The 57,671-nt window shown below is 36.9% G+C and carries 53 protein-coding genes, 1 tRNA gene and 1 riboswitch (2 of these 55 only partly in view); of the genes, 38 read left to right on the top strand and 16 right to left on the bottom strand.

Going from position 1 to position 57,671, the window contains the following annotated elements; genetic code table 11:
* From HCO57_RS02155 to HCO57_RS02235, 17 genes are all read left to right on the top strand, one after another.
* Nucleotides 1-135, top strand: the 3' portion of a protein-coding gene (locus HCO57_RS02155; RefSeq protein ID WP_167987642.1) for an acyltransferase family protein. Its footprint begins 864 nt before the window's first position; 135 of the gene's 999 nt are visible here — the last part of the coding sequence; its start codon lies beyond the left edge, outside the window; the stop codon is at nucleotides 133-135.
* A 48-nt stretch (nucleotides 136-183) separates the two neighbouring features.
* Nucleotides 184-1,713, top strand: a complete 1,530-nt coding sequence (locus tag HCO57_RS02160; RefSeq protein ID WP_209065956.1) for an MATE family efflux transporter — start codon at nucleotides 184-186, stop codon at nucleotides 1,711-1,713.
* 6 nt (nucleotides 1,714-1,719) lie between these two features.
* A complete protein-coding gene (locus HCO57_RS02165) occupies nucleotides 1,720-2,829 on the top strand; it encodes a polysaccharide pyruvyl transferase family protein (protein ID WP_167987643.1) in 1,110 nt (369 codons plus the stop codon).
* Nucleotides 2,830-2,838: 9 nt separating this feature from the next.
* Nucleotides 2,839-3,792, top strand: coding sequence for a glycosyltransferase family 2 protein (locus HCO57_RS02170; protein WP_167987644.1), 954 nt, complete (start codon nucleotides 2,839-2,841; stop codon nucleotides 3,790-3,792).
* 72 nt (nucleotides 3,793-3,864) lie between these two features.
* Entirely contained in the window at nucleotides 3,865-4,782 is a 918-nt protein-coding gene (locus tag HCO57_RS02175) for a hypothetical protein (RefSeq protein ID WP_209065958.1), read from the top strand.
* A gap of 4 nt (nucleotides 4,783-4,786) precedes the next feature.
* Entirely contained in the window at nucleotides 4,787-5,737 is a 951-nt protein-coding gene (locus HCO57_RS02180; RefSeq protein WP_167987646.1) for a hypothetical protein, read from the top strand.
* A 3-nt stretch (nucleotides 5,738-5,740) separates the two neighbouring features.
* Nucleotides 5,741-6,424 carry an acyltransferase gene (locus tag HCO57_RS02185; protein ID WP_167987647.1) on the top strand — a complete coding sequence of 228 codons (684 nt, stop codon included), beginning with the start codon at nucleotides 5,741-5,743 and terminating at the stop codon, nucleotides 6,422-6,424.
* A 23-nt stretch (nucleotides 6,425-6,447) separates the two neighbouring features.
* On the top strand, nucleotides 6,448-7,581 hold the full coding sequence (locus HCO57_RS02190) for a glycosyltransferase family 4 protein (protein ID WP_167987648.1): 1,134 nt from the start codon (nucleotides 6,448-6,450) through the stop codon (nucleotides 7,579-7,581).
* Between the two features lie 17 nt (nucleotides 7,582-7,598).
* Nucleotides 7,599-8,879 carry a hypothetical protein gene (locus tag HCO57_RS02195; RefSeq protein WP_167987649.1) on the top strand — a complete coding sequence of 427 codons (1,281 nt, stop codon included), beginning with the start codon at nucleotides 7,599-7,601 and terminating at the stop codon, nucleotides 8,877-8,879.
* Nucleotides 8,876-9,700, top strand: coding sequence for a glycosyltransferase family 2 protein (locus HCO57_RS02200; RefSeq protein WP_167987650.1), 825 nt, complete (start codon nucleotides 8,876-8,878; stop codon nucleotides 9,698-9,700). Before HCO57_RS02195 ends, HCO57_RS02200 begins: the two co-directional genes overlap by 4 nt.
* Nucleotides 9,685-10,563, top strand: a complete 879-nt coding sequence (locus tag HCO57_RS02205) for a hypothetical protein (RefSeq protein WP_167987651.1) — start codon at nucleotides 9,685-9,687, stop codon at nucleotides 10,561-10,563. Before HCO57_RS02200 ends, HCO57_RS02205 begins: the two co-directional genes overlap by 16 nt.
* 16 nt (nucleotides 10,564-10,579) lie before the next feature.
* Nucleotides 10,580-11,809 (top strand): glycosyltransferase family 4 protein, encoded by a 1,230-nt coding sequence (locus HCO57_RS02210; protein WP_167987652.1) that lies wholly within the window; start codon nucleotides 10,580-10,582, stop codon nucleotides 11,807-11,809.
* Between the two features lie 45 nt (nucleotides 11,810-11,854).
* The gene (locus HCO57_RS02215; RefSeq protein ID WP_167987653.1) at nucleotides 11,855-13,336 is read left to right on the top strand and encodes a hypothetical protein; all 1,482 of its coding nucleotides are present in this window, start codon (nucleotides 11,855-11,857) and stop codon (nucleotides 13,334-13,336) included.
* Nucleotide 13,337: 1 nt separating this feature from the next.
* Nucleotides 13,338-14,234 carry a glycosyltransferase gene (locus HCO57_RS02220; RefSeq protein ID WP_167987654.1) on the top strand — a complete coding sequence of 299 codons (897 nt, stop codon included), beginning with the start codon at nucleotides 13,338-13,340 and terminating at the stop codon, nucleotides 14,232-14,234.
* Between the two features lies 1 nt (nucleotide 14,235).
* Nucleotides 14,236-14,844: an acyltransferase gene (locus HCO57_RS02225; protein WP_167987655.1), complete on the top strand. Its 609-nt coding sequence runs from the start codon at nucleotides 14,236-14,238 to the stop codon at nucleotides 14,842-14,844.
* The gene (locus HCO57_RS02230) at nucleotides 14,831-15,565 is read left to right on the top strand and encodes a WecB/TagA/CpsF family glycosyltransferase (protein ID WP_167987656.1); all 735 of its coding nucleotides are present in this window, start codon (nucleotides 14,831-14,833) and stop codon (nucleotides 15,563-15,565) included. The genes HCO57_RS02225 and HCO57_RS02230 overlap by 14 nt, the downstream gene beginning before the upstream one ends.
* An 88-nt stretch (nucleotides 15,566-15,653) precedes the next feature.
* Nucleotides 15,654-18,008 (top strand): GumC family protein, encoded by a 2,355-nt coding sequence (locus HCO57_RS02235; RefSeq protein WP_167987657.1) that lies wholly within the window; start codon nucleotides 15,654-15,656, stop codon nucleotides 18,006-18,008.
* A gap of 73 nt (nucleotides 18,009-18,081) precedes the next feature.
* Here HCO57_RS02235 and HCO57_RS02240 read toward each other — a convergent pair whose 3' ends face one another.
* The 3 genes from HCO57_RS02240 to mnmE all read right to left on the bottom strand — a co-directional run bounded on the left by HCO57_RS02240 (nucleotide 18,082) and on the right by mnmE (nucleotide 23,269).
* On the bottom strand, nucleotides 18,082-19,593 hold the full coding sequence (locus HCO57_RS02240; protein ID WP_167987658.1) for a hypothetical protein: 1,512 nt from the start codon (nucleotides 19,591-19,593) through the stop codon (nucleotides 18,082-18,084).
* A gap of 1,875 nt (nucleotides 19,594-21,468) precedes the next feature.
* Complete coding sequence (locus HCO57_RS02245) at nucleotides 21,469-21,813, bottom strand: hypothetical protein (RefSeq protein ID WP_167987659.1); 345 nt, start codon at nucleotides 21,811-21,813, stop codon at nucleotides 21,469-21,471.
* A gap of 85 nt (nucleotides 21,814-21,898) precedes the next feature.
* Nucleotides 21,899-23,269, bottom strand: coding sequence for a tRNA uridine-5-carboxymethylaminomethyl(34) synthesis GTPase MnmE (mnmE, locus tag HCO57_RS02250; RefSeq protein ID WP_167987660.1), 1,371 nt, complete (start codon nucleotides 23,267-23,269; stop codon nucleotides 21,899-21,901).
* An 86-nt stretch (nucleotides 23,270-23,355) separates the two neighbouring features.
* Between mnmE and HCO57_RS02255 the strand changes: the two genes are divergently transcribed.
* The 6 genes from HCO57_RS02255 to HCO57_RS02280 all read left to right on the top strand — a co-directional run bounded on the left by HCO57_RS02255 (nucleotide 23,356) and on the right by HCO57_RS02280 (nucleotide 28,007).
* The gene (locus HCO57_RS02255; protein WP_167987661.1) at nucleotides 23,356-23,718 is read left to right on the top strand and encodes a DUF4870 domain-containing protein; all 363 of its coding nucleotides are present in this window, start codon (nucleotides 23,356-23,358) and stop codon (nucleotides 23,716-23,718) included.
* Between the two features lie 12 nt (nucleotides 23,719-23,730).
* Nucleotides 23,731-24,636: a hypothetical protein gene (locus HCO57_RS02260; protein WP_167987662.1), complete on the top strand. Its 906-nt coding sequence runs from the start codon at nucleotides 23,731-23,733 to the stop codon at nucleotides 24,634-24,636.
* A 60-nt stretch (nucleotides 24,637-24,696) separates the two neighbouring features.
* The gene (locus HCO57_RS02265; protein ID WP_167987663.1) at nucleotides 24,697-25,068 is read left to right on the top strand and encodes a hypothetical protein; all 372 of its coding nucleotides are present in this window, start codon (nucleotides 24,697-24,699) and stop codon (nucleotides 25,066-25,068) included.
* Between the two features lie 76 nt (nucleotides 25,069-25,144).
* Nucleotides 25,145-25,930, top strand: coding sequence for an MbnP family protein (locus tag HCO57_RS02270; protein ID WP_167987664.1), 786 nt, complete (start codon nucleotides 25,145-25,147; stop codon nucleotides 25,928-25,930).
* Nucleotides 25,931-25,990: 60 nt separating this feature from the next.
* On the top strand, nucleotides 25,991-27,040 hold the full coding sequence (locus tag HCO57_RS02275) for a cytochrome-c peroxidase (RefSeq protein WP_167987665.1): 1,050 nt from the start codon (nucleotides 25,991-25,993) through the stop codon (nucleotides 27,038-27,040).
* Nucleotides 27,027-28,007 (top strand): hypothetical protein, encoded by a 981-nt coding sequence (locus HCO57_RS02280; RefSeq protein ID WP_245167524.1) that lies wholly within the window; start codon nucleotides 27,027-27,029, stop codon nucleotides 28,005-28,007. Before HCO57_RS02275 ends, HCO57_RS02280 begins: the two co-directional genes overlap by 14 nt.
* Before the next feature lie 65 nt (nucleotides 28,008-28,072).
* On the opposite strand, the gene dnaN is transcribed toward HCO57_RS02280, so the two are convergent.
* The 5 genes from dnaN to HCO57_RS02305 form a co-directional block, all read right to left on the bottom strand.
* Nucleotides 28,073-29,191, bottom strand: coding sequence for a DNA polymerase III subunit beta (gene dnaN / locus HCO57_RS02285; protein WP_136950111.1), 1,119 nt, complete (start codon nucleotides 29,189-29,191; stop codon nucleotides 28,073-28,075).
* A gap of 119 nt (nucleotides 29,192-29,310) precedes the next feature.
* Nucleotides 29,311-30,978, bottom strand: a complete 1,668-nt coding sequence (gldG, locus tag HCO57_RS02290) for a gliding motility-associated ABC transporter substrate-binding protein GldG (RefSeq protein ID WP_167987667.1) — start codon at nucleotides 30,976-30,978, stop codon at nucleotides 29,311-29,313.
* A 1-nt stretch (nucleotide 30,979) separates the two neighbouring features.
* Nucleotides 30,980-31,711 carry a gliding motility-associated ABC transporter permease subunit GldF gene (gene gldF / locus HCO57_RS02295; protein ID WP_167987668.1) on the bottom strand — a complete coding sequence of 244 codons (732 nt, stop codon included), beginning with the start codon at nucleotides 31,709-31,711 and terminating at the stop codon, nucleotides 30,980-30,982.
* Between the two features lie 4 nt (nucleotides 31,712-31,715).
* Entirely contained in the window at nucleotides 31,716-32,012 is a 297-nt protein-coding gene (locus HCO57_RS02300) for a putative quinol monooxygenase (RefSeq protein ID WP_167987669.1), read from the bottom strand.
* Entirely contained in the window at nucleotides 32,012-32,842 is an 831-nt protein-coding gene (locus tag HCO57_RS02305; RefSeq protein WP_167987670.1) for an S-adenosyl-l-methionine hydroxide adenosyltransferase family protein, read from the bottom strand. The genes HCO57_RS02300 and HCO57_RS02305 overlap by 1 nt, the downstream gene beginning before the upstream one ends.
* Before the next feature lie 120 nt (nucleotides 32,843-32,962).
* Here HCO57_RS02305 and HCO57_RS02310 point away from each other — a divergent pair, with 120 nt between their 5' ends.
* The 13 genes from HCO57_RS02310 (at nucleotide 32,963) to moeB (ending at nucleotide 46,277) form a co-directional block, all read left to right on the top strand.
* Nucleotides 32,963-33,922: a PhoH family protein gene (locus tag HCO57_RS02310; protein ID WP_167987671.1), complete on the top strand. Its 960-nt coding sequence runs from the start codon at nucleotides 32,963-32,965 to the stop codon at nucleotides 33,920-33,922.
* A gap of 3 nt (nucleotides 33,923-33,925) precedes the next feature.
* Nucleotides 33,926-34,879 (top strand): phosphoribosylaminoimidazolesuccinocarboxamide synthase, encoded by a 954-nt coding sequence (locus HCO57_RS02315; RefSeq protein WP_167987672.1) that lies wholly within the window; start codon nucleotides 33,926-33,928, stop codon nucleotides 34,877-34,879.
* Between the two features lie 187 nt (nucleotides 34,880-35,066).
* Nucleotides 35,067-35,321, top strand: coding sequence for a DUF4212 domain-containing protein (locus HCO57_RS02320; RefSeq protein WP_167987673.1), 255 nt, complete (start codon nucleotides 35,067-35,069; stop codon nucleotides 35,319-35,321).
* Entirely contained in the window at nucleotides 35,321-37,096 is a 1,776-nt protein-coding gene (locus HCO57_RS02325; protein WP_167987674.1) for a sodium:solute symporter family protein, read from the top strand. The genes HCO57_RS02320 and HCO57_RS02325 overlap by 1 nt, the downstream gene beginning before the upstream one ends.
* Nucleotides 37,097-37,123: 27 nt before the next feature.
* Nucleotides 37,124-39,031 carry an acetate--CoA ligase gene (gene acs, locus HCO57_RS02330; protein ID WP_167987675.1) on the top strand — a complete coding sequence of 636 codons (1,908 nt, stop codon included), beginning with the start codon at nucleotides 37,124-37,126 and terminating at the stop codon, nucleotides 39,029-39,031.
* 26 nt (nucleotides 39,032-39,057) lie between these two features.
* Nucleotides 39,058-39,149: riboswitch (TPP riboswitch) on the top strand.
* 57 nt (nucleotides 39,150-39,206) lie between these two features.
* Nucleotides 39,207-39,407, top strand: a complete 201-nt coding sequence (gene thiS, locus HCO57_RS02335) for a sulfur carrier protein ThiS (protein ID WP_167987676.1) — start codon at nucleotides 39,207-39,209, stop codon at nucleotides 39,405-39,407.
* 19 nt (nucleotides 39,408-39,426) lie between these two features.
* Nucleotides 39,427-41,283 (top strand): phosphomethylpyrimidine synthase ThiC, encoded by a 1,857-nt coding sequence (thiC, locus tag HCO57_RS02340; RefSeq protein ID WP_167987677.1) that lies wholly within the window; start codon nucleotides 39,427-39,429, stop codon nucleotides 41,281-41,283.
* 6 nt (nucleotides 41,284-41,289) lie between these two features.
* Nucleotides 41,290-41,907, top strand: a complete 618-nt coding sequence (locus tag HCO57_RS02345; protein WP_167987678.1) for a thiamine phosphate synthase — start codon at nucleotides 41,290-41,292, stop codon at nucleotides 41,905-41,907.
* Nucleotides 41,897-42,694 carry a hydroxymethylpyrimidine/phosphomethylpyrimidine kinase gene (locus tag HCO57_RS02350; RefSeq protein ID WP_167987679.1) on the top strand — a complete coding sequence of 266 codons (798 nt, stop codon included), beginning with the start codon at nucleotides 41,897-41,899 and terminating at the stop codon, nucleotides 42,692-42,694. Before HCO57_RS02345 ends, HCO57_RS02350 begins: the two co-directional genes overlap by 11 nt.
* A complete protein-coding gene (gene thiE, locus HCO57_RS02355) occupies nucleotides 42,663-43,319 on the top strand; it encodes a thiamine phosphate synthase (RefSeq protein ID WP_167987680.1) in 657 nt (218 codons plus the stop codon). Before HCO57_RS02350 ends, thiE begins: the two co-directional genes overlap by 32 nt.
* Nucleotides 43,309-44,097 carry a thiazole synthase gene (locus HCO57_RS02360; RefSeq protein ID WP_167987681.1) on the top strand — a complete coding sequence of 263 codons (789 nt, stop codon included), beginning with the start codon at nucleotides 43,309-43,311 and terminating at the stop codon, nucleotides 44,095-44,097. The genes thiE and HCO57_RS02360 overlap by 11 nt, the downstream gene beginning before the upstream one ends.
* On the top strand, nucleotides 44,097-45,212 hold the full coding sequence (gene thiH / locus HCO57_RS02365) for a 2-iminoacetate synthase ThiH (protein ID WP_167987682.1): 1,116 nt from the start codon (nucleotides 44,097-44,099) through the stop codon (nucleotides 45,210-45,212). The genes HCO57_RS02360 and thiH overlap by 1 nt, the downstream gene beginning before the upstream one ends.
* Nucleotides 45,213-46,277 (top strand): molybdopterin-synthase adenylyltransferase MoeB, encoded by a 1,065-nt coding sequence (gene moeB, locus HCO57_RS02370; protein ID WP_167987683.1) that lies wholly within the window; start codon nucleotides 45,213-45,215, stop codon nucleotides 46,275-46,277. It begins immediately after the preceding gene.
* A 2-nt stretch (nucleotides 46,278-46,279) separates the two neighbouring features.
* On the opposite strand, the gene HCO57_RS02375 is transcribed toward moeB, so the two are convergent.
* From HCO57_RS02375 to HCO57_RS02410, 8 genes are all read right to left on the bottom strand, one after another.
* On the bottom strand, nucleotides 46,280-48,319 hold the full coding sequence (locus HCO57_RS02375; RefSeq protein WP_167987684.1) for a c-type cytochrome domain-containing protein: 2,040 nt from the start codon (nucleotides 48,317-48,319) through the stop codon (nucleotides 46,280-46,282).
* A gap of 4 nt (nucleotides 48,320-48,323) precedes the next feature.
* The gene (locus HCO57_RS02380) at nucleotides 48,324-49,136 is read right to left on the bottom strand and encodes a hypothetical protein (protein WP_167987685.1); all 813 of its coding nucleotides are present in this window, start codon (nucleotides 49,134-49,136) and stop codon (nucleotides 48,324-48,326) included.
* Nucleotides 49,136-50,167 (bottom strand): 6-bladed beta-propeller, encoded by a 1,032-nt coding sequence (locus HCO57_RS02385; protein ID WP_167987686.1) that lies wholly within the window; start codon nucleotides 50,165-50,167, stop codon nucleotides 49,136-49,138. Before HCO57_RS02385 ends, HCO57_RS02380 begins: the two co-directional genes overlap by 1 nt.
* On the bottom strand, nucleotides 50,167-51,660 hold the full coding sequence (locus HCO57_RS02390) for a DUF1501 domain-containing protein (protein WP_080318827.1): 1,494 nt from the start codon (nucleotides 51,658-51,660) through the stop codon (nucleotides 50,167-50,169). Before HCO57_RS02390 ends, HCO57_RS02385 begins: the two co-directional genes overlap by 1 nt.
* A complete protein-coding gene (locus tag HCO57_RS02395) occupies nucleotides 51,657-53,990 on the bottom strand; it encodes a PSD1 and planctomycete cytochrome C domain-containing protein (RefSeq protein WP_245167525.1) in 2,334 nt (777 codons plus the stop codon). Before HCO57_RS02395 ends, HCO57_RS02390 begins: the two co-directional genes overlap by 4 nt.
* Before the next feature lie 189 nt (nucleotides 53,991-54,179).
* On the bottom strand, nucleotides 54,180-54,830 hold the full coding sequence (locus HCO57_RS02400; RefSeq protein ID WP_167987687.1) for a PolC-type DNA polymerase III: 651 nt from the start codon (nucleotides 54,828-54,830) through the stop codon (nucleotides 54,180-54,182).
* A gap of 6 nt (nucleotides 54,831-54,836) precedes the next feature.
* Complete coding sequence (locus HCO57_RS02405) at nucleotides 54,837-56,756, bottom strand: DUF294 nucleotidyltransferase-like domain-containing protein (RefSeq protein ID WP_167987688.1); 1,920 nt, start codon at nucleotides 56,754-56,756, stop codon at nucleotides 54,837-54,839.
* Between the two features lie 78 nt (nucleotides 56,757-56,834).
* Nucleotides 56,835-56,908 (bottom strand) — tRNA-Met (locus HCO57_RS02410).
* Nucleotides 56,909-57,043: 135 nt separating this feature from the next.
* On the opposite strand from HCO57_RS02410, the gene HCO57_RS02415 reads away from it, so the two are divergent.
* Nucleotides 57,044-57,427, top strand: coding sequence for an START-like domain-containing protein (locus HCO57_RS02415; RefSeq protein ID WP_136950090.1), 384 nt, complete (start codon nucleotides 57,044-57,046; stop codon nucleotides 57,425-57,427).
* 51 nt (nucleotides 57,428-57,478) lie between these two features.
* Nucleotides 57,479-57,671 carry the start of an aminotransferase class IV gene (locus HCO57_RS02420; RefSeq protein WP_167987689.1) on the top strand. Its footprint extends 656 nt past the window's final position, so 193 of the gene's 849 nt are visible here — the first part of the coding sequence; its start codon is at nucleotides 57,479-57,481; its stop codon lies off the right edge, out of view.

Raw genomic sequence — 57,671 nt, forward strand, 5'->3', positions numbered from 1 at the left:
TCATTTAATACCTTTTATATGTTTTTAATTTCGGGAGGTATCACCATTATTGCTACCCTTTTTTGTGTAGCAATTTTTAAGTTACTTTCTCAAAGTAAAATATTAGGGTTATTACTATATGGTAATAAATTATGATGAGCTTTTTATTGAATACTATAAATTTTAGGCAATTATTTTAAATCTATGAGCCAAGCAAATCTGGTCATAAAAAACACCTTCTATTTATACGTCAAAATGGGATTGGCGATGGTAATTGGGTTATACTCTACAAGATTAATTTTAGCTGCTCTGGGAGCCGTTGATTATGGTATATTTAATTTAGTAGGCGGCGTTATCGGAATGTTAACATTTTTAAACGCTTCCATGACAGTTTCTTCACAAAGATATTTTTCGGTAACTCTAGGGGCAAACGATATTAAAAAATCTAAACAGCTATACCAATTAAGTACGTATTTACATTTAATAATAGGAATAATCATTGTTATTGCTCTGGAGATATTTGGGCTATACATTTTTGATGGTTTCTTAAATATTCCTGCGGATAGAATAAATACCGCTAAGTTGGTTTATCAGTTTATGATAATCAGTACATTCTTTACTATTAATGCTGTCCCATTTGATGCAGTCATCAATGCCCATGAGAATATGTTGTTTGATTCTGTTCTAGGAATTATTGAAACACTTTTGAAGTTAGCAATTGCATTTTTGATTACCTTTTATGGTGAAGATAAATTGCTTTTATATGTAATTCTATATACCTCCTTAACGGTTTTAGTACGAATTGTAAAATCATTTTATTGTGTTAGAAATTATGAGGAATGTAAAATTGATTTTAGATCCAAAGTCGACAAGCCACTTTTGAGAGAGATGCTAAGTTTTGCAAGTTTTAATTTGGTTGGTTCTCTTGCAGGAATTGGTAGAAACCAAGGATTATCCCTCATTTTAAATATATTTTTTGGCACTGTTATTAACGCTGCGTATGGAATCGCAAATCAGGTTGCAGGGCAATTATCCTCTTTTTCTTCCATGATGTTGAAAGCTGTAAATCCACAATTAATGAAAAGTGAGGGAGCTAATGATAGAAATAGAATGTTGAAAATTGCTATGATTAGCAGTAAACTAAGTTTTTTTTTACTGGGCATTTTTGCTATCCCCTTTATTTTTGAAATGAATTCAATTCTTAATTTATGGTTAAAGAATGTTCCAGAGAATAGTGTTATTTTTTGCCAATTAGTACTAATTGCGAACTTAACTAATTTATTAACCATCGGCATGGCATCAGCTCTGCAAGCGACTGGAAAAATTAAACAATATCAAACCGTAGTTGGTTTAGTGTTATTATTGAATCTTCCCCTTGCTTACGTATTGCTTTACTATGGCCTTCCTGCTTATTTTGCAATTGCCAGTTATATTATCATTGAATTTATAGCTTGTTTATTAAGACTTGGATTTATTAAAAAAATTGCCGGCTTATCTATAAAAGAATATTTAAATAGAGTTATATTTTGTTTAGTTGGTCCGGTATTTTTAGGGATTTTGGCATCCTATATCATTACCAATTCAGTAGAAATCAATTATAGGTTTCTTTTAACCGTTCCATTATGTTCTTTTGTCATGATTGTTTCTATGATATGGTTGGGATTATATAAAGAAGAAAAAGAGATAGTTAATAAACTATCAATGACAATAAAATCTAAAATTGGATTTAAATAATATTAAATGAGGAAAAAAATAGGTGTCATAACCTTACCGTTAAACAATAATTTTGGTGGCATTTTACAGGCATATGCGCTTTGTGAATTCCTTAAAAATCTGGAATTTGAACCAATTTTACTAGATAAGCAGCAGAAACAACCAAAACTGGCCTTGATTAAATTAAAAATTAAGTCCTTTTTAGGTAATAAGAAATTGCTGAGCAACAAAGAGATTGAGATAATTAATCAAAATCCTACCAGATTTATTCAAGATTATATAAAATCTAAATCGCCCAGGTTATATAATAGTAAACAACTTAAAAAATTTGTCTTACATAATAATTTAGATGCAGTAATTGTAGGTAGTGACCAAGTTTGGCGTATGGAATATGCTAAAGATTTTTATAAAACTATGTTTTTGGATTTTGTTCCAAAAGGTAGAATAAAAAAAGTGTCCTACGCCGCATCTTTTGGTGTAGATAAATTAGAGATAAACAAGGACATTACTAACGAGATAAAATATTTGCTTAAAGATTTCGACGCCGTTTCTGTTAGGGAAGATTCTGGAGTTATACTATGCAATGATTATTTTGAAACTGAAGCATTACATCATATAGATCCTACCTTATTGTTAACTATAAACCATTATAAAAGTCTTGTAGATTTAGCTAAGGAGAAAAAAAGTCCTGGAGAAATATTAATATATATGCTAGACTTATCTGGTGATAGAAAATTGATTGTAGATAAAGTTAAAAATGAATTGGGCAAGCAAACGTTTAGTGTAAATAAAAAGATTGATTTTTATGCGGATGGTGTGGAAAGTAAAATTTACCCAACCGTAACCAGTTGGTTAAAAGGATTTATAGACGCAGAATATACCGTTATAGATTCATTTCATGGTACTATATTCTCAATATTATTTAATATTCCATTTATTGCATACGGTAACCGTAACCGGGGTTTAACCAGATTTGAGTCTGTTCTAAAGTTATTCAACTTAGAAGACAGATTGATTACCGATTTCAACCAATTAAGTGAAGAATTAATACATAAAAAAATTGATTGGGCTCCAATTAATCAAAAAATAGACGCGCTTAGAAATGAAACGGAAAAGTATTTTATTTCGAACTTGTGATTTTGCTAAATGATATCCGTAGTTATCCCATTATATAATAAAGCACATACTATTGTTAATACATTACATAGTGTATTAAAACAAACGTTTACTTCATTTGAGGTTATTATTGTAAATGATGGTAGTACTGATAATAGCGTTCAGGTAATACAGGAGTACTCTAATGATAAGCGCATTAGAATTATTAATCAAAATAATCAAGGTGTAAGTGTTGCTAGAAATAATGGGGTCGCTAAAGCCAAATATAAATTCATAGCATTTTTAGATGGTGATGATGAATGGTTACCACAATATTTGGAGAATATGGTATCTGCCATACAGCAGTTTCCAAATGCGGGTATGTATTGTTGTGCTGGTTTTATTAGGAATGGTAAAAAAACCGTAACTCGGCTGGCACAAAAGTACGCTGATAAAATAGTAGAAATAGATTTCTTTGAAAACCCACACGTGTTTTTGCACACTAGTGCGACCATAATATCTCGTGAAAAATTTTTCAAAACAACAGGATTTCCAAATGGCTTAAAAAGAAATGAAGATTTTGCTCTTTTTTTTCAGTTTGCAATGCTTTACAAAGTGATTTATGTAGGATTTCCTTTATCAATTTATGTAGGCGGAGTTGCGGGACAAGCTACAGAAACAAAAATGGATAAAGTTATGCTCCACGTAATAAGAAGATACCAAATTGTCCACTCTTGTTATAAATCTTTGGAAAAGAGAATAGAACCATACAAAATTTTTACAAGATATGAGCTTAGACATCAGTTCCTAAATTTTATTAATGGAAAAAAATATGATACTCTGGAGATTTTTATTAATGATTTACCAGAAGTACTTAATGACTTATTTACCACTTTGGAGCTTAAACTCATTTTAAATCGAAATTTTTCTAAGCTTGCTAAAATGTATATTCTTCTAACAAAAGTTAGATGGAGACTACGTGGTTATCCAATTGTAAATAATTGATAATTATAAATATTAGATTTGACTTTATTAAATAAGCTTAGAAATAAATTTTGGAATAAGCTTCAAAAATCATTGTCTAAAATTGATTTAGATCAGATTTTATATAAATCGTTTTGGTACTCAAAAGTTAATAAAATAGATACCAAAAATGTTATTCCAAATTACTTTACTGCTACCCCGAATATAGGTGCTGGTATAGGGCATCAAATGGCCAATTGGATTGCAGGTTACTGGTTCGCAGAACAATTTGGATTGCAATTTGCGCATACGCCTTTTTCTAATGAAAAGTGGGAACAGTTCTTAGGCTTTGGTCAACAGGAAGTAGCTGTTCAAGATTTGGTGAAAAGGGGATATAAGATAGTCAGAATTCCTTTGTTTGATGAAAACAATAAAAATGAAGTAGTACGGGCAAAAAAGATTTTTAAAGCCTTTAATGGGAAAAAAGTAATTTTTAAGGCAGAACAAGATCAATTTTATCAAGCACAATTCGGAGTGCTTAGTGCATTACAAACCAAATTTTATGCAAACCCAATAAGAAAGACAGAGGAGCTAAAATATGATGCTACCTATTACAATATAGCCATTCATGTACGGAGAGGAGACATTACCATAGGCCAATTAAATGGCAATTCTAATTTGGTGATGCGCTGGTTAGATAACGACTATTTTATCAATGCATTACAATCCGCACTTAGTTACATAAAAACAGATAAACCGGTTAAAGTCTATTTGTTTTCTCAAGGAGAAAAAGAGGATTTTGAAGAATTTAATAAAATAGAAAATCTGGTGTACTGCTTAGATATGGGAGCACAAGAAACATTCTTGCACATGGTTAGGGCAGATGCTTTAATTACGAGTAAAAGTTCTTTTTCTTATAAGCCAGCATTACTGAATAAAGGAACTAAATTTTGTCCAGCAAATTTTTGGCATGGCTATCCAAAAACTAAAGATTGGATTTTATTGGATGACAAGGGTTTTTTAAAAAATTAAAGAAGTGAAAAAAATTTATAAAGCATTTAGAGCTATACATAGAAATTTATTTCCAGATGCCCATAAAGACGGTCGCAACTGGAAACTGTTTTCACATAAGGCCTATGCCAATGGTTTAATTAAAAATTATTTAGAACAAGACCAACCCTTTATGGCTGCACGTTTTGGTTCTACAGAATTGGCAACCTTAATCAATTATATAGGCACCAAACAAAACAACCGTAGTATTAAAAAATTTGTAACCGGTAAAAGTTTAAAATGGTGGTGGGATCCTGCTATCCTAAACCAAATACAACAATGGAGCGGTTTTTTTCCGCCTACCCAAGATAAGGTAGAGGCTTTTTGCGAGTTGATGCTTAAAGACATTGAAGAGTTAGATGTACTTGGGTCATGGTTACAAGAGGAAAGGCATATGGAGAGTGGTTTAAAGGGGGTACAACAAGTGGTGTTAGAAGATTTGGAACCCTTTTTTACCCCTAATCCTTGGACCCATGCATTAGCTGGTAAAAAAGTGTTGGTGGTACATCCGTTTACAGAAACCATAGAAAAACAATACCAAAAAAAGGACTTGATTTTTCCAGATGGGTTGTTGCCAGATTTTGAATTGAAAACCGTAAAAGCGGTACAGAGTGTGGCTGGTGCAGAAACCGCTTATGAGGACTGGTTTGAGGCCTTAGAGGCTATGAAACAACAAATAGATGCTACAGATTATGAGGTTGCTATTATTGGTTGTGGGGCTTATGGTTTTCCCTTGGCAGCCCATGTAAAGCGCAGTGGTAAAAAGGCTATTCATTTAGCTGGTGCTACCCAGTTGTTATTTGGCATTAAAGGCAAACGTTGGGAAAATTACATTGTTTGGCCGTATATGAACTTGTTCAATGAGCATTGGGTACGCCCAGGAGAAAATGAAAAACCCAAAAATGCCCAAATCGTAGAAGGGGCGTGTTATTGGTAAAAAATGAAGTTGATTAAATTATTTATTTCGCTCTTTAATAAGCTTTATTTAAAGCTTAGCTTAGGTAGAAGTGTACAGGTAAGTGGACTTTTTTGGTTAGTTAGGGTTAAGAAGGATACAAATAATTTCCTCAAAATAAATAGCGAGGAAGCTTCCAAATCATTAGTCAACATTGTAGGCGAAGCTAACGAATTAACGGTACATGCCAAGACATTTACCAATTCATCCATATCTATTAAGGGAACGGGGAACATAGTTAGGATTGAAGAAGGTGTAGAATTGCGGCAAGTAACTATAATACTTAGAGGAACTAATTGTACAATAACGATAGGTAAGAATACCACATTTGGAGGGGCTAGATTGATAAATGTGGGTAAAGAAAATCACCTTACAATAGGCAAAGAATGTATGTTTTCTGACCATATAGAAGTTTGGGCAAGTGATACACATACCATATTTGACTTAAACGGAAACCAAATAAACAAAGAAGCATCCGTTACGATTGGTAATAAGGTTTGGGTAGGCAGCAGAGCAATGATACTAAAAGGTGTTACAATAGAAAATGGCGCAGTTATTGGTATGGGAGCATTGGTTACAAAAAATGTACCTACACATTCCATAAGTGTTGGTTTTCCAAATAAGGTCGTTAAATCAGGAATTACTTGGAGTAACTCATACGATTACTAAGCGTAACGATTAACAGATAAAAAATGCGTGTACTTCACATTTTTAACGAAATAAAATACTCTGGAGCCGAGATTATGTATGCGAATGCTGCATCACTATTTCAAGAAAGAGGGGTGGAAATGTTGGCATTGAATACTAGTAAGAACTTAGGAGAATATGCTGAAAAATTCAAGATTAATAACATTGAAATTTTTCATAAACATCTGGACATTAATGAAATTAACCCTCTTGTAATTTATCGATACTATTCAAGAATTATTAAATTTCTTTTGGATAATCAAATTGATTTAATACATATTCACAGGTCTAAACATTTCTTACTGTTTGCTGCAGCAGGGCATAAGGTTGGCATAAGAACAATTAGAACAGTCCATAATAATTTTAAGCACAGAAAATTAACTTACCCTAAGGGTGTTATTGAACGATTTGTGGCAAAATCAAAATACAAATTGGTATTTCAATCTATAGGAGAAAGTGTTTATCTGAATGAATTGAATTATTATAAAAATAGAACAATAAAAATCAATAACTGGTACGATAGTTCGAGATTTTTTCCACCAGAGAACAATGATGAGAAAAGGAATAAAAGGCAGCAATTAAATATAAAGGAAGATTCTTTTGTCGTTGTGTCAACAGGTGGTTGTAGTCATGTCAAAAATCATTTTGACATAATAAAAGCATTGAACTTATTGAAGGATAAAGGTAATTTTACATACTTACATCTGGGGGAAGGAATTACATGTGCTGATGAAGTCGCTTTAGCAAGAGAGCTAAACGTTTTAGATAATATTAAGTTTTTAGGAAACCGTAGTAATGTTAGAGATTATTTAATAGCTGCTGATGTGTATTTGATGCCTTCGCGTTTTGAGGGCTTAGCTATAGCTGCAATTGAAGCAATGGCAGTGGGCTTACCTTCGGTTTTATATGATGTTCCAGGTTTGAAGGATTTAATACAAAATAATAATAATGGTTTCTTAATTAAACAGGATGTCAATGAACTTGTCAAAGCTGTATTAGAATTAAAAAACAATACCCAACTGAATACCAAAATGTCAGCTAGTGCTATTGCACATGTTATTGAAAATTATTCTATGATTAAGGGAGTTGATTCTATTATGAATTTATATGAGGGGCAATTGAAAAAGAACTTAGTTTAAAAATTAAGATTATTTTTTTGGGAAATAGACAGAATCAAATAATATTGTTTTTGCTTTTTTGCATTGGATTACAAACTATTAATCCTTATGCTAAAATAACTCTGGGTTTTACCGCTATGTGGTGGCTTGTAGATGGATTAGTTATATATGCTTTTCTTGTAAAAAGTAAAAATTCAACCATTTTTAATAAGCAAAATTATGCCCTTATTTTTCTTTACTTAATTTGGAATATATTTTGTGTTATCAGAGGATTTTTAGTGGCAGAAGATTATTGGGAATGGAAGAATCTTTTTAATACGAGTTTTGTATTACTCTTACCCTTAAGTGTTTATGTGAGTAATGACAGGATTTTAATGCAAAAAATCTTTACTATTTTTATTAAATTTTTATTGCCCTTATTCTTCCTATTTTCTTTAATCATATCAAAAGGAGCTTACGGAAGATATTTAATTCCAGTCAGTATTTTATTATTGTTTGTTCCATTATTAAATAACAAATGGAGAGTTTTTATTTTATTATTTTCCATCCTAGCCGTATTCTCAAGTCTTGCCGCACGAAGTAACGTTATTAAATTTACAATACCCTTTATTCTAGGGTTATTATATTATGCAAGGCCATTAATAAATGGTAATACCTTAAAATATACTAGAGTTTTATTATTAATAGCACCTATAATATTCTTCTATTTGGGAGTATCGAACAAATTCAATATCTTCAAAATTAGTGATTACATTAAAGGGGATTATGTCACTGCTAATGATGCAGAGGGCAAGGAAGAAGATTTAAAAGCGGATACTCGGACAGCTTTGTATCAAGAAGTTTTATTATCCGCCATTGTTAACGATTATGTTATTCTTGGGAGGACCCCAGCCAGAGGTAATGATTCCAAATTATTTGGAAAAAAAATTGAAGCTATAACCGGTTCAGGAAAGGAGGAGCGATTTATTAACGAAGTCTCTATTCTCAATGTGTTTACTTGGACGGGTTTGGTTGGGGTAATATTATATTTTCTAATATTTATCAAAGCTACTTATCTAGCCTTATATAAATCTAAAAGTTGGTTTATGAAAATTATAGGAGTTTACCTAAGCTTCAGGTGGGCATATGCCTGGGTGGAAGATTTTAGTAAATTTGATTTCTCTTATGTTTTTCTTTGGTTATTTATTGGGGTTGCATACTCTTCGTCATTCAGAACCATGACAGATTTGGAGATGAAGTACTGGGTTAGAGGAATTTTTGATATCCGTTACAGGAAAGCAACCTTAAAAAAAGTAAAAATCATTAAACAGTATATATGAATGTTGCTGTGTTACTTACCTGTTTTAATAGGGTAGCCAAAACCTTAGCCTGTTTAGATAATTTATTTGGCCACATCCCCGAAGAATTGAATTTAGAAGTTTTTTTGGTGGATGATGGCAGTACGGATGGTACAGGAGAAGCAGTTCGTAGTAATTTTCCAGAGGTGCACGTAATCCAAGGTACGGGAAGCTTGTATTGGAACCGTGGCATGCATTTAGCATGGCAAACTGCGGCAGCTCATAAATCTTTTGATATATATTTACTACTGAATGACGACACTTTCTTATACGAAAAAGCGTTAGATGAATTGTTAGAGATTTCTAAATCTTTAGACCATAAAGCAGTAATCTGTGGTGCTTTTTGTGGTGTGGATTCCAAAGAATTTACATACGGGGGTAGGGATGCCAAAGGCAATCCCGTTGTTCCAAACGGAAACATACAAAAATGTGTAAGCCTTAACGGTAACTGTCTTTGGATCCCCAAATATGTTTATAATGCTGTCGGTAATCTAGACCCAATATTCCCCCATGCCATAGGGGATTTTGACTACGGACAAAGAGCCTTAAAAAAGAATATAACCTTAGTGACGACTAAAACATTTATCGGCACTTGTGAGAGCAATCCTAGATTGCCAGCATGGTGTTACAGCGATGTTCCTTTTAAAAAAAGAATAAGGTCTTTGTATTCTCCTCTAGGGAATAGTCATCCAAAATACTATTTCATCTATATAAAAAGACACTTTGGCGTATTAATGGCAATAAAACAATTTTTATCCATACACTTAAGACTCCTAATACCATCTTTATGGAAAATAAAGTAGCATCCATTTTTCAAATTGACCATCCTGCCGTCAAGGAAGTGTATCAGTTAAGTGAAAACTATCTTATTAGCTACCATAAAGAGGAACAAGTAGACCCCAATTTATGTGTAGTATATTTTAGCAGTAATGAGTTGTATTACCCAAATACCTTTAAAGCGTTTGAGAATAGTATTTTAATTAAAAATAAGTTTGAATGGCAGCGTAATTATTTAAGAAAAGGGAGTAAACACATCTTTTTAAGAGACGTACAAAAGCAATGGTATATTGAAGGTATTAGTGGAACCTTAAATAGTCCAGAAAAGCTACTTAGCTTTTTAAAAAAAGAGACTAATAATTACACTACTTTCTTTATTGGGAGTTCTGCTGGTGGCTTTGCGGCTTTGCATTATGGGAGTTTGTTAGGAGCTCAACGTATATATGCTTTTAACGCACAATTAGATTTGAATTTAATCATTGCAAATTCCAACGCTTCAACCGATCCTTTACTATTTAGGTACCAGAATACGGCTAGGTCCGAGTATTTTAAAATAGATAAGGTGTTAAATGATAATTCAGAAATCTTTTACTTTCAATCGAGTAAATCTACCTTCGATATGAATCAATATCAAGCATTACAATATAAAGATAAAATGGTAAGAGTGCCGTTCAAAACTGCTAACCATGGATTTCCTTTTTTACGTCATAATTTAAGCCGTGTTCTTGCTATGAATACCGATGAATTAAAGCAGTTGGCTACGCAGCATTACCATCCTTTTATGTTTTCTGTTCATTTAGACGGATGGGTAAGTACAATTTCTGTGGTTGCCAGAACGGTATACAAACGATTTTTAAAAAAATGGGAAGAAAAAAAAGCGTCTTTCTAAAGTATATTCGGTAGTTATGAGCCCAAAAAATATCTTATTATCTGCATATAGTTGTGACCCTTCTAAAGGGTCGGAGCCTGGAAACGGTTTCAATTGGGCTAAGCATTTAAGCATGAGTGGGCATAAGGTATTTTGTATTACCACGAGCAAAGGAAAGAAAGCTATAGAACAGCAACTATCAGAATTAACCAATTTAAGTTTCATTTATATTGATTTGCCATTTGGTGCCGATAAGATGTATTATTGGTCCAAGATTGGGATGTATGGGCATTATTTATTATGGCAGTGGTTGGCCTATAAAAAGGCAAATAAAATAGTTAAAGATTATGCTATAGATTTAGCACATCATATTACATGGGGCAGTATTCAACAAGGGTCGTTTTTATATAAATTATCCATACCCTTAGTTTTCGGACCAGCGGGCGGAGGACAACATGCATCAGATGCATTTAAATCTTATTTTGGTGGTAGTTGGGATATAGAGGTAAAAAGGAAATATATCAGTGATTTATTTTTAAAATACAATCCAGCCTGTAGAAAGATGATTAAAAATGCTGCTTACTTGTTAGTCTCCAATAGAGAGACAGAAGAGTTGGTGCAAAAATTAGGTGCAAAAAAAACGTCTTTAGTTTTGGATGCAGCATTGCCAGAAGCATACTTTGAGGACGCGCTTGCCACAAAACCTCTTACAAAAGAATTTAAACTTTTATGGGTAGGGAGATTAATGCCTAGAAAAGGTTTACCATTGGTTTTGGAAGCGATGCATCATTTAAAGCATTATAAGCACATCAAACTTACTATTGTTGGGCATGGAGAACTAGAAGGGCATATTAAAAAATTAATAAACAACTTAGAACTTAAAGACACGGTTGAATTTGTAGGTAAAGTTGCATTTGATTTAGTTAAGGATTATTACAGAAGTCACCACGCATTTATCTTTACTTCTTTGCGGGATTCTGGAGGGGTTCAATTAATGGAAGCTATGGGCTATGGATTACCGGTAATCACCTTGGATATACATGGTCAAGGCTTAATGGTAGAAAAAGACAGAGGTATTAAGATTCCTTTGGGCACCCCAGAGGAAACGGTTCTAGCCTTAAGTAAAGCAGTAGTGCAATTAGAACAAAATAGTGAATTGCTAAGCAAATTAAGTGCTAATGCCAAGCAATTTGCGGCAACACAAACCTTAGAGCATAAAATTAATTACGTTAACAATAAAATATATCCCCTAATTATTGAAAACTGAATTATATGGTAAAGGAACAATAGTAGGAATTAAAACCAAACCAAATTGAATAGTTTAAAATTTAGGAGACAATTTTTACTCTGCCCGAATGGCATTGATCAATTGAATAGTTGGCAACGAAAAGTATTAAACCATCAAAATTTATATGTACACCCAGATTGCTCTCTACATACAGCAATAAAAGGAGAGGTTACGGTTGTAGTGCTTGGGCATATAATTCACCCAGGGAACAAGAGTTTTAATGAACAGCATATAGCTGAAATTATAGCTGAGAATAGCTCCATAGAATTTATTACTAAAACACTTTATCCGCTTTGTGGTAGGTTTGTACTGTTAGTGGCAACGCCAGAAGAAATATTATTTTTTAATGATGCCTGTGGTTTAAAATCGTTTTTCTATACCCAACAAAATGAAGCGTTTTACGCGGCATCGCAACCCTTACTTTTAAAGCTAGCTGTTGGGGAAGAGGTGATAAATAAAGGAGAACGCTATCAATCGTATTTCAATTCGGAATATGTTAAAGGAAGCAAAGAACATTGGTTTCCAAGCGGTACTAGTTTGTATTCTGGAGTATACCATTTAGTGCCCAATCATTACCTATCTACCAAAACCTTACAACAAGTACGCTATTGGCCTACAACAGATTGGACTCCTTTTGATTATCAAGAAGGCAAAACAAAAGTGGCTAGTTTGCTCAAGAAGACCTTAGAATCTGGTGCTAAAAAATATAAATTGGGCTTAGGGCTTACTAGTGGTTATGATAGTAGAATATTATTGAGCGCCTCCAAAGGCGTAAGTGACCTAATGCAATACTATACCTTCCAATACCGTGCAATGGATGAGAAAAGTAATGATATAAAAATTCCAAAACAAATTGCTTCAAAGATTGGTGTTGCATATTCACTGTATGATTGCAGGGTACCTACACCTGAAGATTTTGAAAAGTTATATCTAGAAAATTCAGACATGGCGCATTTGGAAGACTGGGGTCATATTGCTTATGGTATATCTCAAAATGTACAAGCAAACATCATGTCGGTCAAAGGCAGTTGTTCTGAAACAGGGCGTTGTTTTTTCTATAAAAATGGGAAGCATCCAAAACTAAAATCGTACCAAGATATCGTTGATATTAATCCCAAATGGAATGCCATTCCTTTTATTAAAGCACAATTAAAAAAATGGTATCAAGAAGTAGCGCAAACGAAGAATAATAAAGGATTTCCAATATTAGATTTATTTCATTGGGAAGTGAGCACAGGCAGTTGGCAAAGCCAAAGCCAACTAGAATGGGATTTGGTGTACGATACCTTTACCCCATTTAATAACAGAGAATTATTGGAAATAATGTTGCGTATTGATACAAAGTACCGCAGTAAGCCGGATTATCCCTTGTATAGAGATGTAATGCAACAATTATGGCCAGAAGTATTGACTGAGCCTATTAATCCCGCTACCACAAAACGAAAAGTAATTGATTTTACAAAACGTATTTTGGTACGCTTAGGGAAAGAAAAATACAATAAATAACATGGCACCTATTCTCTTATTTACTTACAAACGCCTAGAAGCATTGCAGGCAACAGTTAAAGCGCTACAACAAAATACAGGAGCGTCAGAAAGTGAATTGTATATTTTTTCTGATGGACCCAAGAAGGAAAAGGACCAACAGCAAATAGCAGCTATTAGAGCGTATTTACAGACTATTACTGGATTTAAAACCGTAATCATTACGGAAGCACCCAGCAACAAAGGTTTGGCTAGTAGTATTATAGATGGAGTTAGCCATGTGTTAAAAGAGCATGAAACGGTTATCGTCTTGGAAGACGATTTATTAACTACGCCTAATTTTTTAGACTACATGAATCAGGCCTTAGTACGTTACAAGGAAGCTGCTGAAGTTTTTTCTATATCGGGTTATTCTTTCAACTTAAAAAAAGAAGTGAATGATCCTAATCTGTGTTATTTCTTAAATAGAGGCTGGTCTTGGGGCTGGGCCACATGGAAAGACCGTTGGCAAGCAGTAGATTGGGAGGTACAAGACTATGAAACTTTTAAAAAAGATAAAAAAGCGCGTAAGGCCTTTGCAAAAGGAGGTTCGGATTTAAATGCCATGTTAGATAAGCAGATGACAGGCCAACTAGACTCTTGGGCTATACGCTGGTTTTATCATCAATTTAAGCATCAGGGTTTAACCTTATATCCCTTGGGTTCTAAAATTTATAACGACGGTTTTGATGCAGACGCTACCCATACCACAGGTTCGGGAAAACGATACCTTCCTTTTTTAGATCAAGAACATGGTTCTACCTTTAATTTTCCCAAAGAAATTAGTATTACTGCACCTTACCAACAACGATTTCAAGATAAAATGGGAATTAAAGCACGAATTAAATCGAAAATAGAAACCCTCTTAGGAATCCGATAAAATGATAAAAAAGCTAGTTAAAAAAGCTCGCTTTTGGTATTTAACGCGTATTAAGTGGCGTAGATACCAATTTGGCCCCAATTTTTATGCAGGGCTTAGGGTATCCTTATGGGCCAAAGACACGCTTACCATTGGTCGTAATTTTTACATAGGCAGGGATTCCCAAATAGAAACCGATTGCGTAATCGGTGATAATGTCATATTTGGGAATTGTGTGGCCATTGTTGGTAAGTATGATCATCATTTTCAGCAGATTGGCTATCCCATTCGGCTTGCTTCAAGAATACGAGATGATCATTATGATTGGAAGGGTAAAGGACAACTTACGAGGATTGAGGATGACGTATGGGTAGGTTATGGCAGTATTATCATGAGTGGGGTAACTCTTGCCAAAGGGTGCATTATTGCGGCAGGAGCTGTGGTCACTAGAGATACAGAGCCTTATAGCATCTATGGTGGAAATCCAGCTAAAAAAATTGCAAATCGCTTCAACTCCCTTCAGGATTTACAAACCCATGAACAAAAAGAAAAGGAACTACAGCATTTATTTAATGCTTATACTGGAATCCAAGGACTAGCCATTAAAAAAGAGACTCATGGAACACATTAATACAACTGAGGTTTTAGGCTTTAAGGTATATGATGCCTCGTTAAATGACATATTACCAATTCGTAAATTAGTCATCAACACGGTTAATCAATATTCTTACTGTGTAGCACAAAAAGACCCTGTTTTTCATAAAGCATTAACAGCATCCGATGTGTTGTTGCCTGATGGGGTTGGCATTACCTTAGCAGCACGTTTGCACCAAGGTAGGATAGTACAAAAAATTGCTGGGGCAGATTTGCATGCCTTTGCCTTAAAACACTTGCAAAAAAATGCGGGCAGCTGTTTTTATTTGGGGGCTTCGCCAGAGACCTTGCAAAAGATTACAGCCAAAGTGGCTAAAGAATATCCTAGGGTAAAAGTAGGGAGCTATTCTCCGCCCTATAAGCCTCAATTTAGTGAGGCAGAAAGCCAAGCCATGATTAATGCCGTAAATGCCTTTGAGCCTGATGTGTTATTTATTGGGATGACAGCGCCGAAACAAGAAAAATGGAGTTATGAATTTAAAGACCAATTACAGGCGGGTTATATCTGCGCCATAGGTGCGGTTTTTGACTTTTACGCCGGCACGGTTTCCCGTCCGGGAAAAGTATGGCAGCAATTGGGCTTGGAATGGTTAGGCAGGTTGCTAAAAGAGCCCAAGCGCATGTTTCATCGCTACATTACCAATGGGTTGGTGTTTGCTACTTATTTGGTAGGTAGAAAACCCAAAGTCATTTCCTAAATTACACCAACGGCAATCGATAGAAATAATACAAAACAATAATGGCTATACATTGGTATAGCAAAGTATACCTAAAAACCCGAACACTTTGAAAGAAGAATACAGATATTTACCCATCGCGGAAGAAGAAAATGAATTGAATATAAGAACCTTACTCATGCCCTTTCTGCGGAAATGGTATTGGTTTATATTTTCCATCCTAGCATTTGTTGCCTTGGGAGTAACCTATTTAAAATTTGCACCCAAAAGTTATCAGTCAGTTGCTAGTATCATTGTTCAAGATGAGGATAAACAGGGGAGCAGTGGTTCAACAGAGCTGCTAGATTTGGGAGCTTTGGGCGGTATTAAAACCAATAGCATTGCCAATGAAATTGGTCTTTTAAAATCCAAGCGTTTAATGTATAATACTGTAAAAGCATTAAAATTAAACGTGAAATATCTAGAAGATGCGAACCTTTTTGAAAATGAACTTTACGATAAATCACCTTTGTTCGTAGAAATTTTAAAATTAGACGAGAAAAAGTTGAATATAGCTGTTCAACAAGGTAAACATCGATATAGAATATACCCTAAAAGCGAGAGTATTTACAATTTGCAGACGGAAGTAACGGAAGAACAGAGGGAATTTACTACGGGAGAATCTATAACATTGGATTTTGTGACTTTTGTTGTACAAGAAAATCCTGAGATTGATTTCGCTGCCTTGGATTTAGAAAGTATTCTTGTACAATTTACTCCACTAAGAGCACAAGCACAAAACTATAGCAGGAAGTTACAGGTTGAGTTGGTGGAAGATAATTCTACTTTAATTGAACTACGATTAAACGATGGCGTATTTCAAAAGTCCCAAGATATTCTAAATCAACTCATTTATGAATACAACCAAGAGGCGATAGAAGACAAAAATTTAATTGCCAAAAACACCGCCAGTTTTATAGATGAACGTTTACGCATTATCAATCAAGAATTGGATTCTGTAGAAACAGGGAAAGAGCAATTTAAAGAGCAAAACCGCTTGACAGATATTGGGGCAGAATCCAATATGTTAATCCAAAATGTTAGTGAATACAATAGGGAACGCCAAAAACTAGAAAACCAGCTAGAGCTCACCAACAGTTTGTTAAGTTATGTAGACAATAACAATACTAATTTGTTCCCATCTAATTTAGGTTTGGAAGATGTTTCTACCAACTCTCTTATAGAAGAATACAATCAACTAGTTCTTAAACGCGAAAAATTGCTGGTAGGGTCTACAGAAAATAATCCAGTGGTAGTCAATTTAACCAACCAGATTAACCAATTGAAGGGAAGTTTGCGTTCTAGTTTAAAAAGTACGCAAGGAAGTTTGTTTATTTCTGCCGACAATTTGCGGAAAAAATCGGGGGCGTTGGGTTTTCAAATGGCACAAATTCCCGGGCAAGAACGCCAAGTACGGGGTATTGAACGCCAACAAGGAATCAAAGAATCTTTATACTTGTATTTGCTACAAAAAAGAGAAGAAAACACCCTGTCCTTGAAAGTTACGGCACCCAAGGCCAAAGTAGTGGATGAGGCTTACAGCGTGGGCGGGGGCACATCGCCTAGCCCAAAAGTGGTTTTAGGCGGGGCATTGGCCTTAGGGGTATTGTTGCCCTTTTTAGTAATACGTGGAGGGCAATTGTTAAATGACAAAATTATGACCCGTACGGATGTAGAGAGAACCTTGCATGATACGTCTATTTTGGGTGAGTTACCCAAATTGGACCGTAAACAACCGGAATTTATTGTGGTGAATGACCGTAGTATTTTATCGGAAACCTTTCGGATATTAGTGGCCAATTTGCAGTACACCTTAAAAAACGTAACCCATCAACAAGCTAAAACCATAGGGGTGACCTCGACCATTAAAGGGGAAGGAAAAACCTTTGTGTCCGTCAATACCGCAGTTACCCTTGCTCTAAGTGGTAAAAAAGTGTTGTTAATAGGTTGCGATTTGAGAAATTCCCAATTACACCGTTACGAAAAAGCCTTTAAAAATCGTAAAGGCTTAAGCGATTATTTAATGCGCTCTGAAGCTAAATCCGTAGAGGATTTCATCTATACAGCTACACAATTGGCTAGTTTAGACATACTGCCCGCAGGGACCATACCACCCAACCCTGCTGAATTGTTTCAACAAGAGAAAATGGCGCAATTATTCCATAAACTACAGCAGCAGTATGACTATATAGTATTAGATACCCCACCCGCAATGTTGTTGGCCGATACCTTTTTACTAAATACCTACATTGATGTAAGTTTGTATGTATTGCGTTCTGGAGTCACCAAAAAAACCTCTTTACAGTTTATTAAAGAATTGGAAGACAAAGGTAGACTGCCCAACATAAAATTGGTGATTAACGATTTAAAATTGGGGAATTTAGGCTATGGAAATAAATATGGCTATGCTTATGGCAGCAAATAAGTAGGCTAATATAAATTAAAAAAGGCGCTACATACCGTAGCGCCTTTTTTAATTTATATTAGGGTACCTAGTGTTAATAAAAAAAATAGGATTCCATCTCTAACCATAGTCCGCCAGCAACAGAGGTTCCTAAATTACCTGAATCGCCCTGGTGATGACCATCCTTGAATGAATCTTTGGTTGGATATCCTTTTGAAGTATCGTATAAATACCAATCGGATAATTCCGAATCCTTATAATATAGGTTTGCAATAGCCTGATTTATGGAATAATCCCGCTCATTAACACCTTCCATATTCAAAGCACCACCTTTATAATAGCGCAAATCATTCCATCCACCGTAATCAGAACTTCGATAATATTTAGATTGTCCTATTATAAAAGTTTTTAAACTTTTAGGTGTCACGCCATCGGTTGTAGATCCTCCTGGGTATGGTTCCTCTGTAAAATTAGTAGAACCTTTTATTATACCCTCTGTTGTTGAAAAATCATAAAGTCTATCTTCAGGAAAATTCCCCTTCAAAGCGTCCGTATGTGCCATTCGAACCAAAGCAGATAATGTACTCATTGAATACCAAACACCCAACGCGCTTATATTATAAACATTTTCATTTCGCATCAATTCCCAAAAAGTTCCATCAGGCCATACACCAAATCGAATAGCATTTTTAAAATATTCCCTACATAATTTTTCCGCTTCTAAATTTTTATTAACTATTGCCCAGGAATGCAAATAGGCAATACTCTCCACAATTCGGTTATTGAAAAGATTTTGTCCTTTACTAATCTCATATCCTTCAATTATTTCCCCATTTTTATTTTCCAAAGGAAAAGGTGTGGATGTAGCTGTCTTCTGGAATAATCCTTCGGAAGAAAGTCGGGATGGACCTGTATATACCCAATCTTCTCCTAAATAATTATCAAATTTAGTTGTGTAGTTAATTATTAAATTTGCATAATCAGAAAACCAATTTTCGATGACTTCCAATTCTTCAGTATTGTATTTATCTTGAATATCTTTAATTAAATAATAACTGTTTTTGGTTTTTTCCATTTCAGATGATTGAACCCATAAACTATATTCGAAATCAAAATTAGGCTTTGAATTCCAAAATGAAGTATTGAAAGCATTTTCGGAAACAGTACTTAGTATTTCTTTAATAATATGATTAGCTAAATTTACTTCTTCCATTGCCCACGCATATACTGCACTATGATGCATATATTGTCTATTTGGAGGCATATAATGAAATTCTCCGAAAACGGGTCTATAACCATCCGGAGCTTGCAAAAAGGTACTTACATTTTCTTTAATCGTTACAAAATCATTGGTAAATCCAGGACCTGTAACATATTCCTGTTCTATTCTACGTTTAATTTCCGCTTTCGCTGCTTCTGTAAAGAGGTAATGGTAGGGTTTTTCTTCCTCAGTTGTTTCTTCAGCTATTTCCTCAATAGGTTCTACTTCTAAAACTTTTTCGTTTTCTTCTATAACCATGGCATCAAATTCCTGCTCGTTAGAACAAGACACACTTAGGGCTACTACGCTTAGAACGAGGCTTACAATCAAATTAAAATGTTTCACTTGTTAGGAGGTGTTAAGTTACTATCTTTTTCTTGTAAATTCTTGGGGAACCAAATGCGCTAACAATTTTTGCTTTTGCGCTACGGATATAGAACGTAAAGATATACGGCTAAAGTCTATTTACGGTTGTTTCAGTGTTACTTTTACGTACCTAAAAAAATATTTAGAGTTTTTTTGTCAATTTTTCAACAACATCGATAAGGCGCACTATACTTTTGATAAAACTGTACCATTTTCTACCTTTTTTTAAATTAAAAAATCGTACTCAATGGCTTAAAATGTGCATTTCATCGAAAATATTAATACACTCAACGGTAAATTATACGATTTCAGCCAAGGAAAGAAGGAGAAAAAGAGTTAGTAGTTAATAGTTAATAGTAAAAAGTACTAAGTAAAAAGTATGGAGTACAAAGTGATATTCAAAATTTGCATCACGTCATTTCGATAGTTGTAGCGTCGCTACGACTGAGAAATCTCTTGAGGAGTAAAAAGTTAGTAGTTAGAAGTTAATAGTAAAAAGTACGGAGTATGAAGTACAACGCCTTATCAAATCCGTGCTCCCTGTCATTTCGATAGGAGTAGCGTCGCTACGACTGAGAAATCTCTTTAGGAGTAAAAAGTTAGTAGTTAATAGTTAATAGTAAAAAGTATGGAGTACAGAGTATTAAGTACTATCTAATTCGTGCTCCACGTCATTTCGATAGGAGTAGCGTCGCTACGACTGAGAAATCTCTTGAGGAGTAAAAAGTTAGTAGTTAGAAGTTAATAGTAAGAAGTACGGAGTATGAAGTACAACGCCTTATCAAATCCGTGCTCCACGTCATTTCGATAGGAGTAGCGTAGCTACGACTGAGAAATCTCTTGAGGAGTAAAAAGTTAGTAGTTAGTAGTAAATAGTAAAAAGTAGCAAGTACTAAGTAAAAAGTATGAAGTACAGCGTACTAAGATTTACCGGTCATGCTGAACTTGTTTCAGCATCTTCCTCACATCAAACGTAATCTAGTTAAAAAGAAAATACAGCTGCTCCCTTAAGTTAGGGGAGCTGTCCGCAGGACTGAGGGGTCTGTTTTTGAGTTAAGAGTTAGTAGTTAAGAGTTAATAGTAAAAAGTAAGGAGTACGGAGTATTAAGCCTTATCAAATTCGTGCTCCACGTCATTTCGATAGTTGTAGCGCCGCTACGACTGAGAAATCTATTAAAGAGTATAAAGTATGGAGTACAGAGTATTAAGTGCTATCAAATCCGTGCTCCACGTCATTTCGATAGGAGTAGCGTCGCTACGACTGAGAAATCTCTTGAGGAGTTAAAAGTTAAAAGTTAGTAGTTAATAGTTAATAGTAAAAAGTATGGAGTACAGAGTATTAAGTCTTATCAAATCCGTGCTCCCTGTCATTTCGATAGGAGTAGCGTAGTTACGACTGAGAAATCTATTAAAGAGTAATAAGTATGAAGTACAGAGTATTAAGCCTTATCAAATCCGTGCTCCACGTCATTTCGATAGTTGTAGCGTCGCTACGACTGAGAAATCTCTTGAGGAGTAAAAAGTTAGTAGTTAGAAGTTAATAGTAAAAAGTATGGAGTACAGAGTATTAAGCCTTATCAAATCCGTGCTCCACGTCATTTCGATAGGAGTAGCGTTGCTACGACTGAGAAATCTATTAAAGAGTAATAAGTATGAAGTACAGCGTACTATGATTTACCGTCATACTAAACTTGATTCAGCATCTCATTCTTTAGTAAAAAGTAGTACGTATTACGTATTAAGATTAGTCGTAATACAGAACTCGTTTAAATTGCTGCTGTTTTGAAAATAGATATAAATTCTTTTCTTCTACGAACAACGAACAACGAACAACGAACAACGAACAACAAACTACTATGCCAGAACCCTTTTTAACGTATACTTGTCTAAACGTTCGCTTTCACGGAAAATGTGTTTGTCTATAACTACAGGGTCGTTAGAAATCCCTTGGAAAGCGGTAGTATATTCAAACTCCACAAAAAAGCTTTCGTACGCATATAAAACGTACACAATATTGTTGCGTTTTAGCTTGGCTAGGCAACAGCCTTGTATCATAAGACGAGCAATCTGATCGCATTCGTCTAACATCATAAAATCGTAAAGCGTCATATTTGGTGTAGTGCTTAATGAAGGACTAATATAATCGAAAATATTTCGTGTTCCTACGCAGTTTATCGAAATACCTACAAACTTTAACACTAGGTTAATCCAATTTTTATCGCCTTAAATCACTAAAAACGCAGTATTTATTTGAATTTCAGAAAATTATAAAAAAGTGTCTTTGCTACTTGCCAATACAGAAATTAGAGAAAATATTCCCCAACAATTCGTCATTCGTGACTTGTCCGGTAATTTCGCCCAGATGAAAAAGCACTTGCCGTATGTCTATCGCAATTAAATCGCTTGGCAATTCCGCATCCATTCCTTCTTTTACTTTGGTTACTTCTTCCATCGCCTTAATTAGAGAATCGTAATGCCTACTGTTGGTTACAATTTGGTTGCCAGCGCCCAATTCGCCCTTCACTGTCATGGCTAATAATTCCTCTTTCAAGGCTTCTATACCGGCTCCTGTTTTGGCAGAAAGTAAAAGTAGCGGTTGGTAGGTTGCTGTAAGTTTTTTTTTGGTTTCATCGCTTAGACTTTCAGCTTTATTGGCTAATAACAGAATACGTTTGTGTGGAAACTTTTCTTTTAAGACTGCAATTTCTTGACTTTTGTCTTTCTGAGCATCAAACAAATACAACACCACCTGTGCTTTTTCTATCTTCTCAAACGCACGTTGTATGCCAATTTTTTCTACATGGTCTTCCGTTTCTCTTATCCCCGCCGTATCTATAAACCGAAAACTTACGCCCCCAATAGCTATTTGGTCTTCTACCGTATCTCTGGTAGTACCAGGAATGTCACTGACAATGGCGCGTTCCTCATTTAACAAGGCATTAAGTAGGGTAGATTTACCTACATTGGGTTCCCCAACAATAGCTACGGGAATCCCCTGTTTGAGTACATTGCCCAGTGCAAAGGAATCGATAAGCTGCTTTAACACTGCCGTAATTCTATTGAGTAAGTCTATAAACTGACTACGATCTGCAAATTCTACATCTTCTTCAGAAAAATCGAGCTCCAACTCAATCAACGAAGCAAAATTTAATAGCTCTTCTCGTAGTTCTTGAATTTGATTGCTAAAACCACCACGCATTTGTTGTATGGCAATATCATGGCTCGCCTGACTGTCACTCGCAATGAGGTCGGCCACAGCCTCGGCCTGACTCAAATCCATCTTTCCATTTAAAAAGGCACGCAAGGTAAATTCGCCTTCCGTAGCCATGCGGCAGCCTTTACCTAAAAACAATTGAATTATCTGTTGTTGAATATAAACCGAACCGTGGCAAGAAATTTCTACTACATTTTCTCCCGTATAGCTATTGGGGCCTTTAAATAAAGAAACCAAAACCTGGTCTAAGACCTTATCCCCATCTTTAATGTACCCCAAATGAATGGTGTGGCTTTTTTGGTCTAGTAGGTTTTTCTTGTGGATAGATTCAAACTGATGGTTCACCAAAGTAATAGCGTCTGGCCCAGATATACGTAAAACAGCAATGGCGCCCATACCTGCAGGGGTAGCCAATGCAATTATATTCTCATTGTAAAGCATGCTGCAAAAGTACAAATTAAGGCCGCGGCTGTAACATTTTAAAAGTTTTGTATACTGATATACTGTAATCATCAATCAATACAATCATGGAAGTACTACAATCACACGTAAAAAGAGAAGACAATACCTTATTAGCCATTACACATTTATCCCAACTATTACATTATGTAACCGGTTGTGGAGGCTTTATAGTGCCCTTAGTATTATGGTTAGCCACCCGTAATGATGTGGAGGGGATGAACGAGCATGGCAAATCTATCATCAATTTTCAATTGAGTCTTTTATTGTATATCGTGATAAGTATACCTGCGATATTGCTATTTGGTTTAGGCATATTATCCTTGATATTCTTAGGCATCGTTGGTTTTGTACTGCCTATTGTAAATGCAGTAAAGGCAGCCAATGGGGAAGCACCAAGTCAGTTCTTAACCATTCGCTTTATAAGTTAGTATATTTGTAAAATGAGATATTATTTTGTGTTAGTGCTGATTTTTAACTTTTGTTTTGTTTTTTCTCAAACTGCTCAGAACGAAATAAATAACATACAAGAAATACCGATACCCTACAGTAATTACAAAGAATTAAAAAAGAATAGTAAGTTATCCTTGGGGGATTCTATTGGTTATTTCATCTCTAATAAAGATACTTTAATTAGAATCAAAGGTGGATTTGTTCTTAATAAAAAAAAGTTTTCTAATGTACCTTATGAATATAAAGATGAAATCTTTTTAAATACTTACGTAAAAATTGCTTTTAAGGCTACAAATCTGAATGATACGATTTCAAAAAACCGAATGGTTTATTGGAAGAAACCTATAAAAATTTTTTATACCAATACTGTACCCAAAACCAATAGAACGACTTTAAATAACTTTATTAAAGATACCTTAAATAAGATAGACTCTTTAGATATTTCAATTGTGAATAATAAGAAATTCGCTAATTATATTATTGATTTCATTGATTTTAAAAGAGATAATCAATTCAAAACTATTTCAAAAAATTATAATGAGGGCTATTTTGTTGTATGGAACAATAAGGCGCAAATAATAAGAGGGGAAATAAAAATTGATACTGATAAAATTGAGAACACTGGAATTGATGACATTTTAAAATGGAGATTCTATCAAAGTCTTGGAAATTTTAAAGGAATTAAAAATTTACCTTGCCAAAGTTATCTGTCAGATTGTAACACAGGGCGTAAAATTTTGGATAAGGAAGCCTTAGAAATTTTATCGTATCATTATTCTTATGGTATATGTAAAGGTACTGGTTTAAAAGAATTTAAAGAAAGCCATAAAAAAGCGAAAGAAATGTTGAAGTTTGATAAGAAGAATAAGTTGATTTTTAGCCATCCGATAGATTAATTTTTTAAAAAACAATCAAGTATTTATATTTACACAAATTTACAGACACTGAAAAAGTACTTGGCCCTTTTATTATTACTTACTTTTGCCCTTAGGCCTGCCTATTATGTGGGGTACTTTTCTTATTTTCAGTTAAATGTAGATTATATCATAGAAAATTATTGTATTAACAAGGAACGCCCAGAGTTAGATTGTAATGGTAAGTGTTATTTAATGGAACAATTGGCTGCCGCTGATGACCAAAAAAGACAAGACCAGGCCACCAATGCTGCCTTAACGCTCATGGAAGCTTTTGTGCCCTTGTTTGTGCAGCAAACTACAGATTTTTTATTTCAGTTCCATAAAGAACATACCCAACAACAACTATTTTCTTTAGACGCTAGTTGGAGCTACGTTAGGGTAAACCGCATGCTACGCCCCCCAAGCTGCTAAACTTTCATTCACACCTTTTTTTACAGGCTTTAGTCACTAGCCTTAAATAGTGCTACGCAACCATTAATAAAACAAAATGAAAGTTTATAATTATTTGGCAACGGCGTTGTTAGCTGTTGCGTTTATTTCTTGTGATAATGAAGATGATACGGCGAACGAACTTACTGGAGAAGGTACCGCCCGTATAGAATTTGATAACAGCTATGCTGGCTCTCAGCTATTACTACAAACCTCCTTTTATGATGCTAACGGAACGGAAAAAATAGCCATAGATACCTTAAAATATATTGTAAGTAACATTCGCTTAGAAGATGCGGTAGGAAATGTTTTTGTAGTCCCAGAACAAGAGGCGCTTAATGTAGTTGATTTGTCTGATGACGCTTCTAGATTTGTAACGATAGCAAACGTACCTGTAGCGGATTACGTTAAAATACATTTTGGCTTAGGTATAGATCAGGAGAAATATTTACAAGGTGCAGAAGGTCAAGGTGAATTTTTGACTACAGCAACCGAAGAGGGGATGCTTTGGTCATGGCAAGCAGGCTATAAGTTCATTCGTTTTGAAGGCCGTTTTACTGGAGAAAATACTACGGAAGAAACCCCTTTTGCTATACACATGGGGAGCCACGGTACCGCATTAGATAACTACAAAGAAGTGTCTTTAGATCTACCTGTATCTGCCAAAGTACGTACAGACATAACACCAGAAATACACTTGGTTGCAGATATATCTCAATTGCTATCCGGTGCCGGTAAGTTGTATTTAGAAGAGAAATCACAAATACACGTAGACCCAGAAAAATCACCGATGGTAGCTGCCAACGCTGCTGCAATGTTTACTGTGGATCACATCCATAACTAGTGGGTTTGTAACACTTGGGAGGCCAATAAGCTTCCCAAGTTCCCTTTAATTTTTGTAGCTATGAAAAGATGGAGTTTGCTTTTTGGACTGTGTTTTATAGTCCTAGCTTGTAGTGAGGATACAGCGGAGTATACGGCGGTGCCAACGCCCGTAGCTTTAGAAATACCCGATAATTTTCCTGCACCTTTATATGATTTTGAAACTAATCCGCTTACCGAAGAAGGAATAGCCTTAGGCAAAAGCTTGTTTTATGACGGGCAATTGTCTTCCACAGGGGTTATTTCTTGTGGATTTTGCCATGAACAGGCCTTTTCTTTTACCCATCATGGGCATACCGTGAGTCATGGAGTGAATGGCTTAGAAGGTTTTAGAAATTCTCAACCTTTACACAACCTTGCTTTTGCCAAAGAATTTAATTGGGATGGTGCAACGATACATTTAGACCTGCAACCTATTATCCCTATTACTGCCGAGGTAGAAATGGATGAGACGATACCCAATGTGCTTTCTAAATTAAAGGCGAGCCCGGAATACCCAAAACTATTCCGTGCTGCTTTTGGAACGGATAGTATTACGAGTGAGCGTATGCTTAAAGCCTTGTCTCAGTTTATGCTGCAAATGGTTTCTGGGAATAGTAAGTATGATAAATACAGTAGGGGAGAAGATGGCGTAACCTTAACTGCGGCAGAATTAGCAGGAGAAAAGTTGTTTGCAAGCAAATGCGCCAATTGCCATGCAGGAAGTTTATTTACAGACCAAACGTACCGCAATAATGGATTGCCTTTTAACACAAGATTTCCAGAAGAAGAAGGGCGCATGCGCGTGACCGGATATCAAGAAGATTATTACAAATTTAGAGTGCCAAGTTTGAGAAATGTGGAGGTGAGTTTCCCGTATATGCACGACGGGCGTTTTGCCACTTTAGAAGCAGTACTTAATTTTTATACAGACGGGATGGTAGATAACGGCAATGTAGACCACAGTCTACTACAAGAAGATGGTCGTTTTGGTATTGCCTTAACCAATACTGAGAAGCACGATATTATACAATTTTTAAAGACCTTAACAGATCATGAATTTTTACAAGACGAACGTTTTGCGGAATTTTAGTTTAGCTGCTCTGACTTGCTTTTTTACGCTAGGAGGATGGGCCAATACTCCTTATCCTTTAAATTACCACGGTTGGTGGACTTATGAGTGCGATTTTTGCGGTTGTGCAACCACTGGGGGTAATTTTGGGTATGGTACCCTTGGCAATACCAATTTTATAGGGCTGCGCTATAGTTACCAGCAATTTGAGTCTAAAGATGGTATTTTTAATGATTCCCCAACTAGCAAAGAGCATTTTAATACCTATCAAATATGGGCACAATTGCCCATAGCCCCTAATTTTCATCTTACAGCCACAGTGCCTTTTCAAGATTTAAATAGAGAATTTACAGACCGCTCAGAAAATATCAGCGGTTTGGGAGATGTAAGTGTTATTGGATGGTACACTTTACGTTTTAAAAAGAAAACAGCGGCAACGGCAGCAGAAACTGAAACCACAATGGTGACCATGCCACAGTTTTCTGGCCATTCACTGCGCTTAGGATTAGGACTAAAGTTACCCACGGGAGAATTTGAGCAAGTACTTACAGACCGGGTAAATCCAGGTTTTCAGGTAGGGACAGGGAGTACAGACGCCGTATTTTCTGCGGGATACAGTTACAGCCAAAAAATGTTTGGGGTAAATGTAACGGGCAGTTACTTTTTAAAAGGTGAAAATAAAAACGATTACCGTTTTGGAAATCAGTTGAGTTATAATGCCAAAGTATTTAATGGATTTTTAGTAGGTACCCATGTATTAGCGCCATTTGTAGGTTTGAGTGGTGATTTTTTTCAGAAAATAGAACAGTATGGAGATGCATTACCAGAGACCGATGGCTATATGCATTTGGGAACTGTTGGAGCAGAATTTTCTATCAATCGTTTTGTGATAGGTGCCGATGTAGGCCTACCCCTTGGCCAGGATTTATTTGCAGGCGATGTTAAAATTAAACAGCGATATCTGTTTTACTTGAACTACACCATTTAGTTTTGACCAAAAGAAAACCACTGCATTTGCAGTGGTTTTTATTTTTTGTAACGTATTCTGATTTTTTAGCCGTTTAACATTACCGGCATCACCAACATGGTTACTTTTTCTCCTTCGTCTAAACCATCTGCGGGAGTTAAAATTCCAGCACGGTTAGGCAAACTCATTTCTAAAGTAACATCATCAGAAGATAAGTTGTTTAGCATTTCTACTAAGAAGCGGGAGTTAAATCCTATTTGCATGTCGTCTCCTTGGTAACTACAAGATAAACGCTCCTCTGCTTTATTGCTGTAGTCCACATCTTCTGCAGAAATATTTAGTTCTGCCCCAGCAATTTTTAAGCGTATTTGGTGGGTAGTTTTGTTAGAGAAGATAGATACCCTCCTTACAGAACTTAACAATTGCGTTCTAGAAATACTTAATACGTTAGGGTTTTCTTTAGGGATAACCGCTTCGTAATTGGGATATTTTCCATCTATTAACCTACAGATTAGTTCTGTTTGGTCAAAGGTAAATTTAGCATTACTCTCGTTATACTCTATAGTAACATCCGACTCTGAACCTGCTAAAATCCCTTTTAGTAAGGTCAATGGTTTTTTAGGCATGATGAATTCTGCCACCTCAGATGCCGAAATATCCATGCGTTGGTACTTTACCAATTTATGCGCATCTGTAGACACAAAGGTCAAATTCTCCGGAGAGAACTGGAAAAATACACCACTCATTACCGGGCGTAAATCATCATTACCTGCAGCAAATATGGTTTTACTAATAGCAGTAGCCAATACATCGCCCATAATAGTTGTGGAGCTAGGATTGGTTAATTCAATAGCCTTTGGGAACTCTGCACCATCTGCATAAGCTAGCGCATATTTACCATGGTTAGAGCTAATCTCTACCGTATTGTTATCTTCTACTACAAAGGTTAACGGTTGCTCTGGGAACGTTTTTAGCGTGTCTAAAAGCAAACGGGCAGGCAAAGCTATGACACCTTCGGAATCCGAATCTACTTCAATCACAGAACTCATGGTAGTCTCCAAATCTGAGGCAGACACCGTTAAGCTGTTCTTATTTAAATCGAACAAAAAATTATCCAAGATTGGTAGGGTGTTACTATTATTAATAACCCCGCCCAAGACTTGTAATTGCTTTAATAAATACGTACTAGATACTATGAATTTCATCAAATAGATTTTTGCAATCTTGTTTCTACATTAAATATACGCCTACTTGGCGCTCCATCAATTGGCTAACAGCAAATATATTTTAATTCGCTGTGGATAAGAAACTATTTTATTAACACTTAAGCCTTATAGTTTTGTTTTCTATACCAACCGTAACTTATGCCAAGTAAAACTACTAAAAGTATTGGAAATAAGATATTTATGAGCTGCCATTTGCTTTTTTGTTCGCTAATTTTTTGCGGGTCTAGTAATGGAATAGCCACCTTTTTATTTCTAATGTTTATAAGTCCGGTGTCATCTAGCAGGTAATTTACGCAGTTGGTTAAAAATTCCTTGTTTCCGTAGAAGCTATTGGTCCATTTATCATACCCCAGTTCTAAAGGCAAGCCATTGCGCAGTTGGTTTTTAATAAGGTCGCCATCGGCAATAACAATCATTTTATTTGCTGCTCCTTTTTCCGCGGCATTCGTCAATTTTACCGGTTTAACCCTATTGGTGTAGGCAGAATTAAATTCGCCCTCTATCAAAACCGCCAAAGGCGTTCCAGCATTTTGTTCATATTGCTTTTCATTAGGCGTTTGCGCTAAGATATCCAAACTGATTGTTTTTGGACTGCCTTCCGTCTTGGAAAGCGGAGAAGAAGCGAGCAGTACTGTTTTACGGGCACCGGTATTTAAAATATCAATGCCATTTGCAAATTGAAAACGTACGGCTTCAATATTTTTATTAATAGGGTGATTTTCCCTAGAGAACACCATGGGGTTATAGACCCAAGGTAACGGATTGTATTGGCTATCCTTGCTGTTGCCCGTAGCTAGAACAATGGGAGTATTATACAAATCGTTCACCAAAACAGGATTTACACGTATGCCATATTTAAAAAAGAAGTCGTCCAGATTTAGTTCTCTTTTTAAAGCGATATTACTCCCGTTTTCATTGTATAAGCTATCTATTTCCATAGCCACCTGGTCTACCAACCAAAGCGATTTACCACCTTGTATAATATATTGATCCAATACGTACTTTTCTTCTTCTGTAAAGGCTTGGGTGGGTTTGGCAACAAGGGCTAAATCAAACGTTTTTAATTGATTTAATACCCGATTCGGATTCGCAGCCACAGAGTCTAGAGTGATAGCACCAATGTTGTAATAATCTCTGATGCTTGTTAGAAAATCTGCCATGTATTGGTCCTCCAATTCACCATTACCTTTTAATACCGCAATTTTCTTCTTGTCTTTAATTCCAATTTTAGTGAAAGCGTCTGCAAAGGCATATTCCAGTTGTTGAACGCTATTATTAATACGTTCTTCTGGTGTTGCTCCCAGTTTATTTTTGAGTAGTGGCACCTTTACGGTTTGGTTACCAGAATTCACCATAGCCCAAGGAAAAATAATTTCTTGAGAAGTTTTACCGTCCTCAGTTACAGTAACATTAACTGGCTTTAACCCCAGCTGTTGCATCTGCGCCATAAACTCCTCCGAATTATCTATGCCTTCTTTAGGATCTATTAGGTTAAATGTAATTTTTCTGTTTTCTGCTCTAAATTGCTCCAATAGCAATACGGTTTCGGTTTTTAATCTACTAAACTCCGCCGGTAAATTGCCTTCTAATAGCACATCTATAACTATAGGACTTTTAAAATCGGCAACGGTTTGTAGTGCAGCTTCTGATAAGGTATATCTTTTGTCTTCAGTTAAATCAAAACGATGATACACATAACTGGCTAGCACGTTAATCGCAACCACTGCAGCAAGACCTAGTATACTGTATTTTAGTTGTTGTTTCATCTTAGGAATTGCTTATCTTAATGCTAATGGAGGCCATAAAGAGAAAGAAGACCGTAATACTCAAAAAGTAAATAAGGTCTCTAGTATCTATTATGCCTCTGGCGATACTTTTAAAATGTGCTTGGGCACCAAAATTTTGAATTTGTAATTGTGTAGCTCCATTTTCTGCTAATGTGGCTAATCCTTGAAAGCCATAGAATAGTACAAAACACAGTAGAGCTCCTAGAATAAACGCAAAAATTTGACTACTACTAAGACTGGAAGCAAATACACCAATGGCACAATACATGGCCGCTAAAAAGAACAATCCAAAATAAGACCCTAGTACCATTCCCATATCATAATTATTGCTGACACTGCCTAAAGCCCCTATGGCTAATACATATACAATGGTAGGTAACAAGGCTAAAACCACTAATAGTAAAGCGCCTAAAAATTTACCTATAACAATGGCTTTGGTACTAATAGGCTTTATTAAAAGTAACTCCAGCGTACCCATCTTTAATTCTTCAGAAAAACTCTTCATAGTGATGGCCGGGATTAAGAATAAAAATATCCAAGGGATAAGCAGAAAAAACAAGCTTAAGTCTGCAAATCCATAATCCAAAAGGTTAAAATCGCCCTTAAATACCCACAAGAATAATCCGTTCAACACAAAGAACAAGATGAAGATAAGGTATCCGATAGGGGAGTTAAAAAAGGAAAGAATTTCTTTTTTTAAAATGGCTATCATAGGTTTAGTTTAAACTAGCTTTTTTAGTTACGCTCCAGGCTTGCGGTTTATCAGCAAACAAAACTTTGGTTTTGTTCCATACACCTGTAAAAAAATCAGATGCTCTGTAGGTATTCAGGGCAGCTTCATTCTCCCAGTAACTGTAGGTGAAAAATATTTGGGGCGAATTTACATCTTGATAGAGTTCTAAAAAATGGCACCCCTCAAAATTTCTAATTTTATCTTTTGTGGCTTCAAAAATAGCTTCAAACTGGGGTATATGTTCTTCTTTAAAAGTGAGTTTTACAATCCGTACCAGCATTATAAAAAGTTTATGGTGATAATATCGCGGTAATGTAACCCTATTAAAGTAGAGGCACCGCCTACGGTATTTAAATCGCTCTTAAAAATAGCAAGTTCTAGATAATCTGCCGCATTAAAAAGCGCAAGTAAATCTCCTGGACCTTTACGTTTATTTTTATCTAGTTCATAATTTACAATGCCATTATAACTCTTTTCAATAGTGTAAATCTTTTCTCTTCTGGCATTTATCTCAAATTCGCGCCCATTTCGGTAGGCCTCAAAAGTACTTTTTTGAATGTTGGTTACCACGTTTCCGTAGTTATCTATATAAATAACATTCCCTATAATGGTTTTACCATTATTTTCAATTCTCGGTTTAAAATCACGCAGCTCCTTTAATTGGGTAAATGGGCTACTCAGAACTTCTGGTTGTCCACCCCTAGCTAAATGGCATGCCACAGGCACAAAAATATCAAGTACCGGAAAACTAGTGAAATCCGTATTAGGAAGGTTTATCACCATAAGCTTTTCTGGCTGTTTTTCAGAAGTTATTAACGATATTACACCATTGTTTGCACTTATAAAATAATGCCCATCTACTAAGACTATAATATGCTCATTTTCTGGAGACCACTCAGAATCTATACCCACAATATGGATACTCCCCTTAGGGAATGCATGGTAGCTATTCTTTACTAAATAGGCGCATTCTTGTATGTTAAAAGGAGCTACTTGGTGAGAGATATCAACAACTGTAGTTTGCGGAACCTCTTTAAGGATGGTGCCTTTAACCACGGCAGCAAAGTGGTCTTTAGTTCCAAAATCTGTAGTTAGGGTAATAAGAGCCATTAAATGCTGTTGATAGTTTTTTGCCGGTTAAAAGCGTATTTTGGTTAAGTTTGTTTGTAAAATTATATAAAAGTAAACAACCACAAATTTATAACCCCACAACTTTAATACTTTCTTTTTTTGAACGAATTAATAATAGAACTTACAGAGATAAGCCCAAGGGACTTTTTTGGCAACCAAAATGAGAATATTGAGTTACTAAAAAAATACTTTCCCAAGCTAAAGATAGTTGCAAGAGGCAACAAGATAAAAGTATACGGCGATGAAGAGATGCTAGAGGAGTTTGACCGCAGGTTTGATATGATTACCACGCATTTTGCCAAGTACAATAAAATTGATGAAAACGCTATAGAAAGACTACTTACATCTGATACCCAAGAAGAAATACAATCTTCTGCGGCTAGTGGAGAAGTGTTGGTGCATGGGGTTAGCGGTAGGCTTATAAAAGCACAAACCGTGAATCAGCGTAAATTGGTAGATGCTATCATGAAAAATGATATGGTTTTTGCCATTGGACCTGCAGGTACCGGTAAAACCTATACGGGTGTAGCTATGGCCGTAAAAGCGCTGAAAGAAAAGCAGGTAAGACGTATCATTTTAACAAGACCAGCGGTAGAGGCAGGAGAAAACTTAGGTTTTTTACCGGGTGATTTAAAAGAAAAGCTAGACCCTTATATGCAGCCTTTGTATGATGCATTGCGGGATATGATTGCACCAGAAAAACTAGACAAATACATAGAGGACGGCACCATACAAATAGCGCCAATGGCATTTATGCGGGGTAGAACTTTAGACAATGCTTTTGTAATCTTAGACGAGGCCCAAAACACCACCCACGCACAAATGAAAATGTTCCTGACAAGGATGGGTAAAAATGCTAAGTTTTTACTAACGGGAGACCCAGGGCAAATAGATTTGCCACGCCGAGTAATTTCGGGTCTAAAAGAGGCAATTCTTATTTTAAAGAATGTAGAAGGCATTAAAATTATTTATTTGGATGATAAAGATGTGATTCGCCATAAACTTGTAAAGAAAGTAATAGAAGCATATAAAGACATTGAGCATCAAAACCAATTTTAGTAGATGGCTGCAAATACACTAATGGATACCAACTACACCTTTGCCAACCAGCAAGCGGTGTACAAAGGAAAAGTAAGAGAAGTTTACACTTTAAAAAATGACGTTTTGGTAATGGTGGCTACAGACCGCCTTTCTGCATTTGATGTGGTAATGCCAAAAGGAATACCCTACAAAGGACAAATCTTAAACCAGATTGCTACTAAAATGATGGAGGCCACGGCAGATATTGTTCCCAATTGGTTGTTGGCAACGCCAGACCCAAACGTTGCAGTAGGCCAAGCTTGTGAGCCTTTTAAAGTAGAAATGGTGATAAGAGGGTATATGTCTGGACATGCCGCCAGAGAATACAAAGCGGGTAAGCGTAGCTTGTGTGGCGTTCCTATACCAGAGGGGATGAAGGAAAATGATAAATTTCCAGAACCTATAATTACCCCTGCTACAAAAGCAGAAAAAGGAGACCATGATGAGGATATTTCTAAAGAAGATATTTTGGCTAAGGGTATTGTTTCTGAAGCCGATTACGCGGTGCTAGAAAAATATACCAAAGCACTATTTGCAAGGGGTACGGAGATTGCAGCCAAAAGAGGCTTAATCTTAGTGGATACCAAATACGAATTTGGTAAAACGAAAGCAGGAGAAATAGTCTTGATAGATGAAATACACACGCCAGACTCTTCGCGTTACTTTTATGCGGAAGGTTATGACGAAAGACAAGAAAAAGGGGAACCACAGAAACAGTTGTCCAAAGAGTTTGTACGTCAATGGCTTATCAGCAACGGTTTTCAAGGTTTAGAAGGGCAAAGTGTCCCGGATATGAGTGAGGAATACATTGAATCCGTTTCTGATAGGTATATAGAATTGTACGAAAGTATTACTGGGGAAACCTTTGTTAAGGCAGATGTAAGTAATATACACGAACGCATTGGTACCAATGTAAATAGTTACCTAGCTAGTTAATAGGAAATAAACAATACGATTTAGCCCCAATGGTATTCCCGTTGGGGCTTTTTTATTTTTTTCTATTGTTATAAAATGTCGATTTAAGAAATAAGATAGGAATCTATCAATATTTGCGGGTTTTTAGATAGAAATGTTCATTAGTAGCCTATAAAAATTTTCTATCTTTCAGGTTCAAACTGAACCAATGCAAACTGAACTGCGAAAAAAGTATTGGAAACAGAACCTAGTATATCTAGCCATACTTTTGGCTATCTGGTTTTTGGTTTCCTACGGATGTGGCATCCTTTGGGTAGCACAATTAAACACCATTCGCCTAGGTGGCTTTAAACTAGGCTTTTGGTTTGCCCAGCAAGGTGCTGTTTATGTATTTGTCCTTTTAATTTTTGTGTACGTTGCTTTGATGAATCGGTTAGATAAAAAATATAATCTAGACGAGTAATGGGCATACAAACATGGACTTTTATTTTGGTAGGCATCACTTTTGCCTTATATATTGGTATTGCTATATGGTCTAAAGCTGGCTCTACCAAAGAATTTTATGTAGCAGGTGGTGGAGTCTCCCCCTTAGCTAATGGTTTGGCTACCGCTGCGGATTGGATGTCTGCAGCCTCTTTTCTTGGAATGGCAGGGATAATCGCTTTTTCTGGCTATGATGGTTCTGTTTATATCATGGGTTGGACAGGTGGCTATGTACTTCTAGCATTATTATTAGCGCCCTACTTACGTAAGTTCGGAAAATTTACCGTCCCTGATTTTATTGGGGACCGCTATTATTCTAATGTTGCCCGCACGGTTGCTGTAATTGCTGCCTTATTTGTGTCTTTTACCTATGTAGCAGGGCAAATGCGAGGGGTAGGCGTGGTCTTTTCCAGGTTCTTAGATGTAGAGGTAAATACTGGGGTATACATTGGTATGGCGGTAGTTCTTTTTTACGCTTTTTTAGGTGGGATGAAGGGGATTACGTATACCCAAGTAGCACAATATTGCGTACTGATTTTCGCCTTTATGGTGCCTGCTATTTTTATATCGCTCATGGCGACTGGGAACCCAATTCCACAAATAGGTATGGGTGCAAAAGGTAGTGATGGCGTGTATTTGTTAGACAAGTTAGATGGATTGATGACCGAATTAGGCTTTATAGCGTATACAGATGGCAGTAAGTCTAAGATAGATGTATTTTTTATAACAGCAGCTTTGATGATGGGAACGGCAGGTTTACCCCATGTAATCATTCGGTTCTTTACAGTTCCTAAGGTGAAAGATGCGCGTAAATCTGCCGGGTATGCCTTATTGTTTATTGCCATTTTATACACTACTGCTCCAGCGATTGCTGTTTTTGCACGTACCAATCTAATGGAAACCGTACAAGACAAACCCTATAAAGAAATCCCTGCTTGGTTTACCAAATGGGAAGAAACTGGACTTATTGCTTGGACCGATAAAAACGGAGATGGAAAAATTCAATATTTGCCAGGGAGTGCTATAGAAGGCAAGCAACCCCAATTTATCACAGCAAGAGGAGCATCAGGAGAACGTCAAATAAACAACGCAAGTACCAGTGCTAATGAGTTGTATATAGACCGTGATATTACGGTTTTAGCCAATCCTGAAATAGCAGAATTACCCAATTGGGTTATTGCATTGGTGGCTGCAGGCGGTTTAGCGGCTGCCTTGTCTACAGCGGCGGGACTACTGTTGGTAATTTCTACTTCTATTTCTCACGACTTGGTTAAAAAACAAATTGCTCCAAATATTTCTGATAAAAAAGAACTACTTCTGGCACGTGTAGCTTCTCTTTTTGCAGTAGTAGTGGCGGGTTATTTTGGTATTCATCCGCCAGGTTTTGTGGCCTCCGTAGTAGCCTTGGCCTTTGGCTTGGCTGCTTCTTCTTTCTTTCCTGCCATCGTATTAGGCATTTTTAGTAAAAGAATGAATAGGGAAGGAGCCATAGCAGGTATGTTATCAGGTTTGGGAATTACCTGTTTTTACATTGCTAAATTTAAGTTAGGATGGTTAGGAAGTCCAGAAAATGCTACCGCAGACCATTGGTGGTGGGGTATTTCTCCCGAAGGTTTTGGTACCATTGGTATGCTGGTTAACTTTATAGTAGCTCTTCTAGTTGCTAGTATAACTAAAGCACCACCGGTAGAAGTGCAAGAAATAGTAGAAGACATAAGGATACCCACAGGTGCTGGGAAAGCCATAGAACATTAATATAAAATAAACAGCGAATACATAAACATGAGTAATTATCACATAAAACACTTAGAAGAATATTTTCAGGTTTACCGTAGGTCCGTAAGGAATCCAGAGAATTTTTGGGAAGAAATTGCAGAAGAACATTTTTTGTGGCGTAAAAAATGGAATAAGGTGTTGGAGTGGGATTTTGCTAAACCAGAAGTAAAATGGTTTTCGGGAGCACAATTAAACATCACAGAAAATTGTATTGACCGTCATTTGCATGTAAGGGGTGACAAAACAGCGATTTTATTTGAACCGAATAATCCAGATGAACCGGCAGAACATATTAGTTATTTAGAGTTGCATACACGCGTATCTAAATTTGCTAATGTGTTAAAGGATAAAGGCATAAAAAAAGGGGATAGGGTAGTTATTTATTTACCTATGATTCCAGAATTGGCGGTATCGGTTTTAGCTTGTGCACGTATTGGAGCAATACATTCTGTTGTATTTGCTGGTTTTTCAGCTTCGGCATTAGCTACCCGTATAAACGATTGTGAGGCTAAAATGGTAATTACTTCAGACGGTTCATATAGAGGTGCTAAAACCATCGATTTAAAAGGTATTGTAGATGAGGCTTTAGAAGATTGTACTACGGTAGATAAGGTACTTGTTGCCAAGCGAATCAATTCAGACATCCAACTGAAAGAAAATAGAGACGAATGGTTACAACCCTTACTAGATGAAGCCTATGGGGATTGTGTACCAGAGATAATGGATTCAGAAGACCCTCTATTTATTTTGTACACTTCGGGCTCTACGGGTAAACCTAAGGGAATGATGCATACTACTGGTGGATATATGGTATATGCGGCATACTCTTTTAAAAATGTTTTTCAATATCGGGAAGAAGATGTGTATTGGTGTACCGCAGATATTGGATGGATTACGGGTCACTCGTACATTGTTTATGGGCCGTTAGCCAATGGGGCTACTACGGTAATGTTTGAAGGGGTTCCGTCTTATCCCGATTATGGACGCTTCTGGGAAATTGTTCAAAAACATAAGGTGACACAGTTTTATACAGCGCCAACGGCAATTAGGGCCCTGGCAAAAGAAAATATTGATTTTGTAACAAAGTACGATTTATCGTCTTTAAAAGTTTTAGGAACTGTAGGGGAGCCTATAAATGAGGAAGCTTGGCATTGGTACAATGATCATGTTGGCGAAAAGAATTGCCCTATTGTAGATACCTGGTGGCAAACCGAAACAGGGGGTATCATGATATCTCCCATCCCGTTTAGTACGCCTACCAAGCCTACCTATGCCACGCTACCGCTACCAGGTGTACAACCTGCTTTGATGGATGAAAATGGAAAGGAAATTAAAGGCAACCAAGTAGATGGTAGATTGTGTATAAAATACCCTTGGCCCTCTATGGCTAGAACCATTTGGGGCAACCACCAACGCTATAAAGACACCTATTTTTCTGCTTTTGAAAATATGTATTTTACAGGCGATGGAGCATTACGCGATGAGGTAGGCTATTACCGTATTACGGGTAGGGTAGATGATGTAATAATTGTCTCTGGTCATAACCTGGGTACAGCACCTATAGAAGATGCTATAAATGAACACCCTGCGGTGGCAGAATCTGCTATTGTTGGTTTTCCGCATGATATTAAGGGAAATGCACTTTACGGCTTCGTAATTTTAAAAGAAACAGGAGAATCTAGGGATAGAAATAACCTAAGAAATGAGATTAATCAGCAAATTTCTGATAAAATTGGCCCCATTGCAAAGCTAAATAAAATTCAGTTTGTACCTGGACTTCCTAAAACACGTAGTGGTAAGATTATGAGGAGAATACTTCGGAAAATTGCATCTAACGATTTAAGTAATTTAGGCGATACGTCTACCTTGTTAAATCCAGAGGTTGTAGACCAAATCATTAAAGAAGCTTTGTAAAAACAACTTTTTATTCTATATCTTTGGTACAGCTTTAGGGGTGGCCTGTATGGTCTGAGAAATACCCTTTGAACCTGATGCGGCTAATACCGACGAAGGGAAAAGCAATTCAGACGTATTTCCGGATTCGCTATTTTCATTTTCGTGCTATTAGTCCATCTTAATGTAAAAAATTATGGTGGTTACCTTAAATGAGAATAACATTACTACTACAGCCGGAATTTCCTTATCACAATTTGTAGCTACACAATTACCATCTACAGCAGGCATTGCCTTAGCTGTAAATGATGCCGTGGTGTTTAAACAGGACTGGGAAAGTACCGTTTTGCAAGAAGGTGATGCTATTTTGGTTGTAAGAGCCACACAAGGAGGATGAATACAACACAAAACGCATTATGAAAACAGACACCATTCCAAAACCGCAATCCATTACCACAACCCCTTTTCCTAATTCTAAGAAAGTCTATGTACAAGGGCAGCTTTTTCCAGAAATAAAAGTAGCTATGAGAGAGATAGCTTTGGATGATACGGTAGATAGCTTTACCCAGAAAAGAACACCAAATGCGCCAGTTACCGTGTATGATACTAGTGGTCCATACACAGACCCCGAGAAATCCATTGATGTGCACCAGGGGATAGAACGCTTACGCGAGTCTTGGATAATGAACCGTGGGGATGTAGAAGCTTTAGATGATTTTTCTTCCCATTACGCTAATGAGCGTTTAGAGAACACTAATTTAGATGCGCTACGCTTTAATCATATAAAAAAACCGTTGCGCGCTAAAAAAGGCCAAAACGTTTCTCAGATGCACTATGCAAAAAAGGGAATTATTACGCCAGAGATGGAGTATATCGCCATTAGAGAAAATCAGAAATTACAAGAAGTACAGCAGTTGAGTAAACAACATCCTGGGCAATCTTTTGGAGCGGGAATTCCTAAAGTAATTACGCCAGAATTTGTTCGGGATGAGGTAGCCGCTGGTAGGGCTGTAATTCCTAATAATATCAATCATCCAGAAAGTGAACCCATGATTTTAGGTAGAAACTTTTTGGTGAAAATCAATGCCAATATTGGGAATTCTGCCACCACATCTAGCATAGAAGAAGAAGTAGAAAAAGCGGTGTGGGCATGCCGCTGGGGAGCAGACAGCATTATGGACCTGTCTACGGGGCAAAACATTCATGAAACACGAGAATGGATTATTCGCAATTCTCCAGTGCCAGTAGGTACTGTGCCTATTTACCAAGCCTTAGAAAAAGTAAACGGAAAGGCCGAAGACTTGACCTGGGAAATTTTTAGAGACACCCTAATTGAACAAGCAGAACAAGGAGTAGATTATTTTACCATTCATGCAGGGGTACGTTTGGCCTATGTGCCCATGACCGCAAAGCGTATTACAGGAATTGTTTCTCGTGGCGGTTCTATTATGGCCAAATGGTGTTTGGCACACCATAAAGAAAGCTTTTTATATACGCATTTTGAAGATATCTGTGAGATTTTAAAGCAGTACGATGTAGCGTTCTCTTTAGGAGATGGTCTGCGCCCAGGTTCAATTGCAGATGCTAACGATGAGGCTCAATTTGCTGAGCTAGAAACCTTGGGGGAGCTCACAAAAATTGCCTGGAAGCATGATGTGCAAACGTTTATAGAAGGTCCGGGACACGTACCCATGCACATGATTAAAGAAAACATGGACAAGCAATTAGAGGCCTGTGGCGGAGCCCCTTTTTACACCTTAGGCCCTTTAACCACAGATATTGCTCCGGGTTATGACCATATTACCTCTGGTATTGGTGCAGCAATGATTGGTTGGTACGGTACCGCTATGTTGTGCTATGTAACACCAAAAGAACATTTAGGATTACCAAATAAAGACGATGTGCGTACGGGAGTAATTACTTATAAGTTAGCAGCTCACGCAGCAGATTTAGCAAAGGGGCATCCTGGCGCACAATACCGTGACGATGCCTTGAGTAAAGCCCGTTTTGAGTTTAGATGGGAAGACCAGTTTAACTTAAGTCTAGACCCTGAGCGTGCAAGAGAATATCATGATGAGACCTTACCCGCACAAGGTGCAAAAATTGCCCATTTCTGTAGTATGTGCGGTCCTAAATTTTGCTCTATGAAGATTTCTCAAGAAGTAAGGGACTATGCGGCTAAAAAGGAAGTGAATGAGCAGAATGCCTTAGAAGTGGGCATGCAAGAGAAGTCTCAGGAATTTAAGGATAAAGGAAGCGAAGTGTATTTATAGTCATCTATGAAGTTTAAAAGTCCTATTGTGATTACTACGGAGACCTATTATCCGCAAGAAGTGAATTGGATTATAGCACTTTTTGAGGCGGGTTTGGAACGGCTACACCTTAGAAAACCACAATGGGACTTGCAACAATGTAATGCATTGCTTAACGCTATACCTGTAGAATATCACAAACAAATAGTGGTGCATCAACACCATGCATTAGCATCAAAATTTTATTTAGGAGGTATACATTTAAGGGAGAAAGACAGAAATGAAATTAAAATAGACTTGGCTAGTTATTGCCGTAAACAACAGCAAAAAGGCAAAACCGTGAGTACATCCTTTCATCAATTAGAAACAGTTATAACTAAAGGTGATTATTTTAACTATTCGTTTTTAAGTCCAGTTTTTGATAGTACCTCTAAACAAGGATATGCTGGAAAGGGATTTAATGTGATGAACCTGGCCCAAACCATTGTTGCTCTTGGAGGAATAACAAGTACAACTATTACACAAACGAAAGCCTTAGGTTATTCGGGAGTAGCGGTTTTAGGAGGTGTTTGGCAGCATTCTTCTCCGCTTGATGCCTATTTGGCTTTGCAAAAGTCATGGAAAAACCAAGCTTATGAAAACTGAACGCCCCTATGTGCTAACCTTGGCGGGTTTTGACCCTTCTGCGGGTGCAGGTTTGTTGGCTGATATTAAAACTTTTGAGCAACTTCATTGTTATGGTTTGGCGGTGCAGACGGCCAATACCATACAAACAGACGATACCTTTACAGCTTGCCATTGGATAGCCAAGGACATAATTATAGAACAATTGAGCATTGTTTTAAAAAGGTTTCCCGTAGCTTATATTAAAGTCGGCATTGTAGAAAGTTGGTCTGTTTTAGAGGAGCTAATAGGAGTCGTGAAAACAATAAAACCTGAGGCTAAAATAGTTTTTGATCCTATATTTAGTGCTTCGGCCAATTTTGATTTTCATTCAGAAGCATCTATTCAAACCGAAAAACTAGCATTAGAGAATGTGTTAAGCCATTGTTATTTGATAACGCCAAATTATAATGAATTACAAATAATGGCTAATGGAATAGCTACGGAAGATTTCTTAAAGATGCTTTCTACTACCACCAATGTTTTAGTAAAAGGAGGACATAAAAAAATTGAAAAAGGTATAGATCAATTATACACTACAACAGGCACTGTATATGAAATAAAAGGGATTCCAGAGCTATTATCGGCTAAACACGGTACAGGCTGTATTTTGTCTGCTGCACTTGTTGCAGAATTGGCCAAAGGAAAATCGCTTTTAGAGGCCAGCAAAAAGGCAAAAAATTATGTAGAACAACGCATGGGTTCTAATACCACTTTATTGGCATACCATACATCATATGAAAACAAAAATAGACTTAAATACATTTAAGTTACAGTACATCTCTCAAGGAAGCACTGTAGCGGAACATTTACAAAATATTGAGGCAGTATTGACTGCGGGTTGTCAATGGATACAACTTCGTCTCAAGGACACTTCGGCTTCAGTTTATGAACAGGCAGCCCAAGAGGCCAAAAAATTAACAGATGCCCATAATGCTGTATTAATTATCAATGATAATGTTGCGGTGGCAAAAGCGGTCAATGCCACAGGAGTACACTTGGGTTTAACAGATACAAGCCTAGAAGAAGCACGCCTTGCATTAGGTGAGGATGCAATCATTGGTGGTACTGCCAATACTCTAGAAGATTGCTCGGCACGAATTTCTTCTAAAGCAGATTATATAGGGTTGGGACCTTTTAGATTTACAGCAACCAAAAAGAATTTGAGCCCCATTCTTGGTGTTACAGGGTTCCAACAAATAACGACAGCATTGTCTAAAAACGGAGCAAACATTCCTATAGTGGCAATTGGTGGCATTACCCCAGAAGATGTAGCACAAATTGCTACAACAGGAGTGTCAGGGGTTGCCGTTTCTGGAATATTATCGGGTCAGCCCAAAAACTTAAAAACAATCACAGCGCAATTTTTAAATACAACGTACCATGGCAACTAAAGACAATTTAATTCTAGGAGGTAAAGAGTTTACTTCCCGTTTGTTTGCAGGAACAGGAAAATTTGCGAGCATGTCTTTGATGCGTGATGCCATCGTTGCATCCGGTTCGGAATTGGTTACTATGGCTTTAAAAAGAGTTGAGGTGACTAATGAGGAAGACGATATTTTAAAACATATCAATCAGGCAAAAGTAAATCTATTACCCAACACTTCTGGAGTACGTACGGCAAAAGAAGCTGTGTTTGCTGCACAATTAGCGAGAGAGGCATTAGATACAAATTTTATTAAACTAGAAATACACCCAGACCCAAAATACTTATTGCCAGACCCGATTGAAACTCTTAAAGCTGCGGAGGAGCTGGTACAACAAGGTTTTGTGGTGATGCCCTATATCCACGCAGACCCAGTTCTGTGTAAACGTTTAGAAGATGTAGGTGTGCAATGCGTAATGCCATTAGGTGCACCTATTGGCACCAACAAAGGATTGAAAACATTGGAGTTTTTAGAAATTATAATTGCACAAAGTAATGTGCCAGTGGTAGTTGATGCTGGTATAGGAACCCCATCTCATGCGGCACATGCTATGGAAATAGGTGCAGATGCAGTTTTAGTGAATACGGCGATTGCAGTGTCTAAAAATCCTGTGCAAATGGCAGAGGCTTTTAACTGGGCAGTTAAAGCAGGGAGGCAGGCGTATTTAGCTGAATTAGCCCCCACTGCTATGAGTGCCAACGCCAGTAGTCCCTTTACTCAATTTCTATCAGAAACCCAGTTGTAATGAAACAGTTTAAAGAAGTCTTTGAACAATATGATTGGGAAACGGTGGTCCAAGAAATTTATGCGAAGACCCAGGCAGATGTGCAATTAGCCTTGCAAAAAGAGCATCGAAGCTTGGATGACTTTATGGCCTTGATTTCACCTGCGGCAAAGCCTTTCTTAAATCAGATGGCGAATGCGAGCCATGCCCTTACAAAAAAGCGTTTTGGGAACACCATACAAATGTACGCACCCTTGTATTTAAGTAATGAATGCCAAAATATTTGTACGTATTGTGGCTTTAGCATGACGAATAAAATTCCAAGAAAAACGCTTACCGACGAGGAAATTTTGAAAGAAGCATCGTATTTAAAAACAAAGGGTTTTGATCATGTATTGTTAGTCACAGGAGAAGCTAATAGAACTGTTGGTGTAGACTATTTAAACAATGCTATTCAGTTACTAAGAACACATTTTGCCAATATTGCTATAGAAGTACAGCCTTTAGATACGGAAGAATATAAGCGCTTAATTAATAGTGGTTTGTATGCGGTTTTGGTATACCAAGAAACGTATCACCAAGCGGAATACAAAAAACACCATCCAAAAGGTAGAAAGTCCAATTTTGATTACCGTCTAGAAACACCAGACAGATTAGGAAAAGCAGGTATACATAAGATTGGACTTGGAGCCTTATTAGGCTTAGAAAATTGGCGTGCCGATAGTTTTTTTAATGCTTTACATTTTAAATATTTGCAACGTACCTACTGGCAGACCAAATATTCCATCTCTTTTCCTAGATTACGCCCACATTCCGGTGGTCTAGAACCTAAGGTGGTTATGACAGATGCGGATTTGGTACAATTAATTTGTGCTTACCGACTTTTAGATGAGGATGTGGAATTATCAATTTCTACAAGAGAGAGTATTCCTTTTAGGCAAAATATTGTCAATCTAGGAATCAACTCCATCAGTGCGGAGTCAAAAACAAATCCAGGGGGGTACGTGGTGGAGCCAGAATCCTTGGAACAATTTGAAATTTCTGATGAACGTCCCACGGAAGAGGTGGTAGCTATGCTAGAAGCACAAGGCTTAGATGTGGTTTGGAAAGATTGGGAACATTTTAGTGCTATTTAAATGAAACTATCACAGGAAGAAGCAAACCAATATCACCGCCATCTTATATTGGATGAGGTTGGTGTAGCAGGGCAATTAAAGTTGAAAACGGCTAAAGTTTTAGTTATTGGTGCAGGTGGTTTAGGATGCCCCATTTTACAATATTTGGCTGCGGCAGGTGTAGGAACTTTAGGCATTATTGATGACGATGTAGTAGCGATAAGCAATCTACAACGGCAGATTCTTTACAGTACAGATACCGTAGGACAACCAAAGGTAGATGTGGCTAAAAAAAGATTGGAAGCGATGAATCCCCATGTAAATATAATAGCCCATAACACGCGTCTTACACGCGATAATGCTTTAGAAATTATCAGGAAATATGATATAGTTGTAGATGGGAGCGACAATTTTGCCACCCGCTATTTGGTAAATGATGCTTGTGTTTTAGCAGATAAGCCCTTAGTTTTTGGGTCTATTTTTAAGTTTGATGGACAAGTGACCGTTTTTAACTACCAAAATGGCCCCACTTACAGGTGTCTCTATCCAAATCCGCCTGCAGAAGATACGGTACCTAATTGCTCAGAAATTGGGGTATTAGGCGTTTTGCCAGGTATAATAGGGGGATTACAAGCCAGCGAAACCTTAAAAATAATTTTGGGTTTAGGAACGGTATTGAGTGGAACTTTACTACAAATAGATGTATTGTCTGGTAAGCAATTAAAACTAAATTTTAAGCGTAACCCAGAAATTAATATTACTGAGTTATTGCCCAATTATGAGGCATTTTGTGGTATTTCATCATCAGTCCAAGAACTTACATGGGCCAAAGTACAAGAAAACCCAATTCACTATAACTTGCTAGATGTACGTACTCTAGAAGAACGAGAAGCGCACCATTTAGGAGGCTTACACATTCCATTGTCTGATTTAAGTACCCAATGGAATAGGATACCAATTAGCGAAAACCTTGTGGTCTATTGCCAATCAGGAAAAAGAAGCGCTAAGGCTATCCATGTTCTAAAGGAACACTTAAAAGAAACCACTTTATATAGTTTAAAAGGTGGTGTAAACGCAACGCTTTAATATCAGTTTAAAACCACTTCATCAATAAAAATAAAGCTATTACCTCCAGGGTCTGTGTGCCATTCTGGGTTTTTACCTTGGTTTACAATTTCCAATTGAATTCCTTTAACTTTTATCGTATCAAATTCTAAGGTGATGAGGTTGCGTTGTACATCAACATTAGGCTCGTTTTTACCTAAATCAATGGTTTTTAAGGTCTTTTTAGCCCCATTTTCGGTAATTCCTATCACTTTATAGCCTATAGGCGAAAAAATCCAACTAGTGGGTGCGGATAAATGACTAACACTTATACTACTTATTTCTTTGTTTTCATCAAATAGAAACGTACCCTTCAAGTTTTGTTCTTCGTATCCTAACCATTTACCATCTACAAAATTGGTGCTTCCTCGTTTACCATCAAATAAGGTTACTTCATGCTGTGCTGCATATTTTTCGTGTGGTTTGGCATGCAATTTTCCTTCTTTAATAGGGATGCCACTTTTTATAAAGTCGCGCTTGGTATATTCACTTTTGCCCCAACCTTCTTTTTCACTAAAAGCCAAAACTGTCTGGGTTTTAGAAATGTAAAATGGATGGGTATAGACCTTAAATAGCGTGTCGCTAGCTTTATTTATCACTCCAAAAAAGGTAGTTGCTTCCTCAAAAGAAGTTTCTATAGTTATACGTAGCGAATCTTTAAAAACTTCTTGATTGGCTACAATTACAGGCGATGTTATTTTACTCGCTTTAAATTTTTCATTGATATCCAATCCTTGTAAAATAATATTTGCGTTACTTAAGGATGTAATGCTTTCTTGCGTTAAAGATTGCGGCGTAATATAAACATGGGTTAATTTTTTGTGCTGCCCCAACTGTTCAGAATTGAGCTTTTTAATAGGAGTGCCAAAAAGGTTTAAAGAGGTTAGATACGGTTTGTTTTTTAGCTTTTCTATGCCCTTGTCGGTTACCGCAGTACTATTAAGCTGCAGTTTTATAAGGTTGTTGTATGGCTTAAGCGCTGTTATTAAATCGTCATTGAAATTGGTGTAACTAAGATTGATTTCTACCACATTAGATGCTATATTTTCTAAAGCATCAAAATGGCTAGTTGTTATATTTTTTTGGCGGTTAAAATTGGCTATGAGTAACGGGTTTTCTTCGGATAACTGCTGTAAAGAAATTCCCATTTTTGTAATTCTTTCCAAATCTTCTCTTGGAATAAAGTTTGCATTTTTCGCCAATTGAGACAAATCGCTCTGGTCTTCTTCTAAACTTACCAAGTATGGTTCTAAATGCTTATCTTTATCTAAATCTTCAACAGCACAATCAAAACAGTTCTCGTTTTTAATCCACCAATCTAAGAGCGTAATCTCTTCTGCACTTAGTTGTTGTTTTCCTTTTGGAGGCATGTGTTCATCATCTTCCATAGGCAAGTGTAGCCGATGCATAAATAAATTGGTATTATGACCAGAAATGGTATCGAATAAAAAACCACTTTCTCCGCCTGCTAAAATTTCTGTTTTAGAAGTTAATAACAATCCACCCTTAGCTTTGGATGTATTATGGCAGCTTACGCACTTTGCTTCTAGTACAGGTTGCACCAATTCTGCGTATACCTGAGCCTTTTCTATATCCGCAATAGCTATTGACTTTGGACTATGGTCTGTAAATAAAAAATCTTCACCATGCGTCATGTTACCACCAAAATGCCCTGTTAAGGAAAGCAATACTATACCTATGACGAGTAATAGATTATAAATTTTTCTATAAATAGCTTTGGAACAATAGCGTAATACAAACAAGGTTATAGCGCATAGGGTAAAGGTTATACCCATCCATTTGTGATTGTTGAGCATGTCTACATCATAACCACCATTATCTCCTAAAAACCAACCGGTAGCGATTGATAATAATGAGAAGAATATGGTAATGGCTAGTATAAATAATATGGTTTCTTTTTGGTCTTTTTTACGTATCCACTGCCATAATTCTAGTAAAAACGCCAGTATAAAAATGCCTATGGGCAAGTGTACCAATAAGGGGTGCAAGTTTGCTAAATTCATTTGGTCAATTAATCAGTAGTTCGTCTATAAACAGCCATGGAATTGTGCCTTGGCCCATGTGCCATTGGGGTATGCTTGGTAATGTATTTATTTGGATTTGTAGCTCCTTGTAAGTGCCTTTTTTAATAGGAACTTGTAAAAAGGTAGATGCTGTTTTTTCTCCCTCTTTTGGTATTTGGATGTTTACTTGTCCAATAATTTTCTTATTACTTTCTACAGTTATTTGTTTTGGTAGAAAAACCCAAGAACCATAATCTTTTAAAACTCCCAAACTTACTAAAGATAAGGTGGCAGGTTCCTTTAAACTAACAATTAAGTTTACCTCAGTAGTCTGGAAACCCAACCAATCGTTACCCGTTCTAAAATTGGTTGTGCCTTTAATCAAATCTTTGAGGCTGGCTTCTTTGTTACCCCTATAAGCAGCTTTAGGTTCTGGTTCTATGATAATTTTTGCATCAGAAAGTAAACTATTCGCCTTAGTTAACTTTAGGGTTGTGGTATCACTAGTTTGATAATATGGATGGGTGCTCCATACCTTTAAAGTGCTTGTTGTTTTAATTTCAATAGGCTTTTTATGATTTGCGGTTCTTGGTTTATCATCTGCTAATTGATAATGTAAAACACTCCCTTTTTCTCCTTCTGTAAAGCTTAACAAGGCTTGTTTTGTGAATAGAAGGGAATCTACATAAACTACTGGTGCTGCCAACGCAAAAGTAGATTGTTGATTATCTTCCTGTCCAAAAGCTCTGGAAGTATAACCTACTAATACAATAATAAGTATGCCTTTAAAATAATTCCATCTTAAAACGTACTTCATTACACACGGGTTAATTTTATAGGGTAGGTTTTTCCGCTATTCCATTGAGGAACGTACAAATTTTCGTCCTCATCAACACAAACATCATGTGGATGCTTAAAAATGGATAAGGTTTGGTACATGTTTCCTAATTTACCCTCAGTATACTTAGGTACACATCCTCCTGGGGCTGAAACCAATTGGTCGTTTTTGTCCAAAACACAAATAAAACCGGTATCCTGGGAGCCATCATGAGACCAGATGGAAGCTAAATAAACGTTTTCATTATGTATTACTGGCCTACAGATATAAGCCCCAGGCAAGTCTATGGTGCTAATAAGCTCACCTGCCATTGAAAAACGTTTTAGTTTGTTCTGTTGTCTGGCTGTGATGAGCAGGGTAGGAGGTTTGCCATTTCTAGCATCTATGCATATACCATGGGCATTATCAAAATGATGCATTTGGGAGCCTTTGCCTCCAAAAATGTTTAGAAGTTCGCCCTTAGCATTGTAATGCGTTATGTATTGTGCTCCATAACCATCTGCAATGTAAACATCCCCATTTGAAGCAATAGCCGTTTCCGTAGGAATAAAGCTTGATTTACTTTCGTATTTTTCACTTTCTAATGGACAAGAATAGACTTGAATTACCTTTCCGTCTAAGGTTGTTTTAATAACCTCGTGCCTGTTGTTATCGCTTATATACAAATATTCCGTACCATTTTCATTGTGTAGGGTTAAACCATGGGCACCAGGATATTGCGTTCCCCAAGCGTTTAATAAGTCTCCATCCTTATTGTAAACCAAGACATTATTTTTGGTGTTATTCGTTAACAAATACAAACGCCCTTTTTTGTCTATTACCATTTCATGGCAATCATTAACAGGGTAATATTGACTATTGAGTGCTCCCCAGTTTACATCTACTTTGTACTTAAAATCGCCGTGGCCAACAATACCATTTTCATTGGTTCTTGCTTGAGTAAACAGGGGTAATGTTATTAAACCAGCAGTTGCAATACCTGAATTCTTTAAAAAACTTCTACGCTGCATTAGGCTAAAATATCTTTTACAATATGGCCTTCCACATCGGTTAATCTAAAACGCCTACCTTGATATTTATAGGTAAGCTTTTCATGGTCTATACCCATTAGATGTAGCAATGTAGCTTGGAAGTCATGTACATGTACAGGGTTTTGGGTTATGTTGTAGCCAAAATCATCGGTTTCTCCATATACCAAGCCCGGTTTTACACCACCGCCGGCCAGCCACATGGTAAAACATCTTGGATGGTGGTCTCTACCGTAATTGGTATCGGTAAGAATACCTTGAGAATAGTTGGTTCGGCCAAATTCTCCTCCCCAGATTACCAAGGTATCTTCTAATAAACCACGTTGTTTTAAATCTTCTACCAAAGCTGCGGAAGCTTGGTCTACATCTTTGGCTTGTTTTTCTATGGCTCCCGGTAAATTATCGTGCTGGTCCCAGCCCATGTGGTACAATTGAATAAAACGAACGTCTTGCTCTGCCAATTTTCTGGCCAACAGACAATTTGCGGCGTAAGTACCAGGAATTTTAGCATCTGCGCCATACATTTTGTACACATAATCTGGTTCGTTGGAGGTGTCCATTACCTCTGGCACGGAAGTTTGCATGCGGTAGGCCATTTCATACTGGCTAATTCTACCTTGGGTCTCTGGGTCTCCGTAGTCGTTATAATGGTGCTCATTAAGTTCTGCCAACATATCTAGCATGGCCCGTTTCCCCATTTTGGTCATTCCCTCAGGGTCGTTCAAGTATAATACCGGGTCTTTAGCGGCTCTAAATTGTACTCCTTGGTGCTGGGAATGTAAAAAACCATTACCCCATAATCTAGTGTACAATGGTTGGCCATTTGGCCTTCCCGTACCACGAGAAAGCAGCACGGTAAATGCAGGTAAATTATCATTTTCGGAACCCAACCCGTAACTCATCCATGAACCAATACAAGGTCTGCCCGGTTGTTGGGAACCCGTTTGAAAAAAGGTTACTGCAGGGTCATGGTTAATAGCTTCTGTATACATGGATTTGATAATACACAGGTCGTCTACAATCTTAGAAGTATAAGGAAGCAAATCGCTCATCCAGGTACCATTAGTTCCATGTTGATTAAAATTAAATAAGGAACCCACTAAAGGAAATTTATCCTGACCGGAAGTCATCCCCGTTAATCGTTGGCCGTTTCTGATGGATTCTGGTAGGTCTTCTCCTCGACGTTTGTTAAGTAAAGGCTTATAATCAAAAAGCTCTAATTGAGATGGGCCACCACTTTGGAACAAATAGATTACTCGTTTTACTTTGGCATTATGGTGTAAATTTTCTAATATTCCTTTGGTGCCAATAGTCCCGTTGGTTTGCGTTAAAATGCCATTTTCATTTTTACTAAAAAAACTACAACCGGCAAGGGAACTTAAAGCTAAACCACCAATACCTAAAGCAGATTTTTTTAAGAAAGCTCTTCTGTTTTCTTGCAGCAAACGTTCTTGTATAATTTTCTTTTCGCTCATCCTCTTGTTATTGTTTCGTCCAGGTTTAGTATGGCATGGGCTGTCAAGGCCAGGCAGGTCCATGCTTCTTGGTCCGTTATTTTTTCATTGGTATAGTTGCCAATAGCCAAATATTCTGTAGGTACAATAGCACCTTCTGCAACTTTGGTCTTCATATCTTCTTGAAATCTGGTTAGCCTGGTTAATTCATCAGCAGTAGGCATACGGCCTGTAGCGTTTCTAAATAATACTTTTATAGCTGCATCTATATTTCCATTTTTTTCAGCATATGGAGCCGCCATGGCCCTTGCGGCTTCTATTATCTGTGGGTCGTTAAGCAGTACCAGTGCTTGTAAAGGCGTATTGGTGTCTTCTCGCTTTACGGAGCATAAGTCTCTTGAGGAAGCATCAAAAGTTATCATACTTGGTGGCGGAACGGTACGTTTCCAAAAGGTGTATAAACTTTTGCGGTACAAATCGGTTCCAGAGCCCACCACATAAGTTGCCGTACTACCACCACCACCTCCGGTGGTTTCTTCCCATAAGCCGTCTGGTTGATAAGGTTTTACACTAGGGCCGCCTATTTCTTTATGCAGTAATCCGCCTAGTTGTAACGCTTGGTCGCGAATGGCACTTGCTGATAATCGAATACGGGGAGCGCGAGCCAACCAATCATTTTCCGGGTCTTTTTCTAAGGCCTCTGGGGTAATTTTGGACGATTGCTGATAGGTTGCCGAAAGCGCCATAAATTTTAGCATTTTTTTGATGTCCCAGTTTTCTTCTTGAAATTTTAAGGCTAGGTAATCTAACAATTCTGGGTGCGTAGGTAAGGAACCTTGATTGCCAAAGTCATAAGAAGAAGCAACAATACCTTTACCAAACATTTTTTGCCAAAGGCGATTAACCATAATACGTGCCGTTAGCGGATTGTCTTTGTGGAATAGCCACTTGGCCAACCCAAGCCTATTTTTTGGATAAGTTTCTGGATAGGGTAAAATGGCGGTAGGTGTCTCTGGAAAAACTTGCTCTCCCGGCTGGTCATAAACGCCACGATTTAATACGTACGTTGGGCGTTCCTTAGCCTTATTGTCCATAACCAAAGAGGTTACATAAGATTCTTCAGATTTGGAAAGGTTAATAAATTCCAACACCTTATCCGCTTCTTCTTGGGTGATTTTAATATAGGGTTTGGGTATTACCGAGCCATTGGCCATTAAACCATCTTCATCTATACCGTTGAAAAAACTAAAAAGCTGAAAATGCTCTTTTTGACTTATAGGATCGTACTTGTGGTCATGGCAACGTGCACATTCCATGGTCATTCCTAAAAATGCGGTACCAAACGTATTGGTGCGGTCTTCTACATATTCAATTCTGTATTCTTCAGGGATTACACCGCCTTCCGCAGTAATTTTGTGGTTTCTATTAAAACCTGTGGCTAAAATGGATTCTTTGTTTGCGTTAGGCAACAAATCACCTGCCAATTGCATAGTAACAAATTGATCATACGGCATATTTTCATCAAAAGCATGTATTACCCAATCGCGCCAAGGCCACATGGTCCTTTCAAAATCATCTTGATAACCGTGGGTGTCCGCATAGCGGGCCACTTCCATCCAATCTGCGGCCATGTGTTCCGCATAATCTGTAGAATTCAATAATTGATCAATCAATTTTTCCCAATTGATATCCTCTTTTAAACTAACTAGGGAATCTAACGCGTTTAAAGTTGGAGGCAAACCGGTAAGGTCTAAATACAGCCGTCTAACCAATATTTCCCTTGGCGCTTTTTCTGAAGGTTTAAACTGATTTTCCTCTAATTTTTGAAATACGAAGTCGTCAATTTCATTTTGTATCCAATCAGTTTTTTCAAAGGTTGGTATTTGAGGTTGTACAGGAGGTATAAAAGCCCAATGCTTTTTATACTCCGCACCTTGTGCTATCCATTTACGCAATAGCTCTTTTTCTACATCCGTTAGGGTCAAATTGGACTCAGGAGGCGGCATAAGTAAGCCAAGGTCATCCGTATAAATACGTGCTACCAAAGAACTTTTTTCAGGATCACCTGGAACAACGGCAAAATGGTCTTGAGCCTCGCCCAATGCTTTATAAGCTTCTTCTGCAGTATGTAGGGATAAGTTCCCTTCTACCGCATTTTTGTCTGGTCCATGACATTTGAAACAACGGTCTGATAATATGGGTTTAATATGAAGTGAAAAATCTACTTTATCTGGTAGGCTCATTGCCATGGTATCCGCTAGAACAATCACTTCATCTTTGGGTTGATTTTGGCAACTAAAATTTAGGCATATCAATGAAGTTAAATAGAAAAAGCGCGTAAATCTATTCATGTTTTAATTTTCAGTTTCAGTTTAGTGGTGAAAAAATACAATCTAAACCAAATTAGAATTACTTTTTTCGACAGATAGCTATTGGTAAATGCCAAACGACTAAAAATATAATGTAGCTTAAAATTTTAAGAAATCGTCAATAACCTTCTTAAATTGGTGTAATTTTTATTTAAAAAGGGATGAAAATTATTAGAATTCAAATCCAAACAGACCTTTTCGTTTTTGTAGGTCCTTGAGTTTTTTGGGCTTTAATTTATTTAACATGGCTAAGAAAGCGATAGCTGTTATGTAAGCATCACCTAAGGCAGTGTGGCGGTCTACTTTACTTATACCATAACTATCTGCCAGGTAGTCTAGTGTATAGTTTTTTTTGTTGATGGCTTTAGAAGAAAGGGTTTTTTTGAAGAGGTGGGCGGTATCTAAGGTGGAATTTAATAACTCTGGAAATCCTTGCCTAAAAAGCGCTGCATTAAGCATAGAAACATCAAAAAGTGTGTGGTGAGCCACTATTACACTGCCTTGTAAATATTCAATTAATTTAAATACTGCTGCTGCTTCTGAAATGCGTGTTATCTTTCCTTTTTTAATAATGCCGTGAATTTTGACTGTACTGGCATCAAAGGTGTCTTGTTTTAAAAATACTTCAAAAGAATCTTGTACCCGGATAATACCGTTTTTCAATTTTAGGGCTCCAATACTCAAAATACGGTCTTTCTCATAGTTAAAGCCTGTAGTTTCGGTGTCTAAAACTACAAAACAGATGTCCTTTATAGACTCAGGGAGATGCTGTAACGAAGCTTTGTAAGTGTCCCAAAGTTGTTTTTTTGCTTCTGTATCCATTCCTGTTTATCTTATCGTATTAACCATGAAACGGACATTTAGCAATTCTTGAATCTCTTTTATAGTTTTGAAAGTACGCTTTAATTTGACCTTCTCTTCTTTGGATAGCGCTTCTAAATGAATATAACGACCAGAATCATTATTTTGTAGACCTTGTTTGGTTCTAAACTTTAATAGTGCCTTAAAAGCGTAGCTACATGCTAAATACAACTCTTTATTGTTTGGTTCTAATTCTGCTAATTTTTCATAGCGTTCCCATGTATTACTAATTCCTGTAATGTTATGCGATAATATTAATACTCTAGCCGCATCTATTAAGGGCATTAAGGCCCGTTTTTTAATATCAAATTGGTTTTTGTGCTCCCCATCTTGTTCTACTAAAAAATTTCTAAAGAATCCTCTAGGTGATGGATTAGCCATAGCACTGCCTGCCAAATGTGTTAAAAATACCGGATAGTTTTCTATAGTTTTTAAAATATGTTCTGATAGCTCTTGTACTATGGCTACATCGCCATAAACTTTATTGTAATCAAAGAATATTATAGAGAGGAGCATTTCATTTGGTCCTGGATTGGTAATCCATTGGGTACTTAGTTTTTTAAACTCATTTAAACTGGTGCACCATTTAGGATTAGAAGCCATCATATCTGCAGGACAGTAAGCATAGCCTATAGTATGCATGGCTTTAGTAATTTCTTTTGCTAAACCAAGAAAATAACGTTGGATAGCTATAAATTGTTCTTTAGGAACGTTTTGGAAGACCAACGCATTATCTTGGTCTGTATGCAAAAGTTGTTCACTACGCCCTTGACTCCCCATAGCTAACCAAGCAAAAGGGACAGGAGGCTCCACTTGTTGTGCTTCTAAAGCAAGTTTTACTACTTGTTTAATACAGGCATCATTTAATTCGGCTATAATTTTTGCAGTCAATGCCATGGGAATATTTTGTTTTAGATAACCTCTTAGTAAATTCATTACATAATTTCTTAAGGGCTTAATTTCCGCAGCAGATTCCGCTCTTTTAATTGCACGGATTAAAGTGGTTGGGTTTTGTCCTTGAGAAAGCATTACATCATACTTAGAAAGCATGCCAATGGCGGGTGTATTGGGAGTTCCATCTTCTGTTAATACCAAATGACTGATATCGTTCTTCATCATTGCCATTTGCGCTTGGGTAACCGTAAGTTGTTTGGGATAGGTGATTATAGGCGTACTCATGATGTTAGCTGCTCGGTCTAAAATATCAAACGTACCAGTGGCTATTTTAAACCTAAAATCTTTATCAGTAATTAGTCCTATTGGCAATTTATTTTTTACAACTATCATGGCGCCCACCTTATTTTTGGTCATTTTTTTAGCTACCGTTTTTAATTTGGTGCCTGGGCCACAACTGATGATGTTTTTAGAATAATTTATGTGCTGTACATCATTTAAACCTGCTTTGTTGTTGGTAGGATTAAAATGAATTGTTTCTCCAATGAGCTGCCCTTTGTGTGTAGAAGAGTAGGGGTTCCTGGTATTAGAGGCAAAACTTTCGACTAAAAAATTTGCCAACTGCTCGTTTTCCCTTGTAAACGGTTTAAACTGTTTTATGGGAATAGCATAGATAATAGATTCTTCTTCGGTTTTAGCTTGTAAACGGTAGTTTTCTTGTGCCATTAATGGGCGTAGTCCAAAAATATCGCCTTCATCACAAATATCTACAATTACAGCATCTGTAGTATTCCAGAGCGCAACAGCACCTTTGTGTACGGTGTAGAAATACTCATGAGGTGCTTCGTCAAAATGAAACAAAATTTCATCTTTCTCCTTATAAATTATGAATACTTCTGTAGCAAGCTCCTCTAACTGGGATTTATTTAAATAAGAGAAAGGAGGAAATCGCTTTAAAAAATCGGCTACCCTAAAAGAAATAGTGTTCTGCATAGCTTAAAATTATGCTTTAATTTTATTTCTGGGCATAAAAAAAGACCATCCTAGTTATAGAATGGTCTTTTGTGCTTGTAGCGAGAGAGGGACTTGAACCCTCGGCCTCCGGGTTATGAATCCGACGCTCTAACCAGCTGAGCTACCTCGCCGTCTGTTTTTAAAACGGGTGCAAATATACTGGTAAATTTTAGTAACATCAAAATTCATTTTTATTTTATTTTTTGAAATATATTTTTATATATTCCCCAACTATAAAGTAAAGAAGACAATAAACCACTATACGCATGAGTGATAAAACGAAATTTGAGTTAGAGTTTGTAATACAATCGTCACCACAATTATTATACAATTATATAGCCACACCTTCTGGACTTTCTGAGTGGTTTGCGGATAACGTAAACTCTAGAGGAGAGCTATTTACCTTTATTTGGGATGGAGCAGAAGAAGAAGCCAAATTGCTAAAAAAGAAAACGGACGAGTTTGTGCGTTTTGCTTGGGAAGAGAATGATGATGACACCTTTTTTGAAATGCGAATTATAGTGGATGAGATAACCAAGGATGTTTCGTTATTTATTTCTGATTATGCAGAGGACGATGAAGTGGAAGAAGCAAAATTACTTTGGCAGAACCAAATTAGCGACCTTAAACACGTATTGGGGTCTAAGTAAGAATAAAAATTGACCGTATCTTTGCACCCGAATTAAAATTCGGGTTTTTTTATGGTCAATTTTAACGGAACTATTGTCCCAGCTGATGAAACATTATTTACCGCTAATCATAGAGCTTTTTTATATGGCGATGCGTTGTTTGAAGAAGTGCGATTGGTCAATGGTAAATTAAGTTTCTGGGAAGAACATTATTTTAGGTTAATGGCCAACATGCGTATGCTACGCATGCAAATACCGATGAGTT

It is taken from the genome of Croceivirga sp. JEA036, assembly GCF_011882165.1.
In the GTDB taxonomy this organism is placed as follows: Bacteria; Bacteroidota; Bacteroidia; order Flavobacteriales; family Flavobacteriaceae; genus Croceivirga.

What these genes read in the sequence shown, in the direction of transcription:
- HCO57_RS02160 (WP_209065956.1), top strand. Translation starts at nt 184, where the DNA reads ATGAGCCAAGCAAATCTGGTCATAAAAAACACCTTCTATTTATACGTC.
- HCO57_RS02165 (WP_167987643.1), top strand. Translation starts at nt 1,720, where the DNA reads ATGAGGAAAAAAATAGGTGTCATAACCTTACCGTTAAACAATAATTTT.
- HCO57_RS02170 (WP_167987644.1), top strand. Translation starts at nt 2,839, where the DNA reads ATGATATCCGTAGTTATCCCATTATATAATAAAGCACATACTATTGTT.
- HCO57_RS02185 (WP_167987647.1), top strand. Translation starts at nt 5,741, where the DNA reads ATGAAGTTGATTAAATTATTTATTTCGCTCTTTAATAAGCTTTATTTA.
- HCO57_RS02190 (WP_167987648.1), top strand. Translation starts at nt 6,448, where the DNA reads ATGCGTGTACTTCACATTTTTAACGAAATAAAATACTCTGGAGCCGAG.
- HCO57_RS02200 (WP_167987650.1), top strand. Translation starts at nt 8,876, where the DNA reads ATGAATGTTGCTGTGTTACTTACCTGTTTTAATAGGGTAGCCAAAACC.
- HCO57_RS02205 (WP_167987651.1), top strand. Translation starts at nt 9,685, where the DNA reads ATGGAAAATAAAGTAGCATCCATTTTTCAAATTGACCATCCTGCCGTC.
- HCO57_RS02210 (WP_167987652.1), top strand. Translation starts at nt 10,580, where the DNA reads ATGAGCCCAAAAAATATCTTATTATCTGCATATAGTTGTGACCCTTCT.
- HCO57_RS02220 (WP_167987654.1), top strand. Translation starts at nt 13,338, where the DNA reads ATGGCACCTATTCTCTTATTTACTTACAAACGCCTAGAAGCATTGCAG.
- HCO57_RS02225 (WP_167987655.1), top strand. Translation starts at nt 14,236, where the DNA reads ATGATAAAAAAGCTAGTTAAAAAAGCTCGCTTTTGGTATTTAACGCGT.
- HCO57_RS02230 (WP_167987656.1), top strand. Translation starts at nt 14,831, where the DNA reads ATGGAACACATTAATACAACTGAGGTTTTAGGCTTTAAGGTATATGAT.
- mnmE (WP_167987660.1), bottom strand. Translation starts at nt 23,269, where the DNA reads ATGCTTTACAATGAGAATATAATTGCATTGGCTACCCCTGCAGGTATG.
- HCO57_RS02255 (WP_167987661.1), top strand. Translation starts at nt 23,356, where the DNA reads ATGGAAGTACTACAATCACACGTAAAAAGAGAAGACAATACCTTATTA.
- HCO57_RS02260 (WP_167987662.1), top strand. Translation starts at nt 23,731, where the DNA reads ATGAGATATTATTTTGTGTTAGTGCTGATTTTTAACTTTTGTTTTGTT.
- HCO57_RS02270 (WP_167987664.1), top strand. Translation starts at nt 25,145, where the DNA reads ATGAAAGTTTATAATTATTTGGCAACGGCGTTGTTAGCTGTTGCGTTT.
- HCO57_RS02275 (WP_167987665.1), top strand. Translation starts at nt 25,991, where the DNA reads ATGAAAAGATGGAGTTTGCTTTTTGGACTGTGTTTTATAGTCCTAGCT.
- dnaN (WP_136950111.1), bottom strand. Translation starts at nt 29,191, where the DNA reads ATGAAATTCATAGTATCTAGTACGTATTTATTAAAGCAATTACAAGTC.
- gldG (WP_167987667.1), bottom strand. Translation starts at nt 30,978, where the DNA reads ATGAAACAACAACTAAAATACAGTATACTAGGTCTTGCTGCAGTGGTT.
- gldF (WP_167987668.1), bottom strand. Translation starts at nt 31,711, where the DNA reads ATGATAGCCATTTTAAAAAAAGAAATTCTTTCCTTTTTTAACTCCCCT.
- HCO57_RS02300 (WP_167987669.1), bottom strand. Translation starts at nt 32,012, where the DNA reads ATGCTGGTACGGATTGTAAAACTCACTTTTAAAGAAGAACATATACCC.
- HCO57_RS02305 (WP_167987670.1), bottom strand. Translation starts at nt 32,842, where the DNA reads ATGGCTCTTATTACCCTAACTACAGATTTTGGAACTAAAGACCACTTT.
- HCO57_RS02315 (WP_167987672.1), top strand. Translation starts at nt 33,926, where the DNA reads ATGGCTGCAAATACACTAATGGATACCAACTACACCTTTGCCAACCAG.
- HCO57_RS02320 (WP_167987673.1), top strand. Translation starts at nt 35,067, where the DNA reads ATGCAAACTGAACTGCGAAAAAAGTATTGGAAACAGAACCTAGTATAT.
- HCO57_RS02325 (WP_167987674.1), top strand. Translation starts at nt 35,321, where the DNA reads ATGGGCATACAAACATGGACTTTTATTTTGGTAGGCATCACTTTTGCC.
- acs (WP_167987675.1), top strand. Translation starts at nt 37,124, where the DNA reads ATGAGTAATTATCACATAAAACACTTAGAAGAATATTTTCAGGTTTAC.
- thiS (WP_167987676.1), top strand. Translation starts at nt 39,207, where the DNA reads ATGGTGGTTACCTTAAATGAGAATAACATTACTACTACAGCCGGAATT.
- thiC (WP_167987677.1), top strand. Translation starts at nt 39,427, where the DNA reads ATGAAAACAGACACCATTCCAAAACCGCAATCCATTACCACAACCCCT.
- HCO57_RS02345 (WP_167987678.1), top strand. Translation starts at nt 41,290, where the DNA reads ATGAAGTTTAAAAGTCCTATTGTGATTACTACGGAGACCTATTATCCG.
- HCO57_RS02350 (WP_167987679.1), top strand. Translation starts at nt 41,897, where the DNA reads ATGAAAACTGAACGCCCCTATGTGCTAACCTTGGCGGGTTTTGACCCT.
- thiE (WP_167987680.1), top strand. Translation starts at nt 42,663, where the DNA reads ATGAAAACAAAAATAGACTTAAATACATTTAAGTTACAGTACATCTCT.
- HCO57_RS02360 (WP_167987681.1), top strand. Translation starts at nt 43,309, where the DNA reads ATGGCAACTAAAGACAATTTAATTCTAGGAGGTAAAGAGTTTACTTCC.
- thiH (WP_167987682.1), top strand. Translation starts at nt 44,097, where the DNA reads ATGAAACAGTTTAAAGAAGTCTTTGAACAATATGATTGGGAAACGGTG.
- moeB (WP_167987683.1), top strand. Translation starts at nt 45,213, where the DNA reads ATGAAACTATCACAGGAAGAAGCAAACCAATATCACCGCCATCTTATA.
- HCO57_RS02375 (WP_167987684.1), bottom strand. Translation starts at nt 48,319, where the DNA reads ATGAATTTAGCAAACTTGCACCCCTTATTGGTACACTTGCCCATAGGC.
- HCO57_RS02380 (WP_167987685.1), bottom strand. Translation starts at nt 49,136, where the DNA reads ATGAAGTACGTTTTAAGATGGAATTATTTTAAAGGCATACTTATTATT.
- HCO57_RS02385 (WP_167987686.1), bottom strand. Translation starts at nt 50,167, where the DNA reads ATGCAGCGTAGAAGTTTTTTAAAGAATTCAGGTATTGCAACTGCTGGT.
- HCO57_RS02390 (WP_080318827.1), bottom strand. Translation starts at nt 51,660, where the DNA reads ATGAGCGAAAAGAAAATTATACAAGAACGTTTGCTGCAAGAAAACAGA.
- HCO57_RS02395 (WP_245167525.1), bottom strand. Translation starts at nt 53,990, where the DNA reads ATGAATAGATTTACGCGCTTTTTCTATTTAACTTCATTGATATGCCTA.
- HCO57_RS02400 (WP_167987687.1), bottom strand. Translation starts at nt 54,830, where the DNA reads ATGGATACAGAAGCAAAAAAACAACTTTGGGACACTTACAAAGCTTCG.
- HCO57_RS02405 (WP_167987688.1), bottom strand. Translation starts at nt 56,756, where the DNA reads ATGCAGAACACTATTTCTTTTAGGGTAGCCGATTTTTTAAAGCGATTT.
- HCO57_RS02415 (WP_136950090.1), top strand. Translation starts at nt 57,044, where the DNA reads ATGAGTGATAAAACGAAATTTGAGTTAGAGTTTGTAATACAATCGTCA.